Origin of the sequence: Streptomyces sp. NPDC058579, from assembly GCF_042718575.1 — a bacterium.
Taxonomy (GTDB): domain Bacteria; phylum Actinomycetota; class Actinomycetes; order Streptomycetales; family Streptomycetaceae; genus Streptomyces.
The window spans coordinates 1-55877 of the sequence record NZ_JBHXPI010000036.1 but is presented as its reverse complement, the minus strand read 5'-3'; the positions used below and the strand labels follow the sequence as shown (position 1 = coordinate 55877).

Below are 55877 nucleotides of genomic sequence, written 5' to 3'. Positions count from 1 at the left end.
CGTTCCCCGGCACCGCGTTCTTCAAGGCCGGCCCCAGCTCCCCGATCGTCACGGCGATGGGCCGCCGGCTGATGGCCGAGGGCTGCGGCCGCTACCAGGTCGGCCCGAGCCCCCGCTGGTCCGAGTCCGACCGCCAGTCGTACGCCGCCTGGCAGCGCAAGCTCGGCTTCCGCGGCACCGACGCGGACGGCTGGCCGGGCGCCACCTCCTGGAACGCGCTCAAGGTCCCCCACACCATCTGAGGAGTCCCCATGGCCCTGTCCGAGAACACCAAGCGGACCGTCCGCACCGTCCTGCAGAGCGCGGTCGGCATCGCCGTCGTCCTCCCCGCGATCGTCGACGCCTCCGGCCTCCCCGCGACCCTCCCCTGGGTCGCCGGGGCGCTCGCCGTCGCCGCCGCCCTGACGCGGGTGATGGCGGTGCCGGCCGTACAGAAGCTGCTGCCCTCCTGGCTGCGCACCACCCCGGGGGCGGCGGATGACCGAATCTGATCCGAACGACCCGGTGGCGGTGGCGCTGGAACTGGAGCGGCTCCGCGGCACGCTGGAGGCCGGCTTCGCCCGCGTCGACGGCTCGCTCGCCCTCCTCGTCCAGCGCAGCGACCAGACCGACAAACAGCTCGCCGACCACGAGGCCCGCCTCGACGCCCTGGAACGCGCCCGCTGGCCCCTGGCCTCGGTCGCCGCCCTCACCGCCACCGCAGGCCTGGGCTTCGCCCTGTGGGAGATCGCGAGCCGGTAGAGACGCCGAACACGCCGAAGGGCGGCCACCCCGTACGAAACGGGGTGACCGCCCTTCGGTCGATCAAGCGACTCGCTTACTGGTTGTACGGACCGTAGTCGTAGTCCTCCAGCGGAACGGCCTGGCCGGAGCCGGTGCCGAACGGCGAGTAGTCGATGTCGTCGTAGCCGACGGCCGAGTACATCGCGGCCTTGGCCTCCTCGGTCGGCTCGACCCGGATGTTGCGGTAGCGGGCGAGGCCCGTACCGGCCGGGATGAGCTTACCGATGATGACGTTCTCCTTGAGGCCGATGAGGCTGTCGGACTTGGCGTTGATCGCCGCATCCGTCAGGACTCGGGTCGTCTCCTGGAAGGAGGCGGCCGACAGCCAGGATTCCGTCGCCAGCGAGGCCTTGGTGATACCCATCAGCTGCGGACGGCCGGAGGCCGGGTGGCCACCCTCCGTCACGACCCGACGGTTCTCGGTCTCGAACTTCGAGCGCTCGACGAGCTCGCCCGGCAGCAGCTCCGCGTCGCCGGACTCGATGATCGTCACGCGGCGCAGCATCTGCCGGATGATGATCTCGATGTGCTTGTCGTGGATCGACACGCCCTGCGAGTTGTAGACCTTCTGGACTTCGCCGACCAGGTGGACCTGGACCGCGCGCTGACCGAGGATCCGCAGCACGTCGTGCGGGTTGGTGGCACCCACGGTGAGCTTCTGGCCCACCTCGACGTGGTCGCCCTCGCCCACCAGCAGACGGGCACGCTTCGAGATCGGGAACGGCGTCTCGTCGCTGCCGTCGTCCGGGGTGACGACGATCTTCTTGGTCTTCTCGGTCTCCTCGATACGGACGCGGCCGGCCGCCTCCGAGATCGGGGCGACACCCTTGGGCTGACGGGCCTCGAAGAGCTCGACAACACGGGGCAGACCCTGGGTGATGTCGTCACCGGCCACACCACCGGTGTGGAAGGTACGCATCGTCAGCTGGGTACCGGGCTCACCGATGGACTGGGCCGCGATGATGCCGACGGCCTCACCGATGTCGACCAGCTTGCCGGTGGCCAGCGAACGGCCGTAGCAGAAGGCACAGGTACCGACGGCGGACTCACAGGTCAGGACCGAGCGGGTCTTGACCTCCTCCACGCCGGCGCCCACGAGGGCGTCGATGAGCACGTCACCCAGGTCGACGTTGGCCGGCGCGATGACCTTGCCGTCCACGACGACGTCCTCGGCGAGCATCCGCGCGTACACGGAGGTCTCGACGTCGTCCGTCTTCCGCAGGATGCCGTCGGCACCCTTCTCGGCGATCCGCAGCTTCAGACCGCGCTCGGTGCCACAGTCCTCCTCGCGGATGATCACGTCCTGCGAGACGTCCACCAGACGACGGGTCAGGTAACCCGAGTCGGCGGTACGCAGGGCGGTGTCAGCCAGACCCTTGCGGGCACCGTGCGTCGAGATGAAGTACTCGAGGACGGTGAGGCCCTCACGGAACGACGCCTTGATGGGACGCGGGATCGTCTCGTTCTTGGCGTTCGACACCAGACCACGCATACCGGCGATCTGACGCATCTGCATCATGTTTCCTCGGGCACCCGAGTCAACCATCATGAAGATGGGGTTCGTCTTCGGGAAGTTCGCGTTCATCGCCTCGGCAACCTCGTTGGTCGCCTTGGTCCAGATCGCGATGAGCTCCTGAGTGCGCTCTTCCTTGGTGATCAGACCGCGCTCGTACTGCTTCTGGACCTTCTCGTCCTGCTCCTCGTAGCCCTTGACGATGGCCTTCTTGGCCTCGGGCACGACGACGTCGGAGATGGCCACGGTGACGCCGGAACGGGTCGCCCAGTAGAAGCCCGCCGCCTTCAGGTTGTCGAGCGTCGCCGCCACGATGACCTTGGGGTAGCGCTCGGCGAGGTCGTTGACGATCTCGGAGAGCTGCTTCTTGCCGACCGAGTAGTCGACGAAGGGGTAGTCCTCGGGCAGCAGCTCGTTGAAGAGCGCGCGGCCCAGCGACGTACGCAGACGGAACGAGTCACCCTGCTGCCACTCCGGCTCACCCTCCTCCGCGACCGGGGGAACCCAGCCACGCGGCGGAACGGTGCCGATCGGGAAGCGGATGTCGATCGGCGACTGCAGCGCGAGCTCGCCGTTGTCGAACGCCATGGTCGCCTCGGCCGTGGAGCCGAACGCACGGCCCTCGCCCTTGGTGTCACGGAGCTCGCCGTCGGTGGTCAGGAAGAACAGACCGAGGACCATGTCCTGGGTCGGCATCGTGACCGGACGGCCGTCGGCCGGCTTCAGGATGTTGTTCGAGGACAGCATCAGGATGCGGGCCTCGGCCTGCGCCTCCGCGGAGAGCGGCAGGTGGACGGCCATCTGGTCACCGTCGAAGTCCGCGTTGAACGCGGTGCAGACGAGCGGGTGGATCTGGATGGCCTTGCCCTCGACCAGCTGCGGCTCGAAGGCCTGGATGCCGAGGCGGTGCAGCGTGGGCGCACGGTTCAGCAGAACCGGGTGCTCGGCGATGACCTCTTCGAGGACGTCGTACACGACCGTGCGGCCGCGCTCGACCATCCGCTTGGCGCTCTTGATGTTCTGCGCGTGGTTCAGGTCGACCAGGCGCTTCATCACGAACGGCTTGAAGAGCTCCAGCGCCATGGCCTTCGGCAGACCACACTGGTGCAGCTTCAGCTGCGGACCCACGACGATGACGGAACGCGCGGAGTAGTCCACACGCTTGCCGAGCAGGTTCTGACGGAATCGACCCTGCTTGCCCTTCAGCATGTCGCTGAGGGACTTCAGCGGACGGTTGCCGGGGCCCGTGACCGGGCGACCACGACGGCCGTTGTCGAAGAGGGCGTCGACCGCCTCCTGGAGCATCCGCTTCTCGTTGTTCACGATGATCTCGGGAGCACCGAGGTCGAGCAGACGCTTCAGACGGTTGTTGCGGTTGATCACACGGCGGTACAGGTCGTTCAGGTCGGAGGTCGCGAAGCGGCCACCGTCCAGCTGCACCATCGGACGCAGGTCCGGCGGGATCACCGGCACGCAGTCGAGAACCATGCCCTTGGGGCTGTTCGCGGTCTGCAGGAACGCGGAGACGACCTTGAGGCGCTTGAGCGCACGGGTCTTCTTCTGGCCCTTGCCGGTACGGATGATCTCGCGGAGGCGCTCGGCCTCCTCCTCCAGGTCGAAGGACTCCAGGCGCTTCTGCAGCGCCGCGGCACCCATCGAACCGTCGAAGTACGTGCCGAAGCGGTCACGCAGCTCGCGGTAGAGGAGCTCGTCGCCCTCCAGGTCCTGGACCTTGAGGTTCTTGAAGCGGTTCCAGACCTCGTCGAGACGGTCGATCTCGCGCTGGGCGCGGTCACGGAGCTGCTTCATCTCGCGCTCGGCGCCCTCGCGCACCTTGCGGCGCACGTCGGCCTTGGCACCCTCGGCCTCGAGCTCGGCCAGGTCGGTCTCGAGCTTCTTGGCGCGGGCCTCCAGGTCGGAGTCGCGACGGTTCTCGATCTGCTGACGCTCGACGGAGACGTGCGCCTCCAGCGAGGGCAGGTCACGCGTACGACGCTCGTCGTCGACGAACGTGATCATGTACGCGGCGAAGTAGATGACCTTCTCGAGGTCCTTCGGCGCGAGGTCGAGCAGGTATCCGAGGCGCGACGGGACGCCCTTGAAGTACCAGATGTGGGTGACGGGAGCGGCGAGCTCGATGTGGCCCATCCGCTCACGGCGCACCTTGGCGCGGGTGACCTCGACGCCACACCGCTCACAGATGATGCCCTTGAAGCGGACACGCTTGTACTTGCCGCAGTAGCACTCCCAGTCCCGGGTCGGACCGAAGATCTTCTCGCAGAAGAGTCCGTCCTTTTCAGGCTTGAGCGTGCGGTAGTTGATGGTCTCAGGCTTCTTGACCTCGCCGTGGCTCCACTGACGGATGTCGTCAGCGGTGGCCAGACCGATCCGGAGCTCATCGAAGAAGTTGACGTCGAGCACTATGCGTCAATCCCTCTCAGGGTTGTAAGTCTTGGGGTCTGAAACGGGGGTCTTGGGGCCGGCCGGGGACTCAGCGGAATTCACCGAGTCCCCGTACCGGACTCCCGTCAGACCTCTTCGACGCTGCTCGGCTCGCGCCGGGACAGGTCGATACCGAGCTCCTCCGCTGCGCGGAAGACGTCCTCGTCGGTGTCGCGCATCTCGATGGACATGCCGTCCGAGGACAGCACCTCCACGTTGAGGCACAGGGACTGCATCTCCTTGATGAGCACCTTGAAGGACTCGGGGATGCCGGGCTCAGGGATGTTCTCGCCCTTGACGATGGCCTCGTAGACCTTCACGCGGCCGGTCACGTCGTCGGACTTGATCGTCAGCAGCTCCTGGAGGGCGTAAGCGGCGCCGTACGCCTCCAGCGCCCACACCTCCATCTCACCGAAGCGCTGGCCACCGAACTGGGCCTTACCACCCAGCGGCTGCTGGGTGATCATCGAGTACGGACCGGTCGACCGGGCGTGCAGCTTGTCGTCGACCAGGTGGTGGAGCTTGAGGATGTACATGTACCCGATGGAGATCGGGTCCGGGAACGGCTCGCCGGAGCGGCCGTCGAACAGGCGCGCCTTACCGGTCGGCTGCACCATGCGCTCGCCGTCGCGGTTCGGGATGGTGTGCTGGAGCAGACCCGCGAGCTCGTCCTCACGCGCACCGTCGAAGACGGGGGTGGCGACGTTGGTGCCCGGGGCGACCTGGTCGGCACCGATGGCCTGCAGGCGCTTCGCCCAGTCGTCCGCGAGACCGGAGACGTCCCAGCCGCGGCTGGCGAGCCAGCCGAGGTGGATCTCCAGGACCTGTCCCGGGTTCATTCGGGACGGGACACCCAGCGGGTTCAGGATGATGTCGACCGGGGTGCCGTCCTCGAGGAAGGGCATGTCCTCGATCGGAAGGATCTTGGAGATAACACCCTTGTTGCCGTGACGGCCGGCGAGCTTGTCACCATCGGTGATCTTGCGCTTCTGGGCGACGTAGACGCGGACCAGCTGGTTCACGCCCGGGGGAAGCTCGTCGCCCTCCTCGCGGTCGAAGACGCGGACGCCGATGATCTTGCCGGTCTCGCCGTGCGGCACCTTCAGCGAGGTGTCACGGACCTCACGCGCCTTCTCACCGAAGATCGCGCGGAGCAGACGCTCCTCCGGGGTCAGCTCGGTCTCACCCTTGGGCGTGACCTTGCCGACGAGGATGTCGCCGGCGACGACCTCGGCACCGATACGGATGATGCCGCGCTCGTCGAGGTCGGCGAGGACCTCCTCGGAGACGTTCGGGATGTCCCGGGTGATCTCCTCCGGGCCGAGCTTGGTGTCACGGGCGTCGACCTCGTGCTCCTCGATGTGGATCGAGGAGAGGACGTCGTCCTGCACGAGGCGCTGCGACAGGATGATCGCGTCCTCGTAGTTGTGACCCTCCCACGGCATGAACGCCACGAGCAGGTTCTTGCCGAGCGCCATCTCACCGTTCTCGGTGGCCGGCCCGTCGGCGAGGACCTGGCCCTCGATGACCCGGTCGCCCTCGGAGACGACGACCTTCTGGTTGACCGAGGTGCCCTGGTTCGAGCGGGAGAACTTGGCCATCCGGTACGTGGTGTACGTGCCGTCGTCGTTGGCGACGGTGATGTAGTCGGCCGAGACCTCCTGGACGACACCGTCCTTGTCGGCCTTCGGCACGTCACCGGCGTCGGTGGCGCAGCGGTACTCCATGCCGGTGCCGACGAGCGGGGCCTCGGACTTGATCAGCGGCACCGCCTGCCGCATCATGTTCGCGCCCATGAGGGCACGGTTGGCGTCGTCGTGCTCGAGGAACGGGATCATGGCCGTCGCGACCGACACCATCTGGCGCGGCGAGACGTCCATGTAGTCGACCTCGGTCGGCGGGACGTAGTCGACCTCGCCACCACGGCGGCGGACCAGAACGCGCGGCTCGGTGAAGCGGAGCTCGTCGTTCAGGGTCGCGTTCGCCTGGGCGATGACGTAGCGGTCCTCTTCGTCGGCCGTGATGTAGTCGACCTCGTCGGTGACCTGACCGTCGACGACCTTGCGGTACGGCGTCTCGATGAAGCCGAACGCGTTGACGCGGCCGTACGAGGCGAGCGAACCGATCAGACCGATGTTCGGGCCTTCGGGGGTCTCGATCGGGCACATGCGTCCGTAGTGGGACGGGTGCACGTCTCGGACCTCGAAGCCGGCCCGCTCACGGGACAGACCACCGGGACCCAGCGCCGAGAGACGACGCTTGTGCGTCAGACCCGACAGCGGGTTGTTCTGGTCCATGAACTGCGACAGCTGGCTGGTGCCGAAGAACTCCTTGATGGAGGCGACGACCGGCCGGATGTTGATCAGGGTCTGCGGCGTGATCGCCTCGACGTCCTGCGTGGTCATGCGCTCACGCACGACGCGCTCCATACGAGCCAGACCCGTACGGACCTGGTTCTGGATGAGCTCGCCGACGTTACGCAGACGACGGTTGCCGAAGTGGTCGATGTCGTCGGTCTCGACGACGATGTCCCGGCCCGACTCGCCGATCGTCTCGGTCTCGCCCGCGTGAAGCTTCACGAGGTACTTGATCGTGGCGATGACGTCGTCGGTGGTCAGGACACCGGCGTCCAGCGGCTCATCCGCGCCGAGCTTCTTGTTCACCTTGTAGCGGCCGACCTTCGCGAGGTCGTAGCGCTTCGGGTTGAAGTAGAGGTTCTCGAGCAGCGTCTGAGCGGCCTCACGGGTCGGCGGCTCGCCCGGACGGAGCTTGCGGTAGATGTCGAGCAGCGCGTCGTCCTGGCCCTGGGTGTGGTCCTTCTCCAGGGTGGCGCGCATGGACTCGTACTCGCCGAACTCCTGCAGGATCTGCTCGGTGGTCCAGCCGAGAGCCTTGAGGAGGACGGTGACGGACTGCTTGCGCTTGCGGTCGATGCGGACACCGACCATGTCGCGCTTGTCGATCTCCATCTCCAGCCAGGCACCCCGGGACGGGATGATCTTGGCGGAGAAGATGTCCTTGTCGGACGTCTTGTCGATCGAGGAGTCGAAGTAGACGCCCGGCGAACGGACCAGCTGCGAGACCACGACACGCTCGGTGCCGTTGATGACGAAGGTGCCCTTGTTCGTCATGAGCGGGAAATCGCCCATGAAGACCGTCTGGGACTTGATCTCACCGGTCTCGTTGTTGGTGAACTCGGCCGTGACGAAGAGCGGGGCGCCGTACGTGAAGTCACGGTCCTTGCACTCGTCGATCGAGTTCTTCGGGGGCTCGAAGCGGTGGTCGCGGAAGGTCAGCGACATCGACCCGGAGAAGTCCTCGATCGGAGAGATCTCCTCGAAGATCTCTTCCAGACCCGACTTCCTGGGGACGTCCTGTCCCGACTCGAGAGCTGCCTCGACGCGAGCCTTCCAGGCGGCGTTACCGAGCAGCCAGTCAAAGCTCTCGGTCTGCAGCGCGAGGAGGTTCGGAACCTCGAGGGGCTCCTTGATCTTTGCAAAGGAGATGCGCAGCGGGGCGGTGCTGGCGCCGTTGTTCGTATTGGTCGAGGCGTTGCGCGAGGCGGCCAAGAGGGGGTCCTTCCGAGGGCTCGGACTCACTACGCGCGTACCGGTCCCCAGCGACGCAGAGGGACAGACATTTCCCGATATGGTCAAAAGCCCAGGTCAGGTCAGGTCTGCCGACAATGCTCTCGCGAGGTCATGCCCCAGGTGACGGGCAGGGGGCAGCTAACAGGCAGCGCAAAGGGTCAGTGTAGCCACTTGGCCCACTGATGTCCAGGGCGAGTTTTTCGCGACCCTCGTTGTTCTCAACTCCGCGGTACCTCGCGCCGTGTGGCGCACCTCGATACTGCCCGTTCCGCCGTCGATCCATGCCTCGGATACGGATCGTTGTGACGACGCGTCCTGAGAATTGCGCGCTGCGTGCGGTTCGTCAAGGCCCCCCGGTCAGCGGGGCGCACGGCGAAGATCACCATACTCCGCCCGGAACGGCCCGTACGACCGCCGCCACGCCCATCCCCGGGTACGCCGAAGGGCGACCACCCGGATGGGTGATCGCCCTTGGCGAGGCGCCTGAGAGGCGCCAGAACGAGTCAGGAGACTCGCAGGGTCTTACTTGACCGTGACGGAGGCGCCGGCGGCCTTGAGGGACTCGGCAGCCTTCTCCGCGGCCTCCTTGGCGACCTTCTCGAGAACCGGCTTCGGGGTGCCGTCGACGAGGTCCTTGGCCTCCTTCAGGCCCAGGGAGGTGAGCTCACGCACGACCTTGATGACCTGGATCTTCTTCTCGCCGGCACCCTCGAGGATGACGTCGAACTCGTCCTGCTCCTCGACAGCGTCGACCGGGGCACCGGAGACCGGGCCGGCAACGGCGACGGCCGCGGCGGCGGTGACGTCGAACTTCTCCTCGAAGGCCTTCACGAACTCGGAGAGCTCGATGAGGGTCATCTCCTCGAACTGGGCGAGGAGGTCGTCCTGAGAGAGCTTCGCCATGATGGGCGATCCTTCCACTAATTCGGCAGGTGCCGGATGTATATAGAGGCGGGCGTAACGGCCCGCTACGACCCACGCACTAGGCGGCGCGGATCAGTGCGCGAGCCGAATTACTCGGCACCGCCCTGCTCGGCGAGCTTGACGCGAAGCGCCTCCGCGGTGCGGACGAACTTCGACGGCAGCGCCTGGAGGAGCGAAGCAGTCTGGGACTGCTTGCCCTTGAAGGCACCGGCCAGCTTGCTGAGCAGAACCTCGCGGGACTCGAGGTCCGCAAGCTTCTTGATCTCATCGGCGGAGAGCGCCTTACCATCAAGGACACCGCCCTTGATGATGAGATTCGGGTTGTCCTTGGCGAAGTCACGAAGACCCTTCGCCGACACCACCGGGTCACCGGTGATGAAGGCGGCGCCCGTCGGACCGGTGAACTGGTCGTCGAGCGAGGTGATCCCGGCCTCGTTGGCCGCAATCTTGGTCAGCGTGTTCTTCACCACGGTGTACTGGGCGTTCTCACCGAGCGAACGGCGCAGCGTCTTGAGCTGGGCCACGGTGAGACCCCGGTACTCGGTCACCACGACGGCGCTCGAGCTCTGGAACATGTCCTTGAGCTCGGCTACCGCGGCAGCCTTGTCGGGCCTTGCCATAGAGCGTCGGCCTCCTTCCGGGTGATGAGGACCGCTCAGAAGGGGCTGAACAATGAAAAACGCCCCGGCGCAGGCGCACGGGGCTCAGCTCCACCGGATCGAAATCGAACCGGGAACTCTTCCACGATCACCTGCGCGGGCCGTTCGCATCTCAGCGAACCTTCGGCCACCGGACCCTCTTGCGAGAGCACGGCAACGACCAGCGGTCTTTGGCTTCTGTGGAAGAGTACGTGACGGTGGCGGCCAGGAGCAAATCCGCCCGTACGGCTCAGTCGGCGCTCAGTCGGCTCAGGCCTGGCTGCCGGTCCCGCTGCCGCCCTCGCCGCCCGCCTCGCCCATCTCCTTCAGCATCTTGAAGAGGTCGACGGTGTCCTTGGCCGGCGGGGCCTTGACCGCGGCCTCGGCGCCGTAGTCCGAGTAGTGGGCCACGATCGAGACCGCGCCCTGGGGCGTCTTCATGCCGATGTCCATCTTCACCGGGTAGCCGTCGCCGTTCACCCACAGCTCGGTGTCGTACCCCGTGATGCCGGACTTCTTGATGTTCGCGATCAGGTCCTTGCGCTCCTGCTCGGAGAGCACGTCGAGGGACTTGTTCGTGGCGATCATCTGCTCGAGGGTCAGCGAGCCCTTGTAGTGCTGCGCCTCCACGCCGTCGACCTTCTCCGGGCCCACGTGCTTCAGGTTCGGCGAGTCCAGCATCAGGGCGATCTGCTTGGCCGGGTCCTGGTTCATGTTCTCCAGGCCGCCGGTCATCGACTTCTGGAGGTCCTTGTCCCCGGACATCCCCGCGGCGGCCTTGAGGTCGAGCTTCATCCAGCGCTTGCCGTCCGTCTCGGCGGCCAGCTTGGTGCCGAGGTCCATGTACATCGCGCCGTCGAGCATGATCATGCGCACCTGGTCGGGGGCGTCAGGGTCTCCGGCGGCGAGCATCGAGCCCTTGACGGTCATGTCCATCGCCGCCGGGTCCCAGCCCTGGACGCCGGTCATCTCCATGGTGCCGCCGCCCTCCAGGCCGGCCGGCATCGTCATGGTCATCTTGACCTTCGCCGACTTCGCGGCCGAGGTCTTCTCGTACGCGGCCTGGATGACCTTCGTGACGGCCGCCTGGGTCTGCAGCTGCGGCTTCGCGGGCGCGTCCGCCGCCTTCTTCTTCCCCTCGTCGCCGTCCTGACAGCCCGCGACGCCGGCCACGACGGCCACGGCGACCAGCGAGACGCCGGCGCGCTTCCACGCGGTCTTGCCCATGAGTCCCCACCCCAAAAAATCTTCAGTTGCTCGGTCATCTGAACGGTATCCCACCGCTCCGACAGCGCCGTACGAAAAAAGCCGGCCCCCGGCCCCTCCGGAGAGGGGCTGGGGGCCGGCTGACCACTCAGTGAGCCGATGGGGCTCAGACCGCGGCCGGGTCCTCCTCGACGAGGAGGTTGCGGGTGCGGTTGGAGTCCAGCGGGATGCCGGGGCCCATCGTCGTCGTCAGGGTCGCCTTCTTGATGTAGCGGCCCTTGGCGGCGGACGGCTTCAGACGGAGGATCTCGTCCAGAGCCGCGGCGTAGTTCTCGACCAGCTTCGTCTCGTCGAAGGAGACCTTGCCGATGATGAAGTGCAGGTTCGAGTGCTTGTCGACGCGGAACTCGATCTTGCCGCCCTTGATGTCGTTGACAGCCTTGGCGACATCGGGGGTGACGGTGCCGGTCTTCGGGTTCGGCATGAGACCACGCGGGCCGAGGACGCGGCCGAGGCGGCCGACCTTGCCCATGAGGTCCGGGGTGGCGACGACGGCGTCGAACTCGTTCAGGCGCTGGCCCTTGGAGATCTCGTCGATGAGCTCGTCGGAACCGACGATGTCGGCGCCAGCGGCGACTGCGGCCTCGGCACGGTCACCGGTCGCGAAGACCAGGACCCGGGCGGTCTTACCGGTGCCGTGCGGGAGGTTCACGGTGCCACGGACCATCTGGTCGGCCTTGCGCGGGTCGACGCCCAGGCGGAAGGCGACCTCGACGGTGCCGTCGAACTTGGTGGCGGCGGTGTCCTTGGCGAGACGGACGGCCTCGAGGGGGGCGTAGTTACGCTCCCGGTCGATCTTGGCGTCCGCGCTGCGGAGAGCCTTGCTGCGCTTCACTTCTGCTCCTGTTGGTTCAGGTATGGAGTCGTGGTGCGGGCCGCGCAGGCCCTACCACTGGAGGTCACGAGGGGGGGTGATCAGCCCTCGACCGTGATGCCCATGGAACGGGCGGTGCCGGCGACGATCTTCGACGCGGCGTCAAGGTCGGTGGTGTTCAGGTCGGGAAGCTTGACCGTGGCGATCTCGCGGACCTGGGCGGCCGTCAGCTTGGCAACCTTGGTCTTGTGCGGCTCGGCGGAGCCCTTGGCCACACCCGCGGCCTTGAGGATCAGCTTGGCGGCCGGCGGAGTCTTGGTGATGAAGGTGAAGCTGCGGTCGTCGTAGACCGTGATCTCCACCGGCACGACCATGCCACGCTGCGACTCGGTCGCGGCGTTGTAGGCCTTGCAGAACTCCATGATGTTGACGCCGTGCTGGCCGAGCGCGGGGCCGACCGGCGGGGCCGGGTTGGCCGCACCAGCGTTGATCTGGAGCTTGATAAGCCCCGTGACCTTCTTCTTCTTGGGAGGCATTGCTCTCTCCGGGTCCTAGTGAGAGTGTTCAGCCCGCCATCCGGTCATCCGGATGCAGGCATACCGCACAACGATAACGGGTATAGACGTGCGGCTAAAAACCGAGCAGGTCAGAGCGGCTGTGAGAGCCACTCTGACCTGGTCGGAAACCGATGTACCCCGTGGGGTCAGTTCTTCTGGATCTGGTCGAAGCTGAGCTCGACCGGGGTCTCGCGACCGAAGATCTCGACGAGGCCCTTGACCTTCTTCGAGTCGGCGTTGATCTCGTTGATCGTGGCCTGCAGGGTGGCGAAGGGGCCGTCGGTGACGGTGACCGAGTCGCCGACCTCGAAGTCCAGGACCTCGACGGTGACCTTGCGGGCCGGAGCCGGCTTGCCCTCGGCCTCGGCGGCCTCGCGAGCGGCCTTCTCCTCGGCCTCGGGGGCGAGCATCTTGACGATCTCGTCCAGGGTCAGCGGGTACGGGTCGTAGGCGTTGCCCACGAAGCCGGTGACGCCGGGGGTGTTGCGGACGACGCCCCAGGACTCGTTCGTCAGATCCATGCGGACGAGAACGTAGCCGGGCAGCTTGTTCTGCCGGACGTTCTTGCGCTCGCCGTTCTTGATCTGGACGATCTCTTCCTCGGGCACCTCGGCCTGGTAGATGAACTCCTCGACGTTCAGCGAGACGGCGCGCTGCTCCAGGTTGGCCTTCACGCGCTTCTCGTAGCCCGCGTAGGTGTGGATCACGTACCACTCGCCGGGCAGGCCGCGGAGTTCGTCACGCAGCGCCTGGATCGGGTCGACGGGAGCGGCGGGCTCCTCCTCGGCCTCTTCGGCCTCGGCGTCCTCTTCGGTTTCGGCCTCGACGTCGTCGGAGTCGTCCTCGTCGGACTCGACCTCGACGTCGGACTCGTCGGACTCGACGTCGTCGGACTCGGACTCGACGTCGGAGTCTTCGTCCTCGATCTGGAGGGCGGCCTCTTCGGCAGCCTCGCCCGCAGCGGCGTCAGCAGCCTCGGCCTGGTCCTCGTCGGCCGCCTCGAGGATGTCGAGCTCGTCCTCGGACACAGACTCGTTCAGGTTCGGGTCAGACACGGTGGCTGCTTCTTCCTGGTTACAGATGGGGTGGAACAAGAAGTCAGCCGAAGACGTACTTGACTGCTTCCTGGAAGCCATAGTCAATCACGGTGACAAGGCCGATCATGATGACAACGAAGACAATCACTACCGTGGTGTACGTCGTCAGCTGGCTGCGAGTGGGCCAGACGACCTTGCGAAGCTCCGCGACGATCTGGCGGTAGAAGAGCGCGAGACGGCCCAGAGGGCCCTTCTTTCCGCGCTTGCCGCCCTTGCGGGCCTTCTTCTTCGAGTCCGGAGCCTCGTCCTCGGCATCAGGCATGTCGATGGAGCCCACGGCGTCCGTCACGCTTCTCACCTGATCCCGGGTCATGGCAGTGCCGTGCCGGGTGGATCCGCACGGCGGTGCATAGAAGTACGTACATGCGCACACATCCTGGCGGTGTGTGTAGCAGGGCCGGAGGGACTTGAACCCCCAACCGCCGGTTTTGGAGACCGGTGCTCTACCAATTGAGCTACGACCCTTTGCGGCTTCCCCAACCTACCGCATCGTGAGACGTGGTCGGTGAGGGCCAACGAGCAGTGAGTGTACGTGTTCATGAGCCCCACGTCGAACAGAAAGCAGCCAAGCGTCCCGGCCGCCCCACCCGCGACCAGGAATGACCGTTCGTGTCCGCTCCCTGAAACCTGTGTGCCGCGCGGGAAGCGGGTCTGGGAGCATGGGCCGTATGAGCGCTGCTACCCCTCCGACCGAGCGCCGGGTCTCCGCCCGCATCGGTGCGATCTCCGAGTCCGCCACCCTCGCCGTCGACGCCAAGGCCAAGGCCCTCAAGGCCGCCGGGCGCCCGGTGATCGGTTTCGGCGCGGGTGAGCCCGACTTCCCGACGCCTGACTACATCGTCGAAGCCGCCGTCGAGGCGTGCAAGAACCCGAAGTTCCACCGCTACACGCCGGCCGGCGGCCTGCCCGAGCTGAAGGCCGCGATCGTCGCCAAGACGCTGCGCGACTCCGGCTACGAGGTCGACGCCTCCCAGGTCCTGGTGACCAACGGCGGCAAGCAGGCGATCTACGAGGCCTTCGCCGCGATCCTCGACCCGGGCGACGAGGTCATCGTCCCGGCCCCGTACTGGACGACGTACCCCGAGTCGATCCGGCTCGCGGGCGGTGTCCCGGTCGACGTCGTCGCCGACGAGACCACCGGCTACCGCGTCTCGGTGGAGCAGCTGGAGGCGGCGCGCACGGAGCGGACGAAGGTCGTCCTCTTCGTCTCCCCCTCCAACCCGACCGGCGCCGTGTACAGCGAGGCCGAGACCGAGGCGATCGGCCGCTGGGCCGTCGAGCACGGTCTGTGGGTGCTGACGGACGAGATCTACGAGCACCTGGTCTACGGCAGCGCCTCGGCCGTCTCCCTGCCGGCGGTCATGCCGGAGCTGCGCGACAAGTGCATCGTGGTCAACGGTGTCGCCAAGACGTACGCGATGACCGGCTGGCGCGTGGGGTGGATCATCGGCCCGAAGGACGTCGTGAAGGCCGCGACGAACCTGCAGTCGCACGCCACGTCGAACGTGAGCAACGTCGCGCAGGCCGCCGCCCTCGCCGCCGTCTCGGGCGACCTGAAGGCCGTCGAGGAGATGGGCCGCGCCTTCGACCGGCGCCGGCAGACGATCGTGCACATGCTCAACGAGATCGAGGGCGTCTACTGCCCGACGCCCGAGGGCGCGTTCTACGTGTACCCGTCGGTGAAGACGCTGCTCGGCAAGGAGATCCGCGGCAAGCGCCCGCAGACCTCGGTCGAGCTGGCCGCGCTGATCCTGGACGAGGCCGAGGTCGCGGTCGTCCCGGGCGAGGCCTTCGGCACGCCGGGCTACCTGCGGCTCTCGTACGCCCTCGGTGACGACGACCTCAAGGAGGGCGTGGCCCGGATCCAGAAGCTGCTCGCGGAGGCCCGCGACTAGTCGCGGTTCCGCTCCCGGGCCCCTGGTTCTCCGGAACCGGGGGCCCGTTTTTACGTTCTAGCAAGGTCCCGATCGGGGAAAGGGGCTGTGTTCGTCCATTCGGGTGCGGCAAGATCCTTCAATGGAGCACGTTTCCGAGCACGTTTCCCGCGACATCAATCTGCTGCCCAAGGCCCATCTGCATCTGCACTTCACGGGTTCGATGCGGCCCTCGACGCTCATGGAGCTGGCCGACAAGTACGGCGTCCATCTCCCGGAGGCGCTCAAGGGCGGCACCCCGCCGAAGCTGCGGGCCACCGACGAGCGCGGCTGGTTCCGCTTCCAGCGGCTGTACGACATCGCCCGGTCCTGCCTGCGGGAGCCCGAGGACATCCGGCGCCTTGTGCGCGAGGCGGCCCAGGAGGACGTGCGGGACGGCTCGGGGTGGCTGGAGATCCAGGTCGACCCGACCTCGTACGCCCCGCTGCTCGGCGGCCTGATCCCGGCCATGGAGGTCATCCTGGACGCGGTCGACTCGGCCGCCCGGGAGACCGGTCTCGGGATGCGGGTCGTGGTGGCGGCGAACCGGATGAAGCACCCGCTGGAGGCCCGTACGCTCGCCCGGCTCGCCGTGCGGTACGCGGACCGGGGCGTGGTCGGCTTCGGGCTCTCCAACGACGAGCGCCGGGGCATGGCCCGCGACTTCGACCGGGCCTTCGCGATCGCCCGCGACGGCGGCCTCCTTGCGGCCCCGCACGGCGGCGAACTGACGGGCCCTTCGTCCGTACGGGACTGCCTGGACGACCTCCGGGCGGCGCGGATCGGCCACGGGGTGCGGGCGGCGGAGGACCCCCGGGTGCTGCGCAAGCTCGCCGAGAAGGGCGTGACCTGCGAGGTCTGCCCGGCGTCGAACGTGGCCCTCGGGGTCTACGAGAAGCACGAGGACGTCCCGCTGCGGACGCTCTTCGAGGCCGGCGTCCCGATGGCCCTGGGCGCGGACGACCCGCTGCTCTTCGGCTCCCGGCTGGCCGCCCAGTACGAGATCGCCCGCCGCCACCACGCCTTCACGGACACGGAACTGGCCGAGCTGGCCCGCCAGTCGATCCGCGCGTCGGCGGCTCCGGAGGACGTACGGCAGAAGCTGCTCTCGGGCGTCGACGACTGGCTGGCGACACCGGCCGACGTCGCCGGCCGCTAACTGATCCCCGCCGTGAGGGTGCGGGCGAGCGACGGCCGGGCAGGGTTGGGGGTGGCGTACTGAGGAGGCGAGCGCCCCTCACAGGCAGTCGTCACCCCGCGCCTCCACCGGGCGGTACGTGGTCGTCCGCGGGGTCTCCAGGGACCCTGACGGCCACTCCAGGACCGCCGTCCGATCGGACTTCAGGGTCATGAAGGCCGCCAGGGGGAGGTCGTTCGCCCAGTCGATGATCGTCTGGGATCGCCCGTCGCTCTCGGCCTGCCAAAGGCGCCCCGCGAAGACCGCGTACCGCAGGTCGCACTCCTTGGTCATGTCGTACGGGTACCGCACGCCCCGCTCGGGCCGCTCCGGGCCGAGGGTGGCCGCAGGCTCGTCCCGGTAGCGCCGCGCGGGCTCCTGGCCGAGGCACTCCGGCGCGGGCCCGGCCAGCGGGCGGAAGCGGACTCCGGTCAGGCCGGGCGAGTCGGTCTCGAAGACCGCCGTGTCGGGTTCGGCACGGTCCTTGTGGCCGTCCGTCCAGCTCATGTATCCCGGCATGCGGTCGCTCGCCCACCGCACCGTGACCGCGGACCCGTCGTCGGCCCGCTCCCAGACGCGCCCGCCGAAGACGGCGTACCGCAGGTCGCAGGCGGCGGAGAGGTCGTAGCGGTAGCGCGTGTTCTCGACCGGCGCGCGGGGCCCGGTGTCCAGTGGGTCGTCGGGACCCGACGGCGGCTGGGGCCGGTACTTCCCCTCGTACGGGTACGAGGGGGTGGCGACGGGCTCCGAAGGCGAGGGCGCGGTCGGTGGGCCCGGGTCCGCCCCTTGTCCCTGGACGCCCAGGACCGAGCCGCCCGCGATCGCGAGCGTCGCCGCGCCGGCGGCGAGGGAGCGCCGCAGATGCCGGATCCGCCGCCCGCGTCCGATGACGGTGTTGACCGTGTATTCCGTGTTGACCGTGTTCACGGGCGCGGTGGCCGCGTCCGTCTCCTCGGCCAGGTCGCGCAGTCCGCGCCGCAGGGACTCCTCGGAACCGTCCATCACGCGCCCCTTCCCGTTCCCGCGTATCCGGCGAGCGCGCCGGCGGCCCGCAGCCGTTCCAAGGCCCTGTTGGTCCGGCTCTTGACCGTCCCGGGCGAGCAGCCGAGCAGTGCGGCCGTTTGTTCCACGGACAGGTCCTCGTAGAAGCGCAGCACCACCACCGCGCGCTGCCCGCGGGGCAGGGTCGCGAGCGCGCGGGCCAGTTCGAGGCGCGCGTCGGCACCGTCGGCCATGTCGTGGGCGCCGGGCACGGACGCGCCCTCGTCGCCGGGACGCACGACCTCGGTGTGCCAGCGGCGCCGACGCCAGGTCGCGTAGAGGTTCACGACGACCTTGCGGGCGTACGCCTGCGGCGAGTCCCAGCGGCCCGCGCCGCCCCAGCGCAGATAGACCTTGACCAGCGCCGCCTGCACAAGATCCTCGGCGGCATGCGGGTCCCCGGTCAGGAGCCGGGCGGTGCGCAGGAGTGAGGCGTACGCCGACTCCGCGAAGTCGGCGAACTCCGGTGGGGCGGTCCCCTCCACAGCTCCCCCTCGACGAGCGTGCGGCCCCGCTACCCGGGAGCCTGTCACTCACTCGACAACGTGGGGGACCCGAAAGGTTCCACGGGTGTTTCGGATCCAATATTTCGGATCCGAAACATTGGATCCGAAGCATGGGCCCGACGCATTGGATCCGAGATATTGGATCCAATACATCGGATCCGAAGGATCAGAGGCTGACGCCGACCGTCACCGGCTCGTTGACCAGCGTGACCCCGAAGGCGTCCCGCACGCCGGCGACGACCTCGCGGGCGAGCGCGAGGAGGTCCTCGGTGGTGGCCTCGCCCCGGTTGGTGAGCGCGAGGGTGTGCTTGGTGGAGATACGGGCGGGGCCGGAGCCGTACCCCTTGGTGAAGCCGGCCTTGTCGATGAGCCAGGCGGCCGAGGTCTTGACCTGCCCGTCCTCGCCCGCCGGGTACGCGGGCGGGGTCACGTCCGGGCCGAGGCGTCCGGCGACGCGCGTGAGGAAGGTCTCGTACTCCCCCGCCGTCAGGATGGGGTTGGTGAAGAAGGAGCCGGCGGACCAGGTGTCGTGGTCGGCCGGGTCCAGGACCATGCCCTTCCCGGCGCGGAGGCCGAGGACCGTCTTCCGGGCCCGGGCGAGCGGGACACGGTCACCGGCCTCGACGCCGAGGGCACGGGCGGTCTCCGCGTACTTGATCGGCGCCGAAAGCCCGTCCGCGTCCTCGAGGTCGAAGCGGACGCGCAGCACGACGTAGCGGTCCGGGTCGTCCTTGAAGCGGCTGTGGCGGTACGAGAAGGCGCACTCGGCGTTGGTGAGGGTGACGGTCTCGTCGGCCCGGCGGTCGTACGCGACGACCTCGGTGATCGTCGCGGAGACGTCCTGCCCGTAGGCGCCCACGTTCTGGATCGGGGTCGCGCCAGCCGATCCAGGGATCCCGGCCAGGCACTCGATCCCGGCGAGCCCGGCGTCGACGGTCCGGGCGACGGCGTCCGTCCAGACCTCGCCGGCGGCCAGCTCCAGCTTCGTACCGTCGAGCGTGAAGCCGGTGGTGGCGATGCGCAGGGCGGTTCCGTCGAAGCCCTTGTCGCCGATGACCAGGTTGGATCCACCGCCGATGACCAGCAGCGGGGTGCCCGCGCGGTCGGCTTCGCGGACGGCGGCGATCACCTCGTCGTCGGTGACGGCCGTGATGAGCCGCGCGGCGGGGCCGCCGAGCCGGAAGGTGGTCAGGGGGGCGAGGGGGGCGTCGTGGAGTTCCTGCACGGGCTCAAGAGTACGGGCCCATTGCGTGCGCAATAGGTTGTGGCCCGCGCCGGCCGTGAGCGGCCGGGGCAGGGCCGCAGCCCGATCGGCTGCGGCCCGGCCCCGGCTCGCTCCGCGTCAGGCGGCGACCACGTCCCGCTCGCCGCCGTCGACGTCGACACCGGCCTCCTCCGCCTCCGCATCCTTCTTCTCCCGCTCCTGCCTCCGCCTGGACGGCGCGAAGAGGACCGCCACCGCGCCGAGGGCCACGGCGCCCGAGCCGACCCAGAGTGCGGGCTGCAGGCCGTCCACGAACTGCTGTGCCGAGCCGTAGCCGCCCTGCGCCGCGAAGATCGAGGCCATCACCGCCACGCCGAGCGCGCCGCCTACCTCGCGCAGGGCGTTGTTCGCGCCGGACGCGATGCCCTGCTCGGACGGGCGGACGCTGGACATGACCAGGTTCGCCGCCGGGGCGAAGTACAGCGCCATGCCGACGCCGCTGATGATCAGGGCGGGGAGCTGGGCGGCGTACGAGGCGTCGGCGGTGACGACGAGCGCGAACCAGGCGAGGCCCAGGGCCTGGAGGGCGAGACCGGCCGCGACGACCGGGCGGCCGCCGATCCGGTCGGACAGCGCGCCCGCGATGGGCGCGACGATCATCGGCATGCCGGTCCAGGGCAGCATCCGCAGCCCCGCCTCGGTGGGCGAGTACCCGAGGACGCCCTGCATGTACTGGCTGAGCAGGAAGATCGAGCCGAACATGCCGAGGAACATCAGCAGGCTCGCCGCGTTGATGCCGGCGAAGGCGCGGTTCCTGAAGAGCCGCATGGGCAGCATCGGCGCCTTGCCGCGTATGCCGTGGCGGACGAAGGCGGCCAGGAGCGCGCCGCCGGCGACGAGCCCGGTGAGCACGGTGACGGAGGCCCAGCCGTCGATCGGGCCGCGGATCAGCGCGTACACGATGCCGAAGAGGCCGCCGCTGGCGAGGAGGGTGCCGACGATGTCGAGGCGGGCGCCGGTGCCGTACGACTCGGCGAGGCGCAGCCGGGCGAGCGGCAGCAGGGCGAGGCCGAGCGGAACGTTCAGCCAGAAGATCCACTGCCAGGAGATGTGCTCGGTGAGGCTGCCGCCGATGAGGGGTCCGGAGGCGACGGCGAGTCCGTTGACGGCGCCCCAGATGCCGAAGGCCATCCCGCGCTTGGCGGCCGGGACGGCCGCGGTGAGCAGGGTGAGGGTGAGCGGCATCATGATCGCGGCGCCGACGCCCTGGACGGCCCGGGCGGCGATCAGCGCGTCGATGCCGGGGGCGAGGGCGGCGCCGGCGGAGGCGAGGGTGAAGACCGCGATGCCGACGACGAAGAGCCGGCGGCGGCCGAAGCGGTCGCCGAGGGCGGCGCCGAACATGAGCAGGACGGCGAACGTGAGGGTGTACGCGCTCACGGTCCATTCGAGGTCGTCCAGCGCGCCCCCGAGGTCCTCGCGGATCGAGGGCAGGGCGGTGGTGACGACGAGGTTGTCGAGGGCCGCCATGAATCCGGCGACGCTGGTGATCACGAGGGCCCAGACGACGGAACCGCGGCGGGCTGCGGGCTGGTTCATGGCTCTGCCTCTCCCAACGCCACTTAGTTATTGATGACTAACTTCCGCGATCATGAGAATCCGCGGAGGAAGGACGACGCGTGGCGCTACTTCTCCAGCCGTCCGAGATTCCGGGCGGAGGGGTACAAGCCCTCCCAGACCCGGTGCTCGGGCGGGAATCCCATGGCGACGAGGGTGTTGATGAGCATCCCGTACGCCAGGAAGGTCGTGGTCTCGTTCACGTCGGCGCCGAGCGCGAGGTGGACGGTCTCCCAGAGCTCCATCCAGCCCGCTCGCACGGCCTCGCCGAACTCATGGTCGCCGGCCGCTTCGGCGGCGGCGACCGTCGTGTACACCTGCATCTGCATCAGGAGCCGGTCCGGGTCCTCGGCGACGATCCTGGTGTACGCGTTGGCCATGGCACGCAGGGCCTCCTCCCCCGACAGCCCCTCGGCGGCGTCCGCGAAGACCTTGATGGTGTCCGCGACGCAGCGCTCGGAGGCGGCGAGGAAGATCGCCTTCTTTCCGGGGAAGAGGCGGAAGAGGTACGGCTGCGAGACTCCGACGCGCTTGGCAATGGCCTCGGTGGACGTGCCGTAGTACCCGCCGCGACTGAACTCGCTCATCGCGGCACGGATCACACTCTCGCGTCGCTCCTCCGCACTCATCCTGGCCATATTTCGAAGTTAGTACTCAATCACTAACAGCGCAACCCGGAAGAAAAGGGCGACCGCGCACAGGCGGCCGCCCCTCCCGAAACCGGTCCGGTTACGCCAGCCTGACCACGGCCCGGGACATGCCCAGGACCTTCTGGCCGGCCGACATCGCGGTCAGGTCCACCCGGACCAGGCCGTCGTCCAGCTTCGCCGCGACCTTGGCGCTGACCTCGATCAGGGCGCCCTCGTCGTCGTTCGGCACGACCACGGGCTTGGTGAAGCGCACGCCGTACTCGACGACGGCGGCCGGGTCGCCGGCCCAGTCGGTGACGACGCGGACGGCCTCGGCCATGGTGAACATGCCGTGGGCGATGACGTCCGGCAGGCCGACCTCGCGGGCGAACTTCTCGTTCCAGTGGATCGGGTTGAAGTCCCCGGAGGCACCGGCGTACCGCACGAGCGTGGCGCGCGTCACGGGGAAGGTGGCCGTCGGCAGCTCGGTGCCGACCTCGACCTCGTCGTATGCGATCTTCGCGGTCATGGCTCAGGCCTCCTCGGGCGCGCGGGACACGAGCTTGGTCCAGGCGGTCACGACGTGCTCGCCGGTCGCGTCGTGGACCTCACCGCGGATGTCCAGGATGTCGTTGCCCGCCATCGACTTGATCGCCTCGATGGTCGTGGTGACCGAGAGCCGGTCCCCCGCCCGTACGGGACGGGTGTAGACGAACTTCTGGTCGCCGTGCACGACACGGCTGTAGTCCAGGCCCAGCTGCGGGTCCTCGACGACCTGACCGGCCGCCTTGAACGTGATCGCGAACGGGAAGGTCGGCGGGGCGATCACATCGGGGTGGCCGAGGGCCTTCGCCGCCTCCTGGTCGACGTAGGCGGGATTCGCGTCACCGATCGCCTCGGCGAACTCGCGGATCTTCTCCCGGCCGACCTCGTAGGGCGCGGTGGGCGGATAGGTCCGGCCCACGAAGGACTGGTCGAGCGCCATGGACTCGTTACCTCCTGTGCTTTGTTGCCGACAAACGACACGAGGCCGCCCCCTGGTGGGGACGGCCTCGTGTACGAGCCTGTTTAGCGCGTCTCGCGGTGCGCCGTGTGCGAGTTGCAGCGAGGGCAGTGCTTCTTCATCTCCATGCGATCCGGGTTGTTACGCCGGTTCTTCTTGGTGATGTAGTTCCGCTCCTTGCACTCCACGCAGGCCAGCGTGATCTTCGGGCGGACGTCGGTGGCAGCCACGTGAGTGCTCCTTGGACGGACGGATGGACGGATGAACGCATAAAAGAGTAGCCGATCGAAGGACCGACCCCACAATCGGCTACCGTGTGTAGCGGTGACCGGACTTGAACCGGTGACACAGCGATTATGAGCCGCTTGCTCTACCGACTGAGCTACACCGCTTTGATGATCTGGCTCCCACCCGAGGGTAGGTCCCTTCTCACCAGAGCCCCAATACGGAATCGAACCGTAGACCTTCTCCTTACCATGGAGACGCTCTACCGACTGAGCTATTGGGGCGAGCGATGAAGACATTACACGGTCCTCCGCCGATCGCCCAAATCCGTTTCGAAGCCCCACCGACGGGCACGCGCGCGTGCCTCGGACCGGCGCACGCGGGGGCTGACCACGCCCGTCCCGTACGCCACACGTACGCCACTCGTGGCACTCATCAGTACGACTATTGCCCACCTCCTCGAAGGGCGGGCGCCCCGCCCCTAGGCTCGGCCCCACGCTGCGTGATCTTGATCTTGAGCTGAACCTGACCGTGAGCTCGAGGAGCCTTGAGGAGGCCGATGTCAGCCGACAGCAAGCAGCCCCAGCCGCCCGACGACCGGTCCGCCGCCACCGCCGACTCCACCTCGCTCCTGCTCTCCAACGCCCGGCTCACGGACGGCCGGACGGTCGACGTACGCCTGGTCGGCGGCCGGATCGAGGCCGTGGGCACGGCGGGCAGCCTCACCGCCGTCGGAGCCCGCGTCGACCTGGCCGGCTATCTGCTGCTCCCCGCCCCCGCCGAGCCGCACGCGCACGCCGACACCGCGCTCAGCGCCGACTCCCCGGGCCCCGTCTCGTACGCCCCCGAGGAGGTGCAGCGGCGGGCCACCGAGGCCGCGCTGCTCCAGCTCGGCCACGGCTCGACCGCGCAGCGCGCCCACGTGCGGATCGGCGACGTCCACGGGCTCGGCCCGCTGGAGGCCGTGCTCCAGGCCCGGCGCTCGCTGCGCGGCCTGGTGGACCTGACCACGGTCGCGGTGCCCCGGCTGCTGACCGGCACGGCGGGCGCGGACGGGCTCGCGATGCTGCGGGACGCCGTGAAGATGGGCGCGAGCGTGGTGGGCGGCTGCCCGGACCTCGATCCGGACCCGGCGGGGTACGTGGAGGCGGTCCTGGAGGTGGCGGCCGAGCAGGGCTGCCCGGTCGACCTGCACACCGACGCGGACGACCCGGCGCGGCTGGCCCGGTTCGCGGCCATGGCGGGCGGGCTGCGGCCCGGCGTGACGATCGGCCCGTGCGCGGGCCTCTCCCGGCTGCCCCCGGACGCGGCGCGGCGGGCCGCGGACCAGTTGGCGGCGGCCGGCGTGACGGTCGTCTGCCTGCCGCAGGGCGGCTGCGAGGCGACCGAGCGGCGCGGGGCGGCGCCGGTGCGGCTGCTGCGGTCGGCGGGGGTGCTGCTCGCGGCCGGCAGCGGGGCGCTGCGGGACGTCTCGAACCCGGTGGGGCGCGGGGACCCGCTGGAGGCCGCGTATCTGCTGGCCTCGCTCGGCGGGATGGCGGTCGAGGACGCGTACGGGGCGGTCAGCGCGGCGGCGCGCACGGCGATGGGGCTCGCGGAGGTCCGGGTGGAGGCCGGGTTCCCGGCCGAGCTGCTCGCGGTGCGCGGGGAGCGCCTCTCGGGCGTGCTGTCGCTGGCGTACAGCCGGATCGTGGTGCACCGGGGCCGGGTGGTGGCGCGCACCAGCGCCGTACGGGAGTACTGCGACTCGGCGGCGGCGCTCGATCTGCCGCGCCAGGCCCGGCCGGAACGTCCGGAGCCGGGAAGCCCTCCGGCCGGTCCCGTCGTACGGTCGTGAGTATGCGCATTGTCATCGCTGGAGGACACGGTCAGATCGCCCTGCGTCTGGAGCGGCTGCTCTCGGCGGCGGGGCACGAGCCCGCGGGGCTCATCAGAAACCCGGCCCAGGCGGACGACCTGCGGGCGGCCGGCGCGGAACCGATCGTCCTGGACCTGGAGTCGGCCACCGCGGAGACGGTCGCGGCGGCCCTGCGGGGCGCGGACGCGGCGGTCTTCGCGGCGGGCGCGGGCCCGGGCAGCACCGTGGGCCGCAAGGACACGGTGGACCGCGGGGCGGCGGTCCTCTTCGCCGACGCGGCGGAACGGGCGGGAGTACGCCGGTACATCGTCGTCTCGTCGATGGGCGCCGACTCCGCGCACCCGGGCGACGAGGTCTTCGACATCTACCTGCGCGCCAAGGGCGCGGCGGACGACGACGTACGCGCGCGTGGCGCCCTGGACTGGACGATCCTGCGCCCCGGCATGCTGACGAACGACGCGGGCACGGGCCTGGTCCGCCTGGAGGCTGCGACGGGCCGGGGCCCCATCGCCCGCGACGACGTGGCAGCGGTCCTGGCGGAACTCCTGGACACCCCGGCGACGGCGGGCCTGACCCTGGAACTGATCGGCGGCTCGACCCCGGTCACGGTCGCGGTAAAGGCCGTAGCGGGCAACTGACCCCCACCCCGCCCCACTCCCCGGACAACGAAGAAGGTCCCCGGTGCGAACACCGGGGACCTTCTCTATCGCGTGGCGGCGCCAGGATTCGAACCTGGGTAGGCTAAGCCGACGGATTTACAGACTTCCGTTTCTCTGCCTTGCGGACTCGCACTGAACTGGGACGGAGCACCAAACGCTCTGCGAGTGACAGGCGTTCGTCCACGTGTCGTCCACAGTCCCGCAGCAAAGGGCCTGACTGTCAGCCCCAATGGGCACCTGCCGGTTCGCTCTGCCTCAAGATCAGGTCAGCCAAGAACGAGGCGCCGCCACCGTGCACCGGACCGTTTAGGGCCGTATCTGGCGCCCGCCGCCCGAGCATGGCCCAACAGGGACCTGCACTGAGATCGAGCGATCGCGCCCGCGCTTGAGCGCACGAACGTATCCTCCACGCATCAGGGGAGGGCACATGGTGATCAAGAACCTCAGGCAGGGCGACGCTTTGGCCGGCCTACTCATTGACGGGGCACCCGAAACGCCCTACGTCGGGGCCACGCTCACCTACGACGAGCAGAACGGGATCCGCATCGAAGTCCCTTTCCTGTACGCCGCAGACACCGATCAATTTGATCATGTCAGGCAGTGGTTCACGAGCGAACGCCCTCCACGCAACCTCCAGTTCGTGACGAACTCCAAAACGTATTCGCTATTTGGATGCCGCTACGCGGGCCACACGATGACTTCCGGATCCAGCTTCACCCTTGCGTTGATCCAGCCTCAGGAAGTCGTATCAGGGATCAGGGAGGGGAACCTAGCCGACCCTCTGGAAGTCAGGGAATTCTATTCCGATCTGGACGGACTTGCCGAGTGGACGAATCTTCGATCGGTAAGACATGAGGCACGGGCGGGCGAAGATGGGAGAATCCAGCAGTTCACCATTACCGCCGGAAAACCCGAGTCCATCCAGTGGATGCAAGGCGAAGCTCAAATGGAGCTCCGTACAGGATGGTTCACTGGATCAAAGGACCGAGAGTCCAAAGTTGAGGAATGGGTCACCCTAGGAAGCGCGTTCGATACGCCCGTTCCCCTTGATCGCCATTTCATCGAGCATAGAAAAGTCTCCTCATTTCTTAAGTTCCTGTTCGGCGGCCAGGTCGCGTTTCGAAAGCATCGAGTGAGCGATTACCGCTTCGCGAGCCAAACCCCATCAAGCGAGTCGAAGGCTCGACTCCCCCCGCTCGACCTGATCAGCCGTCGCACCTTCAAGGAGTCTTCCAGCCCCAAGCCGAGTAAGAGATCCCTGCTACCCCTTGCCCCCCTCGCGGAGGTGGGCATAGAGGGACTTGAGTCGTGGGCCAGGTCGTACGACCAGTGGGGGCGTTTCATCCATCCGGCGGAAAGCGCACTCAGCAGGCAGGGAGATGCCCTGGAGAACAACGTAATCAGCTTTTCGATGAGCCTTGAGGCAGCAGGGCATCTCTTCGGCGCCGTAGCCGGAGAAGAAGGGACTCTACAGAAGAACGGGAAGGCCACGACATCCACCTACTCATACCGTTGCATTTCTTCGCTCGGGATTGATTGCGAAGGCATCGCAGCATCCACTGTTGGCCTTGCAAAGGCGCTCTCAAATAACTACAACACGATCAAGCACTTCGACCGCGGGGAATTTCCAGACCCAACAGAAACCTACCTTGTCAGCGAAGTTCTGAAGATGACATCGCGACTGATCGCCCTGAGAATCGCCAACCTGAGCGACAGTGTGCGCGAATCTGCGGCGAGACGACTTGGAGCTGATGTGAAACAGGCGTTCGCCCACACAGGGCGCCACATCAGTGACTCTGGGCAATTCGTCGGAACCAAGTAGGCAGGCCAGGGCTGAGTGCAGTCGCGGCGGCCACCACCGTGGCCCACGCCGCGTTCTCCGTGTCCGGGCTTCGGGGTGTCGGACGGGATAGCCGTTCCCTCCAGAGGGAGACGAGCACCGCAAAGGTGACCTCCCGGCCCAGTCTGAGACGGCTGTCGAGCGGCGGGAATGCTACCGAAATGTGTTGAAGATTAGCCACGCGCGTCGCAGCCGCGCATGAAACGACCAACCTTTGATAGGTGGATCGACCCTCACAAGGGGCTCATTCACAGCCTGGAATTCGTGCGAGTTGCGGTCGTACCCGGCGAACGAGGAAACGAACGCATTCTGGGTGATCCTTGCAGGCCACAGGGGACTCTCTTTGTCGCTCAGCAACCCCAAGATCAACCACCCCAGTCCGCCAAGGATCGCTACCGACACCCACTGTGTCAGGGTGTCGCTGTCAGCTTCGGGCAACGCACTCTTGAAGTGGACCTGGGCTAGAACCACCACCCAGATCGCCCCGGCAGATGCCATGGCCCCGATGGCTACCGGCGCAGCAAGCCAGAGTTGAATTAACAACACTGCAAGTACTGGGACCCGGTCTATCACGCCGCGACCCACCACAAGGCAGAAGAATCCGAGCGCGAGCAGCACCCCCGACAGCCACAAGGGCCACCAGACTTCTCGAACAGCTGCGTAATAGATGCCGGGCCCCGCGGCGACAGCAACCACCTTGGGCGACTTTGGCGCTTGCTCCTCGTCATCCATCCGATCATGGACAGTTGATAGGAGAACCGCTGCCGTCCCAACAATGGGGAGGCTCATGCTCACAAATGGTGATCAGGGATCCCCCCGGCCCGTGCGGACGAGTAATGAGGGGTGAGATTGGCTCTTCCAGGGTGCACTTCGAGTCGCAAGCAACGAGCAACGCTGTAGCAGCGAGCCCCAAGGCGGACGCCGCTGTCGACAGATCAAGCAGAGTTCTCCTGGTTGGCCGAGCATCGTCCTCGACGGCGCGCTCTCTGATTTGAGTCAGACGGTGCCCAATCAGAAGGACATCTCCTGCCAGGGAGCGTAGATCGTGAACAAGCTCCGCATCCGAGTCCTGCGCAAGGATCTTATCCAGGGGGTCGTGCACAAGCTCGGTCCTTTCGCTCCTGTCACTCCAACCCTGCGAGAGTGGCCTTCCCTGCTGTCCGTGGCGGGGAGGCTTACGGCACTAGGTCAATGAGTTCACTCGGCCGGTTGAGCTGCTGGATCACGGCGGTCACGGAAACTCTGTCAACGAGGATTGCGGAGGCCATGGCCCCGAAGTCCAGCGCGAGGCCCGCTAGCACCCCGCCTCACCCAGGCGCCGCCAACATGGCCCATAGGGCATCAGGGCCTCGGTTCCGCGAGTGCCCGCGCGATGGCGCTCATGTCGAGAACAATCGCGTCCGCGCCGGCCTCGTCGAGAGTCGCCTCCTTCGCCGGTTTGTTGGCGAAACCGATACTCGTCGCCGCGGCTGCTCGGGCCGCCTCGATGTCGGACACAGAGTCTCCGATGAGGACGGTCCGCTCTGGGGTGGAGCCGAGGAGCGCGGCGGCTTCGAGCAGGGGATGAGGCGACGGCTTCATGAGGTCCGGCCTCAGGACTGGGCGGCCGACTACCTCGTCAACGACGCCAAGGAGGCCGTTCGACGAGAGGTAGGCGCGCACGCACTCAGCCGAGTTGTTGCTCACGACCGCCACACGCCTTCCCGACTCGCACGCGGCCTTCATCGCTTCGACGGCACCCTCGGTGGGTAGCCCGGCAACAGCAACAGCCCTCACCTCCGCCGCAGTGAGCGCGGCCTCGACGGCCGCAAGGACACTCTTCCCGGCCTGCACCGAGAGCTGGTGGACTTCCATCGGGTCGTCCGTGGCACGCGCCTGGCGCTCAAGCTCCGGTGCCAGTTCGGTGAGGAGGTCCGAGAGCTCTCGGGCGACGCCCGGGGCCGGGACCCCCCGGAATACGTGGCAGATGGGACCGTCAAAGTCGAACAACACGGCATCGCATCGTTCGAGCAGGCCCGTCAGAGGGTCAGAGCGCATCCGGTGTGCGGTCCCTTCCGATCGTCTCCCACACACTGTCGAACCACATCTGTGCCTGCTCTACCTGCTGCGCCCCGCTAGACGAGTCGCCCTCGTTGACGGAGTGGTGGAACAGGATCGTGTCCTTGCCCACGAGGTCGAAAATCTCGATGGCTTCACCTTGCGCGACCACCTTGTTAGGCCGGATGGGGTAGTAGCCGAAGAACGCGTCTTCCTTGTTGATCACGTAGAGCTTGAAGAACTGCGTGCCGCTGTGGACGCGGACGCTGACGCTGCTCTCCTGGACAAGGCCCAGGTGTTCAAGCTCGCTTATCGAGTCCGAGATGCTGCGGGTGTAGCTGGCCATGATGTCGTGCATTCGCGCTCGTAGACGCGGGTCATCGGCGCAGTCCTCTCGACGTACTGGCGCTGCCTGAGGGACAGCCATGTCGGGTACGAGGATCCTGATTCGGATGCTCGTGGGCGTGAGCCGTCCGACGCGAATCTTGTCGAGCGGCTCTTGCAGAGCCCCGTGAAGGGTCTCGCTCGAGAACCCGGCGAAGTCGATCGTCACCTGTCGACTGGCGAATGCCTGCTCGACGTATGGCCGGAGGCCCGCCGGCCGCTCGGTCCGATTCCGGACGAAGACTCCACTGCCCTTGCGTGAGACGACGAGCCCTTCGTCTTCCAGGTCGCGGATCGCGCGCTGAATCGTGGCGCGCGCGAATCCGTAGTGCTCCGTCAGCTTCGCGTGCGACGGCAGCTTCTCCCCGGGCCCCAACTTCCTGGTGCGGATTGCCGCGCCCAGGCTGCGGGCCACCTGCTCGTACGGCGGTCGATCGTCGTCCGGGTCCAGAGGCTCAAGCACGAAGTTCATGCCTCGATGCTACGGCCAACCTGACTATCTGGACAGCTTGGATAGCCAAGTGTTGACGTGGCTAGCCAGGCTGGCTACGTTGTTCTCGTACCCACCGGGCTAGCCAAGTAAGTCAGGCTGAACGGGTGAGCTGTGTCCTCATCGACGCAGGTCAGGGCATGTGCCGCCCAGAGGAGCCCGTGAAACGGCTTCGAAGGAAGCGGTCGTTCCTTGAGAACTGAACAGCGTGATGAGGGTTCGCCGCCTGTCCTTGGCACAACAAGGCGGCCGGCGCGGCAAAGGTCCGCGCGACACAACCCCACCGCAGCTTCACGCTGCGGCCGGTTGCCTCCTCCGCCCGTCCGGCCCTCACGGGTCCCGTACGGGTGGGGCTGAGGGGAGCCGGTAGCTACTGGCCCCACGCCCCGGAGCGGCTGCCTCTCACCACGGACCGAGGCCGCTTCCGGTGTCCCTTCGAGACCACCAGGAGTGATCAGGCATGCGTATGTACATCGGCGGTCATCAGGCCGTCAGCAGCACCGATTTCGTGGAACTCGCCCTCGGTACCCCGGTGGAGCTGTGGCTCGGGGTGGAGGGCGAGAGCGAGATGGAGCGCGCGGCGCGGCTGGACGCGGCGCGCGACATCCTCGCGGACAACCCGAGCCTGCCGGACGACGTGTCCCGGGTCGCCGCCGAGGCGATCGAGGCGTTCGCGCCGGAGCTGTTCAACGTCGTCCCGCTGGTCCGGCCGGCCGCCCGCCGGAACCGTCCCCGGAAGGGAGCGGCGGCGTGACCGCCCTGGTCGAGGAGCGCCCGGGTGTTCCGCCGCTCACGCGTCCGGAGATGGGCCTCGCCGGCGTCGGCGCACTCGCTGCGGCCGGCGTCGGCGCGCTCGGGCTGATCTCCTCGTTCGACGCCGTGTCGGCCGCCGCGCTGCGCTGGGGTTTCGGTGAGCCGTGGATGCTGCCGGTCGGCATCGACGTGGCGATCCCGGTGTTCACGGTGGCCAACCTGTTGCTGATCCGGATGGACATGGCCCTGGCATGGGTCAGGTTCGTTCCCTGGGTCCTCACCCTGGTCACCTGTGGGCTGAACGTCGCCGCGGGGCAGGGGGTGTGGGCGAGGGTCGCGCACGGCACGATGCCGCTGTTGTGGGTGGTGTTTTCCGAGATCGGCGCGCACGTCTACGCCGTACGGATCGGGGCCGCGACCGGCCGGCGGATGGACAAGATCCGTGCCTCCCGCTGGCTGCTCGCGTTCCCCTCGACGTTCTCGTTGTGGCGTCGGATGACGCTGTGGGAGATCACCTCCTACGCGGACGCTCTCGCCCGTGAGAAGGAGCGGCAGCTCGCCCGTGCCGACCTGCGCGAGCAGTACGGCCGGCGCTGGAGGTCGAAGACTCCACGGCGTGAGCGTGTCCTGCTCCGCCTCGGCGACCTCGCCCCTGAGGGGGCCGAACCGGACCCCGGACCGGTGGCCGTCGAAGCCGAGGCCACGATGGCGTCCCCGACGCCTCAGGAGCCGGAGGAGCGGGCGCCGCGCAAGCGCCCGACCCGCGCCAAATCGAAGGCGACGAAGGCGCCCCGGACAGCGGCTGAGCTACTGACCGAGGCTCGCGCGCTGACGGCCGAGTGGGCTGACGACGCGATCAATGCCGAGGCGATCCGTACCGCGCTGCGCTGCTCGGCCGCGAACTCCCGCACCGTGCGGGATGCGTTGCTCGCCGAGCGGGCCGACGCCCGGCCGCTTCACTCCATCGAGACCGTCGAGACGGCCGAGGAGGTCGCCGCATGAACACCCTCTTAACCGTCCTCGCGGCGGCCGGGCCGCTCGCTGCCGGATGGTCGGGCCATGTCCTGTGGCTGCTTCGTCGGCTCCGTACCGCTCGCCGTGACCCGCTGACCGGTCTGCGGACCCGTGAGGGCTTCACCCGCCGTGCCACCGCGCTTCTGCGCGATGAGCGGGCGGTGGTGGTCCTGGCGGACGTCGACCACTTCAAGCAGATCAACGACCGTCACGGCCACGCGGCCGGAGACGCGCTGCTGAAGGCCACCGCTGACCGGCTCGCTCACTACGTCGGCCGTCACGGTGTCGCCGGACGGCTCGGGGGCGATGAGTTCGCCGCCGTCGTCATCGACGCCCACGGCACCGTCGCGGACCTCCTGGCCGTCCTCCACGGCGTGCTCGCCCGCCCCGCCGACGACACCAACCCGCACGTGGCCACCACGGTGTCGCTCGGTTGGGTCCGCGCCGCCGACCACCAGGGCGAGGACCTGTCCGCGCTGCTCGGCCGGGCGGATGAGGCGATGTACGCGGCGAAGCAGGCACGGGCCGGGGTTCGGCGGGCGGGGCTGGGGCGGCTGTTCGCCACGGTGGCCGGCCGCCGCTCCGGACGACGCGGCGCCCGCACCGACGCCCCGGCGATCGTGGCGGCTGCCTGATGTCCCCGACGTTCGGCAAGTGCTTCGACCCGACCGGCGCGAAGTACGGGATTCCGACCTACCCCTGGCGCTACGCCCCCGACGGCTACGCCACCCGCCGCCAACTCCGCGCCCTCGGCCTGCGCCCCGGTGGTCAGCCGGTGGCTGCTCAGGTCATGCGCCGCAGCCGCGGCCGCAAGTCGGGCGTCCTGGTCGGCCACCTCTACCGGGTCGACTTGGCCAAGCCCGTGCGGCCGATGACGTCGCGCAAGTGGGGCGCGCTCGCCCTGGCGATGCTCGCCCGCCGCACCTGCCCGCAGTGCCGCACAGATGCCGGATATGTAATCCCCACCTCGCTCGGCACCTGCGTCCCCTGCGCCTACCCCGACGAACAGCGCACCGCCTGAACACGAGGCGTGAATCTAAGGCCAGAGCTAGCAGAAAGTCGTGCTAGTTACGGCCCTTGCGGCGCCTCACGACTCCCGTACGGGCCCGGTCGCCCACCTTCCACAGCACGCGTCCGGGCCCGCCGTTCCCTCCCGAGAGAAGGAAGCTTCAGTGAAGCACCCCGACGAAGAGAACGAGTTCTTCAACCGACTCGAAGCCGACATGGCCGCCGACTGGACGGTCGACGAGGGGGCCGACGTGGTCGACCTCGACAAGGCCCGCACCGCCCGCAGCGAGTCGGCCGACCCGAGCACCCGACCCGGCGCCGACGCGTCGCCCGACTCCCGCCCCAACGAGTCGAGCCGCACCATGACGGACGGGTCGGCCGACCCGGACGACGACGGATCGGCGAGCGTGATGGTCGACGGCCCTACCCCGACGGGACCGGGTCTGATGGACCGGGTCCGGGGCGGCAAGCGTCGCGACGTGATCCCCGGATGGGCCCGCTCGAAGCCGGAGTTCCTGGACGCGCTCGGGTGGCTGGGTGGGTACGCGTGGCACACCGCCGCGTTCCACACGGTCCGGCTGCCCTGGTACAGCCTGCGCCTCGCGTTCCAAGCCCCTGCTGGTGCGGCGAAGCTCATCGGTGGTGCGATGCGCTGGGTGGCCGACGCGGAGGGGGAGCCGCTGCGGCAGGTCGCCGCGCGGCGCGAGGACGTCGAGCAGTACCTGAAGCTCTCCCGGCAGCGTGACAACCGGGTCAAGCTCCGGGGCATCCTTGCCGTCCTCGGTCTCATCCTCGGCCCCGTCGTCGCCCTCCTGCTCTACGTCCTGGCCCCTGCCTGGCTCACGGTCATCGCGGTGGCGGTGCTGACGGTCGGACTCGGGTTCCTGGGTGCCCCGTCGGACAAGCCGGTCATCTCCCGCGCGGTGGTGGCGACGGAGGTGGAGCGGCTGACGTCCGGGATCGTGGAGCGTGCCCTCGGCGCGCTCGGCATCGCCGAGATCAACAAGGCTCTGGCGAAGGGTGGGGAGGGCATCAAGTTTCCCGCGCCGATCACCCGCGACGGCCCCGGCTGGCGCGCGGACGTCGACCTGCCCTATGGCGTGACGGTGCCGGACATCCTGGACCGGCGCGAGAAGCTCGCCTCCGGTCTGCGGCGCCCGCTCGGCTGTGTGTGGCCGGAGCCGGTGGCCGATGAGCACGCCGGCCGGATGATGCTCTGGGTCGGCGACAAGGCGTTGAACAAGACGCCGAAGGCGCCGTGGCCGCTGGCCAAGGGCGGGGAAGTGTCGCTGTTCAAGCCGCTGCCGTTCGGCACCGACCAGCGCGGCCGGAACGTCGACATCACGGTGATGTACGACAACGTCCTGATCGGCGCCATGCCGGGCATGGGCAAGACGTTCTCCCTGCGTACGCCCCTGCTGGCCGCTGCGCTGGATCCGTTGGCGGAGCTGCTGATCTGGGAGCTGAAGGGCACCGGCGACCTGGAGCCGCTGAAGAAGGTCGCCGCCGACTACGGCTCCGGCCCCGACGACGAGACCTGCGCCGCCGCACTGGACTCGATCCGCTACGTCCACAAGGACCTGGAGCGTAGGGCGAAGGTGATCGCCTCGCTGCCGAAGGACAAGTGCCCGGAGAACAAGGTGATCCCCTCGCTCGCGGGCAACCGGTCGCTGGGGCTGCACCCGCTGGTTCTCGCGGTTGATGAGTGCCAGGAGCTGTTCTCCCACGAGAAGTACGGCAAGGAAGCCGGGGCCCTGTGCACGGCCATCATCAAGCGCGGCCGCGCCCTCGGGGTGATTCTCCTGCTCGCGACGCAGCGCCCGGACAAGGACTCGCTGCCGCCCGCGATCAGCGCGAACGTCGGTACGCGGTTCTGCCTGCGGGTCATGGGCCAGATCGAGAACGACATGATCCTCGGCACCTCCACGTACAAGAACGGCATCCGCGCGACGTCGTTCACGAAGTCGGACAAGGGCATCGGCTACCTGGTCGGGGCCTCCGACGATCCGCAGATCGTCCGCGGCTACTACATGGACAACCCCGCAGCCGACGCCATCTGCGACCGCGCCCGCAAGGCCCGCGTCGACGCCGGCACCCTCACCGGGCTCGCGGCCGGCATCGCGCCGGAGCGGCGGGCGGCGGCGGACACGCTGCTTGATGATGTCCTCGCCGTCACACCCGCGGATGAGGCGAAGCCGTGGAACGACGTCACGGTGGACCGGCTCGCCGAGCTGCGGCCGGAGCTGTACGGGGCGTGGGCGGAGATGGAGCCCGCCGAGAAGGCCCGCCAGCTCACCACCGCGCTCAAGCCGTACGGCGTGACCACCGGCCAGGTGGCGCGCCGGATCAATGGCAAGACCGTCAACCGGACCGGGTTCGAGCGCTCCCGCATCCCCACCGCGATCGCGGAGCGTGACCGGAAGCGGGACGCGAGCTGAGCCCGATGGGCCTCTAGCGCTAGGGGTCGGACCCTCTAGCGCTAGAGGTCCCGCTAGCGGCCCCCATGGCACTTGATCAGGCCGCTAGACGATAGCCGCCCACCTGCAAGAACCCCGAAATCCGCCCCGGGAGGGCCCTCGATGACCCCTGCCCTGCTCGCTATCGCACTCCTGCTGATAGTCACGCTCAGTTATGCGTCGCTGTGTGCGGCCTCGCCGTTCGGGACCTGCCGCAAGTGCAACGGTCTCGGCTTCGCGCTCGCCACCGACCGCAAGGGCAAGCCCAAGCGCGGCAAGACCTGCCGCCGCTGCAAGGGCCACGGACTGCGCATACGCGCCGGCCGCTGGCTCTACAACCGCGCCGCCCGCACCTACCGCGCCGGAACCCGCTGACCCCGGACATGAAGCGGCCGACGGTGCCCGTCATGAGACGTACCCCGCTCCGAGCAGGAGCTAGGCGGGCGCAACCGTCGGCCAGACCCCCGAGCTTGCCAGCACCCGAGGGTGCCCGCAGCCTACCCAGCCGCTCCGAACCACCGTCAAAGGAGTTTCCAGCATGGCCGTCACCGTCTCCCTGGTCCTGCTCTTCGGACTCGTCCTGTTCTTCCTCCTGCGCTCCAAGACCCTCGGCTACGGCTCCGCGTTCATCGCCGTGATGTTCGGGTTCTTCCTCGCCTCCACCGGCGCCTCCGGACCCATCAACAACCTCGCCACCGCCGTCATCGACGCCATCCCCAACCTGTAGGGAGCCCCGTCATGAACCAACCGATCGTCCACCGCCACTGGCTCGCCCACGCGCTCCCCAAGGCCGCCCCCGCGATCGCCACCTCGACCGTGCTGATCCTCGGCCGGATCTGGAACGCCAACGGCGCCGAACACTCCGTCGGCAACGCCACGCTGATCGTCGTCCTCGCGGCCGGGGCCGCCACGGCCGGCGGCTTCGCCTCCGCCGGGCGCCGGGGTGACAGCGTCATCGCCGGGACCGCGTTCGCCACCTCCGGCGGGCTCGCCCTCGCCGGAGTCGCCGGATACGCCGACGGCCTGTCCCTGCCGCTGCTGCTGTGGGCGCTCGCGACCGCGGTCGCCTATGGGCTCGCGGCCCGCTACTGGCGCACCGACCGCCGCGACACCACCGCCCACGAGCGCCGCACCACCGAGCGCCGCGAAGACCACGCCCACATCGAGCGCGTCGAAGCCCTGCGCGCGGGAGCGCAGATCGAGGTCGCCCGCAGCGGCGCGGCCTACGCCGAGCAGCTCGCCACCGCGCTCATCACGCGTGCGGCCCTGCCCGGCTTCGACCCCGCCCAACTCACCAAGGCCGGACTCCCCGCCATCGACACCACCAAGGAGCACTGAGGCATGTTCGAGATCCGCATCATCTGTGACCTCACCGACACCGAACGCGTCACCACCGCGCTCGCCAAGTCGTTCACGACCGGCAACGTCCGCCGCGCCGCCTCCCGGACGTCCGACAAGGAACGGCTGTACGTCACCGCCGAACACCGCGAGGACACCGAGACGTGGCCGACGCCGGAGCAGGCGTACGCGCTCGCCCCGAGCATCGTCGGCGAGATCGGCTGGACCGCCCGCCGGGCCCGCGAGGCCCTGTGGCCCATCCACTCCGCGAACGTGCGGGAGTTCTGGCTCCGCAAGGCCGCACTGCTCGACCGCATCGCCCTGGACGACCGGACCGCCGGCATCCACACCGACGCTCCTGAACTCGCGCTCAACGCCGCCCGGAAGCTCCTCGACGTCGACCGCGACGGAGACGGCAACTACGGCGGCACCCCGTACTGGCCGGACCACCCGGAGGCCACCGCCAATCCCCGCGGCTACGTCCGCCAGGAGTACGCCCGGTGGGCCAAGCACCAGTAGGTACGCCCGAGGCGGTCGCCTCTCACCACAAGACCGCGACCGCCTCGGCTCTCCGTCCCTTCGACAGAAACAGGAGAACCTCCAGCATGACCCATCCCATCCCCATCCGGCGAGACGCCCTCGCGCCGCGGCTACTGGGCACAGCCTTGGAGCTGGCTCTCAAGGGTGTGCCGGTGCTGCCGCTGCGCGCAGGGAAGGGCCCGTTCGGCAACTGCCGTGCCTGCGGGGACAACGCGTGCGGCGGGCGCCCGAACATGAAGGTTCCGGGCCCGTGCACGTGTCCGCTGGTGTGCCACGGCTGGGCCGCCGCCACCACCGCCCCCTCCGTCCTGGCCTCGCTGGCCTGGAGGGCCGCGTGGCAGCACGCCGAGCGGGTCGCCTACCACCCCGGCGGCGCCGGAGTGACCGTGGTCGACCTGGACGACGCCGACGCCGTCACCTGGGCCCGCGAAACCCTGCCGTCTACACGCACAGTGGCCACGACGCGGGGCGAGCACTGGATCTACCGGGGCACGATGCGCTCCGCCAACCACGTCCGGCCCGGCGTGGACATCAAGTCGTCTATGGCCTACGCCCGCTGGCTCGGCCCCGGGACCGGCACCATGTCCGCACTCCCGTCAGCCGTTCGCGCTTTGGTCGTGAAGGATCCCGCCACGGTCCGGCCGGCGGGATGCGCTGTCTCCGTGCCCGCGCTCGCCGCGGGCGGGGAGTGCCCGCACCGTTCGCGTTCCTATTTGGAGCGTGGCATTGCCATGGCTGAGCAGCGCATCACCACCGCCCGGAGCGCGATCCACAACACCGTGTACGGGACGTTCCTCGCGGTGCTGTCCGCGCACGGCCGGTGCGGCTGCCTCACCGACGTCCACATCGCCCGGCTGTTCACCGCCGCGCAGACCAAAGGCGAATCCGCCCGGCACTGCGCGGACGCGTGGGCCAACGCCCGCACGACGTTGGGACTGTGACCATGGCTGACGACGAGAAGAACCCGGCACGCGAGATCATCACCGACTACGCGCAGGCCAACTTCCGGTACTTCCGCACCACCGACGGCACCGTGTACGCGCAGAAGAACGGCCACCCCGTCGCCCGTCCGATCCGCTCCCAGGGAACGACGGGAAGCCACCGGCAGGAACTCATGGTCGGGCTGTTCAGGGACGGGTGCGGCGTGTTCAACGGCACCGCGTTGAAGGAGGCGTTGGACTTGATCGAAGCGCTCGCGCTGGACGAGGACGTACAGCCCACCCACATCCGGGTCGCCCCGGGGTTCGACGGCGCGACCTGGCTGGACCTGGGCCGCGACGACGGCAAGTCCGTCCGCATCCACCCCACCGGCTGGAAGATCCTCACCCCCGACCCCCGCGAGGTCTGCTGGCGCCGCACCCAGCTCACCGGCGAACTGCCCCTGCCGGCCAAGGACACCGACGGCAAGGGCATCGACCTCCTGATGCAGCTGTGCAATTTCGCCAGCGCTCAGGGCGAGAGTCTGACTCTCGCGTGGCTGGTCGGCTGCCTCGGGCCGTCCGCGCCGGTGCCCGCCCCGTTCCTCACCGGCCCGCAGGGCGCGGGTAAGTCCACCGCCGGCCGGATGCTGGTGCGGATCATCGAGGGCATGAGCGGCGACCTGCGTCGGGCCCCGAAGGATGAGGAGAACCTGATCACGGCCGTGGCCGCAGGCTGGGTCACCGCCCTGGACAATCTCTCCCACCTGGGCCCGGACCTGTCCGACCTCATGTGCTGCATCGTCACCGGCGCCGAGACCATCAAGCGCGCCCTCTTCAGCGACGGTGACGTCTACCGCTCCCGCTACCGCCGCCCCCTGCTACTCACCGGCATCGACGTCGGCGTCATCCGACCCGACCTCGCCGAACGCCTCCTTCCCCTCCGCCTGGAACGTCCTCAGGTGCGGCGTACCGAGGCGGAGCTGTGGGCCGAGTTCGAAGAGGCCCTGCCCGTGATCCTCGGTTCGCTGCTCGACCTGACCGTCAAGGTCCGCGCCGCGCAGGCCGACATCCCAACCGACCTGCGCATGGCCGACTTCGCCCACCTGTGCGCGCAGCTCGACGCGGCCACCGGTCTCGGGGCGCTGAACGCCTACCGGTCCAGCCTGGACGACCTCAACGACGACGTCATCGAAGGCGACCTACTCGCCCAGACCGTCCTGAAGCACGCCAGCACCCTCGCCCCCGGCGCGGAGATCCGGATGACGTCGGCCGAGTGGCTGCACTGCCTCACCCAGCTCTACACCGGCGAGGACTTCCGCCCCGTCCCCAAGGGATGGCCCACAACGGGCAAGGTCCTCTCCGACCGCCTCAAGCGTCTCCAGCCCACCCTCGCCGCCCGCGGGGTCCTTGTCGACTGGGGCCGCACGAGTTCGGCACGCTACGTCGAGATGACCCGGCCACCCGCCCCGCAGCCGCCGGAGCAGCACAAGTCGATGTTCTAACCGGCGCCGCCGAATCTCGCGCACAGGCAAGAGGAGCACCCCGCCCCCTGCGCGAGGCGTGCTCCTCTTGCTGTTCCGGCGGCACCGCCGCCGCAAAGGCAGTGCCGCCGCGCGGCTCCTTCTTCACGTTCTAAGGCGCGCACAACCACAGACACCCCTCCCTCTTTTCCTAAGAGAAGAGACGCTGCGTCACCCGCGTCACCACAGGACGGAAAGCGGCCCGTGAGCTGCGGCGCCAGGGGTGACGCAGGACAGCGGACGCTGCGTCATCCCGCGTCATCTGCGTCACCCGTGACAAAGGCCAGCGTCACCCGTGACACACCTCCACACCCCCCGCGTCACCGAAACACGCAGGCCAGGGACACGAGCGACGCAGATGACGCGATGACGCAGAAATCACCACCTCGGACGGGCGCGGCCTCCGCGGAGCCCTATGCCCGCCCCTGACTCGCGACCCCAGAGCAGTGACCACTCCGACTCTCACCCCGAGGAGGGGACCCGATGGCCCGCATCGCCCGCCGCCGTCAGCCCACCGATGAGCTACTCCCCCTGACCGACGTCCTCGACGAAATCGGCATCACCCGCGCCACCTGGTACCGCTGGCGCAACCGCGGCTACGGCCCCCAGGTCGTACGTCTGCCCAACGGGCATCTGCGCGTCCGTCGCAGTGTCCTCGACAACTTCCTCAACGAGCTGGAGGCCGCGTGACCGAGTGGAGCTACACCGTACGAATCTGGAGCATCCGCAAGCGGCCCCACCGCAAGCCGTTCCAGCTCCGTTGGCAGGTGAGCACTCGGCCGCACTCCGAGTCCTTCCTGACTGCCGGCCTCGCCGAAAGCCGCCGGGCGCAGTTCATCACCGCGACCCGCTCGGGCGAGCCCTGGGACGTCGACAGCGGACTCCCGAAGTCGATGGTGCAGAAGGCGAAGGACATCTCCTGGTACCAGCACGCCAGGAACTACGTGGAGATGAAGTGGGACCACTCACCTGCCTCCACGCGCCGGAACCTCGCCGAGGCCATGGCCACAGTGACCCTTTCCCTCGTGAAGGACACCAAGGGCATGCCCGATCACAAGGCAGTCCGGCGCGCGCTCTACACCTGGGGCTTCAACGTGAACCAGTGGAAGGAGGAACCCCCGGTCGACGTGGCGGAGGCCCTCGCGTGGGTGGAGCGGAAGTCCGTCCCCACCTCCGCTCTCTCCGACCGGATGGTCGTGCGGAAGGCCCTGGATGCCTGTGCACGCCGACTCGACGGCAAGACATCGTCAGGGTCGGTCATCGCCCGGAAGCGGGCCATCTTCCACCAGTCCCTCGGCCTCGCCGTGGACGCGGAGCTCCTGGCGGAGAACCCCCTTCCAGCCGTCCGCTGGAAGGCGCCGGAGCGAGTGGAGGAAGAGGTGGACCCCGAGTGCGTCCCGGATCCGGCGAAGGCCGCCGCGCTCCTGGCGTCCGTGCGAAGGCAGGGCGCCCGCGGGAGGCACTTGGAGCCGTTCTTCGGGTGCATCTACTACTCGGCTGCTCGCCCGGGCGAGCTGAAAGGGCTGCGGCTCCAGGACTGTGACCTTCCCCGACAGGGGTGGGGCCTGATCCGCCTGCGGGAGAGCCTCGCCCGCTCTGGTAGGTCCTGGACCGACACCGGCGAGGCCTTCGACCGTCGCGGGCTCAAGCACCGGACCCGGAAGGCCGTCCGCTACGTTCCGATCCCGCCTGAGCTGGTCGCCATGCTCCGGTGGCACGTCACCCTGTACGGCACCCACTCCGACGGCCGGCTCTTCCGTACGGCCCGAGGCGGCATGATCCAGGAGAGCGGGTACGGGGAGGTCTGGGCGCGAGCGCGCGAGGGCGTTCTGTCGCCCACCGAGCAGGAGAGCAAGCTCGCCAAGCGGCCCTATGATCTTCGCCACGCCGCCGTCTCCACCTGGCTCAGTTCTGGGGTCGAGCCGCAGCTCGTCGCGCAGCGCGCCGGCCACAGCACGGCCGTCCTCTTCCGGGTGTACGCGAAGTTCCTGAAGGGCGGGGACGAGGCGGCCAACGCGAAGATCTCGGCACGGCTGAACCAGCGCCCCGCTGGACCGTCCACCGCCTGAGCCGTCGATCGGCCGTCCGCGCAGGTGGCGCCCGGGATTCTCGTCCACGCGTCGTCCACACACGCTGGTAGAGAGCGGGATTCAGCGAGACAGGGCGAGACACTCCCGCCTGCTCCACTTGCACAGCAGAACGGCCCCTGATCAACGTTTCCGCTGATCAGGGGCCGTTCGTATCGCGTGGCGGCGCCAGGATTCGAACCTGGGTAGGCTAAGCCGACGGATTTACAGTCCGTTCCCATTGGCCACTCGGGCACACCGCCATGGGATGTCGCTGCTCGGAGCCGCTTTTGGGCGGTGCTCCGGGGCAACGACGTAAACAATACCCGATCCACCGGGGTGCTTCGCCACCGGATTGATCAGCGGTTCGAGGGTGATCGACTGACTAGGCTTGCCTCGTACGCCACGCAACCGCAACGCATTCGACGCAAGGAGCCACACGTCATGGCCGACTCCAGTTTCGACATCGTCTCCAAGGTCGAGCGGCAGGAGGTCGACAACGCCCTCAACCAGGCCGCGAAGGAGATCTCGCAGCGCTACGACTTCAAGGGCGCCGACGCCTCGATCTCCTGGTCGGGCGACAAGATCCTGATGCAGGCGAACGGTGAGGAGCGCGTGAAGGCGATCCTCGACACCTTCGAGACCAAGCTGATCAAGCGCGGGATCTCGCTGAAGTCCCTGGACGCGGGCGAGCCGCAGCTGTCCGGCAAGGAGTACAAGATCTTCGCGACGATCGAGGAGGGCATCTCCCAGGAGAACGCCAAGAAGGTCTCCAAGGTCATCCGTGACGAGGGCCCCAAGGGCGTCAAGGCGCTGGTCCAGGGCGACGAGCTCCGGGTCAGCTCGAAGAGCCGTGACGACCTGCAGGCAGTGCAGGCGCTGCTCAAGGGCAAGGACTTCGAGTTCGCGATCCAGTTCGTCAACTACCGCTGATTCGGACTCCCCCGGGCCTGGGGTTCGGCGGGCAACGGACGGCGGCCATCGTCGTGTCCGAAAACCGCCAGCTTTGGGCCGGTGGGGCCTCGCACACTGGACGGGAAGCGAGTGCGAGGAGAGGAACCGCCATGACCGTGTACGCGTACGCCGAGGGGCCCCTGGGGCGGATGTTGCTCGTCGGGCGGGACGGCGGCGAGGCCGGGGTGGTCGAGTTGGTTTCGCTGTCGTTGCCCGGGCAGAAGGGTGGCGCCGCCGTCGAGGACGGGTGGCGGCACGAGCCCGAGGCGTTCGAGAGCATCGCCGGGCAGCTGGGCGAGTACTTCGCCGGGCGGCGCGAGCGGTTCGACATCCCGTTCGCGGACGGCGGTACGGAGTTCCAGCGGCGCGTCTGGCGCGCCCTGGAGGAGATCCCGTACGGGACCACCGTCTCCTACGGAGACATCGCCCGGCAGGTCGGTTCCTCCGGCGCCGCCGTGCGGGCCGTCGGGACCGCGATCGGGCGCAACCCGCTGCTCGTGGTGCGGCCCTGCCACCGCGTCGTCGGCGCGGACGGGAGCCTGCGGGGGTACGCGGCCGGCCTTGAGCGCAAGGAGTTGCTGCTCGGGCTTGAGCGGGCCGGCTGATGGACGGGCTGATGGACGGGCTCTTCCCGCGTTCGCGGGCCGTCGTCGCTCCCGGTGCCGTGCACGTGCCCGGGTGGCTCTCCCTCGACCGGCAGCGGGAGTTGGTGGCCGCCTGCCGGGAGTGGGGGCGCGGGCCGCTGACGTACGAGCACACCGTGCTCCCGGGCGGCGGCGTCATGTCCGTGCGGTCGCTCTGCCTCGGGCGGCGCTGGGTTCCGTATCGGTATCTCGATGCTGTCGAGGTGGAACTTCCCCCGTGGCTTTGCGACTTGGGGCGCGCTGGTGTTCTTGAGGCCTACGGGGAGGACTCCGGCTTCGCGCCCGATGCCTGTCTCGTGAACTTCTACGACGCCGGCGCCGGCGCCAAGATGGGGCTCCATCAGGACAAGGAAGAGCGGTCCAGAGCTCCGGTCGTTTCGTTGAGCCTCGGGGATCGTTGCGTGTTTCGGTTCGGGAACACTGAGAATCGGGGACGGCCTTATACCGACGTCGAGTTGGCGTCCGGGGATCTCTTTGTCTTCGGTGGGGCCTCGCGGTTCGCCTATCACGGCGTCCCCAAGGTCCTTCCCGGCACCGGCGATCCCGCGCTCGGGCTCAGCGGACGGCTCAACATCACCCTCCGCGAGACGGGGCTCCAGCGGCTCCAGCGATAGCCGCTCTAGCGCGAGCGCGAGTGGCCGAAGAAGATTCGGTACGCGATCAGCAGCACCAACGCGCCGCCGATGGCCGAGATCCAGGTCGCCGTGTCGTAGAAGCCGGTGCTGATCGGGCGGTCCAGGAACGTGGACGAGATCCAGCCGCCGGTGAAGGCGCCGGCTATGCCGATGAGGGTCGTGCCGATGAGCCCGCCCGGGTCACGGCCCGGGAGCAGGACCTTGGCGACGACGCCCGCGAGCAGGCCAAGGACGATCCAGCTGATGACGTTCATGTCTGGAAGGACGCCAGGGCGCCTGGCGCGGTTGCGGTGCCCTCGACGGCGTCCCTTCCGCGCATCCCTCCACGCACCCTTCCACGCACGCGTGCGCGCGCCCGTAGTGTGCCGTGCATGACACCCGAACTGCGCCGTTCCCTCGGCGTCTTCGACGCCGTCGTCATCGGGCTCGGTTCGATGGTGGGCGCCGGGATCTTCGTCGCGCTAGGACCGGCCGCCGGAGCGGCGGGGGCGGGGCTGCTGCCGGCGCTCGGGCTCGCCGCGCTCGTCGCGTACTGCAACGCGATGGCCTCGGCCCGGCTCGCCGCCCGCTACCCGGCCTCCGGCGGCACCTATGTGTACGGTCGCGAACGTCTCGGGCCGTTCCTCGGGTACCTCGCGGGCTGGGCGTTCATCGTCGGCAAGACCGCCTCCTGCGCGGCGATGGCGCTCACGGTCGGGGCGTACGTGTGGCCGGAACAAGCCCACGCGGTGGCGGTCGCGGCCGTGGTGGCGCTGACGGCGCTGAACTACGGCGGAGTCCGGAAGTCCGCGCTCCTGACGCGGGTCGTCGTGAGCCTGGTGCTCGCCGTACTGGCCGCGCTGGTCGTCACGGTGCTCGGATCCGGGGAGGCCGACTTCGGGCTTCTCGCGCTCGACACCGAGGTGACGGTCAGCGGGGTGCTTCAAGCCGCCGGGCTGCTCTTCTTCGCGTTCGCGGGGTACGCGCGGATCGCCACGCTCGGCGAGGAGGTACGCGATCCGGCCCGGACGATCCCGGTCGCCGTGCCGCTCGCCCCCGGCATCGCCCTCGCCGTCTACGCGGCCGTGGCGGTGTGCGTCCTCGCCGTCCTCGGGCCGCAGGCCCTCGCCGTCTCACCGGCCCCGCTCGTCGACGCGGCCCGGGCGGCCGGTGCGGGCTGGCTGGTTCCCGCCGTCGTGGTCGGGGCGGCCGTCGCCGCGCTCGGCTCTCTGCTCTCGCTGATCCTCGGGGTGTCCCGTACGACGCTGGCGATGGCACGGGACGGCCATCTGCCGGCGGCGCTCGCGGCCGTCCACCCCCGCTTCCAGGTTCCGCACCGGGCGGAGCTCGCGGTGGGCGCGGTGGTGGCCGTGGTGGCGGCCACGGCGGACGTGCGGGGCGGGATCGCCTTCTCGTCCTTCGGCGTGCTCGTCTACTACGGCATCGCCAACGCCTCCGCGTGGACCCTGGGCCGCGCCCACCGCCCCCTCGCCGCCCTGGGTCTGGCCGGCTGCGTGGCCCTCGCGTTCGCGCTGCCCCCGGGCGCCGTGCTGGCGGGCCTCGGCGTCCTCGCGGCGGGCACGGTCGCGTACGCGGTCAGCCGGGGGCGAGGACGAGGGCGGCCGGCGTCGCGGTAGGCGCGCGTCGCCGTCAGTGGGGCTGGTAGCCGTACGTCGCCTGGTCCGAGGGGATGATCTCCTTGCCCAGGGGGAGCAGGGAGACCGGGATCAGCTTGAAGTTCGCGATGCCCAGCGGGATGCCGATGATCGTGATGCACAGCACGATGCCGGTCGTGATGTGGCCGAGCGCGAGCCACCAGCCCGCGAGGATCAGCCACAGGACATTACCCACGCAGGAGGGCGCGCCCGCGTCCCGTCGGTCCACGACCGTGTAGCCGAAGGGCCAGAGGGCGTAGACGCCGATCCGGAAGGCGGCGAGCCCGAAGGGGATGCCGATGATGGTGATGCACAGCAGGATGCCCGCCAGCATGTAGCCGAGGAACATCCAGAAGCCGCACAGAACCAGCCAGATGATGTTCAGAATTGTCTTCACGGGCGGTGACCTGCCATCTGCTCGAGTCGGGCGATGCGCTCCGCCATCGGCGGGTGCGTCGAAAACAACTTCGATACGCCTCTGCCCGCTCCGAAGGGGTTCGCAATCATCATGTGGCTCGCTGTTTCGATCTTCGGCTCCGGAGGCAGCGGCAGCTGCTTCGTGCCGGCGTCGAGCTTGCGCAGGGCGCTCGCCAGGGCCAGCGGGTCGCCGGTGAGCTGGGCGCCCGAGGCGTCCGCCTCGTACTCACGGGAGCGGCTGATCGAGAGCTGGATGACCGAGGCGGCGACCGGGCCGAGGATCATGATCAGGAGCATGCCGAGCAGGCCGGGGCCGTCGTCGTCGCTCGACCGGCCGACCGGGATCAGCCAGGCGAAGTTGACCAGGAACATGATCACGGAGGCGAGCGCTCCGGCGACCGAGGAGATCAGGATGTCCCGGTTGTAGACATGGCTCAGCTCGTGGCCGATGACTCCGCGCAGCTCGCGCTCGTCCAGGATGGCGAGGATGCCCTCGGTGCAGCACACGGCCGCGTTGCGCGGGTTCCGGCCGGTCGCGAAGGCGTTCGGCGCCTGGGTGGGCGAGATGTAGAGCCGGGGCATCGGCTGGCGGGCCTGGGTGGAGAGCTCGCGCACCATCTTGTAGAGCGCGGGGGCCTCGAACTCGCTGACCGGGCGCGCGCGCATGGCCCGCAGGGCCAGCTTGTCGCTGTTCCAGTAGGCGTACGCGTTGGTGCCGAGCGCCACGAAGAGCGCGACGATCAGCCCCGTACGGCCGAAGAAGCTGCCGATGACGATGATGAGGGCCGAGAGCCCTCCGAGGAGTACGGCGGTCCTCAGCCCGTTGTGCCGGCGGTGCACGGTACGCCCTCCAAGTGGTGCGGCAGGGGAACCCTTTGCTCGGTGGCGGTCCGCCCCCGGATTTCATCCGGAGGGACCCCCATGTCCAGTGGACCCTCCCGTACTGGTCAACGCCAGGCGGGAGGCTGCGGTTCCCTTGCCCCCACGGGGGCCGGTGTGCGCCGTACGGGTGAGGCCCGCGGCGGCCGGGTCAGCGCGGGGCCGGGAGGCCGGCCTTCTCCAGGGCGGCGTCGAAGGGCTCGACCTCGCTGGTGCAGTGCCCGCAGCGGGTGGCGACGGCCGGGATCTCGGTGAAGCAGCGGGGGCAGTCGCGCATCTCGAACTTCTCGGCGGCCTCCTCCTTGGCGAACTTCTCCTGCACCTTCGTCATGGGGACGACGATGAAGAAGTAGAGCACCGCGGCGGTGATCACGAAGGCTATGGCGGCGGAGATGGCCAGGCCGTACGGGAAGATCGTCTGCCCGACCTTGAACTTCGCCTCGCTGAAGTCGCCGACCGAGCCGGTGGCGAGACCGATGAGCGGCGTGATGAAGGCCTTGCTGAAGCCGGTCACGACGGCGGTGAACGCGGATCCGACGGCCAGACCGATGGCCATCGAGACGATGTTCCCGCGAAGTATGAAGTCCTTGAAACCGGTCAGCACGGGTGAAGCTCCTTGATGCAATTCTGTGTGTGGGGGGAAGAGGGGGTCTTGGTCGGTCAGAACAGGGTGTCCGCCGCGAAGCGGAGGACGAACTGCGGGTAGCCCGACAACACGACGCCCACGACGGCCGCGAGGCCGACCGCCAGGGTGATCGGAGCGGGCACGCGCGCGTGGGGCCGCTCCCCGACCGGCTCGCGGAACAGCAGGGCTGTCCACCGCAGGTAGTAGTAGAGGCCGATCACGACGTTCACGCCCATGATCACGGCCAGCCAGCCGAGACCGGCGTCGACCGCGGCCGAGAAGACGGTGACCTTGGCGAAGAGGCCGATGATACCGGGGGGCAGACCCGCCAGGTTCAGCAGGAAGAAGCCCATGGTGAGCGCAAGCAGGGGGCTGGCCGCGTAGAGGCCGCGGTAGTCGGCGATCCGGTTCTCGGGGTGCGTACGGGCGACCAGGGCGGCGACCGCGAAGGCGCCGAGGTTCACGACGGCGTACATCAGGGCGTACGCGACGGTGGCGCCGATCTGGTCGTCGCTGGAGTACGCGGCGGCGGCGATCGGGACCAGGAGGTAGCCGGCCTGGGCCACCGAGGACCAGGCGAGCAGCCGGACCGCGCTCCACGCGCGCGTGGAGACCTGCCGCAGCGCCGCCACGTTGCCGACGGTCATGGTGAGCGCGGCGAGCACGGCGAGGGCAGGGCCCCAGATGTCGGCGTACGAGGGGAACGCGACGACCGTCACCAGGATGAGGCCGGTGAAGCCGACGGCCTTGCCGACGACGGAGAGGTAGCCGGCGACGGGCAGCGGGGCACCGACGTACGTGTCGGGGACCCAGAAGTGGAAGGGGACGGCTGCCGTCTTGAACGCGAAGCCGACGAGCGTGAGCGCCACGCCCGCCCCGGCGAGGGTCTCCAGCTGTCCGGGGACGCCGTCGAGCGCCTGGGCGAGCTCCGTGAGGTGGAGGGTGCCGGTCGCCGCGTACACGAAGCTCACGCCGAGCAGGGTCACGGCGGTCGCGGTGACAGAGGAGAGGAAGAACTTCAGCGCCGCCTCGCTGGACTTCCGGTCGCCGCGGCGCATGCCGACCAGGGCGAACGCGGGCAGCGAGGCCACTTCGAGGGCGACGACGAGGGTCGCGAGGTCGCGGGAGGCAGGCAGCAGGGCCGCGCCGGCGGCCGAGGAGAGCAGGAGGAACCAGTACTCCCCCGCCGGAAGCTTCTCGCGCGTGTCCGCGAGCGACAGCAGGGCCGTGAGCAGGGCGCCGCCGAACACCAGGAGCTGGATGACCAGGGTGAAGCGGTCGACGGTGTAGCTGCAGGCGGCGGTCGCGGCCGGTTCGGTGGTGAGGCAGAAGGTCGAGCGGTTCCCGGCGCGCAGCGGGACCAACAGGGCGATCGAGGCGACGAGCCCGGCGATCGCGGTCCAGCCGAGGAGCTGCTTGTGGCGCTCGGGGAGGAAGAGGTCCGCGACGAGGACGGCGAGCGCGACCACGGCGGTGAGGGTGGGCGGCGCGATCGCGAGCCAGTCGACGGACTGGACGAGGTTCGTGGGGTTCACGAGTTTCCTCCCGCGAGGAGCTGCTGCACGGCCGGGTCGGTGAGGCCGAGGAGGACCGCGGGCCAGAGGCCGGCGAGGACGGTGAGGGCGACGAGTGGGGTCCAGGCGGCGAACTCGTACCCCTGGACGTCGGCGATCGTGCTCTCCCCGGTCGGCCGGGGGCCGCCCATGCAGACGCGGCGGACGACGAGGAGGAGGTACGCGGCGGTCAGGAGGGTGCCGATGCCGCCCATGACCATGAAGGTGAGGAACGCGGGGCGGCTGAGGCCCTCGGCCGGTTCGAAGGCGCCGAAGAGGGCGAGCATCTCGCCCCAGAAGCCGGCCAGGCCGGGCAGCCCGAGGGAGGCGACGGCGGCGAAGGCGAGCAGTCCGCCGAGGCGCGGGGCGCGGCCGTAGAGGGCTGCGCCGGTGGCCCCGGCGAGGGTGTCGAGGTCGGCGGTGCCGTACCGGTCCTTGAGCGCGCCGACCAGGAAGAACAGCAGGCCGGTGATGAGGCCGTGGGCGATGTTGGCGAAGAGCGCGCCGTTGACGCCGGTCGGGGTCATGGTCGCGATGCCGAGGAGCACGAAGCCCATGTGGCCGACGGAGGAGTACGCGATCAGCCGCTTGAGGTCGCCGTTGACGCCGGGGCGCGTGAGGGCGAGGCAGGCGAGGGAGCCGTAGATGATGCCGACGGCGGCGAAGGCGGCCAGGTAGGGGGCGAAGGTCCGCATCCCGTCCGGGGTGATCGGCAGGAGGATCCGCACGAACCCGTACGTGCCCATCTTCAGCAGGACGCCCGCGAGGAGGACCGAGCCGACGGTGGGGGCGGCGGTGTGCGCGTCCGGGAGCCAGCTGTGCAGCGGCCACATCGGGGTCTTCACCGCGAGCCCGAGCCCGATCGCGAGAACGGCGATGACCTGCACGGCTGTGGAGAGCCCACGGCCGTTGTCAGCGGCGAGTGCCACCATGTCGAACGTGCCCGCCTTCACGCCGATGAGGAGCAGGCCGAGCAGCATGACGACGGAACCGAGCAGCGTGAAGAGGATGAACTTCCAGGCGGCGGCCTGCCTGGCCGCACCGCCCCAGCGGGCGATCAGGAAGTACATCGGGATGAGGACCATCTCGAAGGCCAGGAAGAACAGGATGAGGTCGAGGACGGCGAAGGTCGCGAGGGTGCCGGACTCGAGGACGAGGAGGAGCGCCACGAAGCCCTTGGGGGAAGGGCCGCTGGGCATCTTGTAGTAGCTGTAGAGCGCGCAGAGGAAGGTCAGCAGCGCGGTCATGACCAGGAGGGGGAGGGAAATGCCGTCGACACCGAGGTGGAGCCGCACGTCGAGTGCGGGGATCCACTTGATGTCCGTGCTCGCCTGGATCTTCGACGGCTGGTCGTGGTCGAAGCCGAGCGTGAGGACGATCGCGGCGACGAGGATCACGCCGGTCACGGTCACGCCGTGGCGGAGCACTGCCTGGTCGGGCGACTTCCCCTTCAGCCCGGGCGGGGCGGGGAGGAGAGCGGCGACGGCACCGAGGAGCGGGCCGGCGACGATCAACGCGAGAAGGAACTGCATCACGGATTCGCTGATATCGATCACGTCTCACGCTCCGGCGGCGACGAGTACGGCGGCGATCGCCAGGACGACGGAGCCGGCGAGCAGGGCGCTCAGATAGGTCTGCACGTTGCCGGTCTGGGCACGGCGGACGAGCCAGCCGAGCCACTGGGTTCCGGTGCCCGCGCCGCGCACGTACGTGTCGACGACCTCGCGGTCCAGGAAGCGGACCAGGGAGGCGGCGGCCAGGACGGGGCGGACGAACACGGCGGTGTAGAGGGCGTCCAGGTGGAAGCCCGCGGCTGCGGGGCGGTGGAGGGGGCCGAGCAGGGCGCGACCGGGGTCGGTCGGGTCCTCGGCGGGGTGCGGCAGGTGCAGCGCTTCGGCCTCGACCTTGCCCGCTTCGGCGTCGGGGTGGGCGACGTGGGCGGGGGCGGCCTCGCGGGCGGGGGCGTCCGGGGCGGGGGCGTCCGGGGTTGCCTTGGCGGCGGGCATGGCGGCGGGGGCCTTCGTGGCGAGGGTGCGCCAGACCGCGTAGGTGACGACGGCGCCGACGAGGGCGATGCCCGTGCCGAGGACGGCCGTGGTGACGGTCGGGGTGAGGGCGTGGCCGTCGAACCAGTCGTCGAGGTACGTGACGGTCAGTCCGAAGCCGAGGGAGGGGACGGCGAGCACCCACAGCACGGCGGTCATGGCGAGCGGCTGGCGACCGTGGTCCGGGACCTCGGCGCCGCGGCCGCGGAAGGCCAGGAGCCAGAGCCGCATCGCGTAGGCGGCGGTGAGGAGGGCGGCGAGCAGGCCCGCGACGAGGACGGCCCAGCCGGCCCCGGCGGGGGCGACGGTCCGCTCCCCCAGGGCGGTGTGCTCGGCGGCCACGAGGACGGCTTCCTTGGAGAAGAAGCCGGCGAACGGGGGCAGGGCGGCGAGCGCGAGGAGGGCGACGGTCATCGTCCAGTACGCGTCGGGGATCCGCTTCGTCAGGCCGCTCATCCGGGACATGGCCGAGAGCGAGTTCGTACCGGCGGCGTGGATGACGACGCCGGCGGCGAGGAAGAGGAGGGCCTTGAAGGCGCCGTGCGCGAGGAGGTGGAAGACGGCGGCGCCCCGGTCGCCGACGGCCAGGGCACCGGCCATGTAGCCGAGCTGACCGATGGTCGAGTACGCGAGGACGCGCTTGATGTCGTCCTGGGCGAGCGCGGCGAGCGCCGAGCCGACCATCGTCACGGCGGCCATCACGGCGAGCACCGTCATCGCGGCGGCCGACGCGGCGAAGACGGGCAGCAGCCGGGCGACGAAGTAGATACCGGCGGCGACCATCGTCGCCGCGTGGATGAGCGCGGAGACGGGGGTGGGGCCGGCCATCGCGTCGGGGAGCCAGGTGTGCAGCGGGAACTGCGCGGACTTGCCCGCGACGCCCGCGAGAAGCAGCAGCGCGATGAGCGTGGGGTGGTCCAGGGCACCGGCGGCGACGGCGCCGAGGATCCCGTCGATCCGGAACGTGCCCGCGTCGGTGGCGAGCGCGAACAGGCCGATCAGGAAGGGGACGTCGCCGAGCTTGGTGACCAGGAAGGCCTTGAGGGAGGCGGCGCGCGCCTCGGGGGTCTCCCAGTAGTGGCCGACGAGGAAGTACGAGCAGATGCCCATGATCTCCCAGCCGACCAGGAGCACCATCAGGTCGCCGGAGTAGACGACGAGCAGCATGGCGGAGGTGAAGAGGGAGACGAGCGCGGCGTACGAGGGGTAGCGCGGGTCGTCGCGCAGATAGCCGGTCGAGTAGACCTGCACGCAGGTGGCGACCACGCCGACGAGGACGGCGACGAGCGCGGCGAAGCCGTCGATGTTCAGGGCCAGGTCGATGGGGACCGACCCGGTGGGAGTGAGCTGGGTGGCGGCCTCGATGGTCTTCCCGCCGCCCTGCCGGACGGCGACGAGCACGGCCAGGACGGCGGCGGCGAGCGTCGGCAGGACCGCGAGCGGGCGGACGAAGCCGGGGGCGGTCCGGCCGAGGAGCAGTCCTGCGGCCGAGCCGAGGAAGGGGAGGAGGGGGACGAGGACGGCGAGGGTCGTGGTGGTCACGCGGCGGCCTCGGCCTTCTCGTCGGTCCCGGCGGTCCCGGGCTCGGCGTCGGTGTCGGCGTCCGTGTCGGAGGTCGGCGACTCGGCGGTGTCGCGGAGGCGGTCTACGTCCGAGGTGCCGCGGTTGCGGTAGACCATCAGGACGATCGCGAGGCCGATACCGATCTCGGCGGCCGCGATCGCGATGACGAAGAGGGTGAGCGCCTGGCCGGCGTGCAGGGTGTCGCGGAGCCAGACGTCGAACGCGACGAGGTTGAGGTTGACGGCGTTGAGCATCAGCTCGACGGACATCAGGACCAGGATCGCGTTGCGGCGGGCGAGGACGCCGTAGAGGCCGACGCAGAAGAGCAGGGCGGCGAGGACGGCGGGGTAGGCGAGATGCATCAGTCCCGGGCCTCCTTGGCGTTCTTGCGGGACAGGACGATCGCGCCGACAAGGGCGGCCAGGAGCAGGACGGAGAGCGCCTCGAAGGGCAGCACCCAGTGCCGGAAGAGCATCTCGCCGGTCACCTTCGTGGAGCCCTGGGCCGGTCCGTCCAGGTCGATCCAGGTCGTACGGAAGGCGTCGACGACCACCCAGACAAGGGCGACGGCCGCGACGAGCGCGACCGCGAGGGCGACGGGGCGGTTGCCCGAATCCGCGTCGGGGGAGCGGCCGATGGGGGCCTTGGTGAGCATGAGCCCGAAGAGGAGGAGGACGACGACGGAACCGACGTAGATCAGCACCTGGACCCAGGCGATGAACTCGGCGGTCAGGAGCAGGTACTCGACGGCGAGCCCGCCGAGCGCCACGACCAGCCAGAGCGCGGCGTGCACGAGCTGGCGGGTGGTGACGGTCACGACGGCGGCGCCGAAGGTGACGAGGCCGACGAGCAGGAAGGCGATCTCGACGCCGGAGGGCGAGAGGAAGCCGGGGGTGGTGGCGGCTTCGGAGAGGGGGGTGGCGGCGAAGTGGGTGGCGGCGAGGTTCACTCCTTGTCCCCCTCGGCCTCGGCCGCGGCGGCCGCGGCGGCGGCCTTCTCGACAGCCTTGCGGGCCGCGCCGATCTCCTTCGGCTCCTCGGCGCGCGGGTCGAGCGCGGGCGGTTCCGGAACCGTCCACATCCACTCGCGGAGCTTGTCGCGCTCGTGGGTGAGTTCGTGGATGTCGGTCTCGGCGTACTCGAACTCCGGCGACCAGAACAGCGCGTCGAAGGGGCAGACCTCGATGCAGATACCGCAGTACATGCAGAGGGCGAAGTCGATCGCGAAGCGGTCGAGGACGTTGCGGCTGCGCTCGCGCCCGCCGGGGACGGCGGCGGGCACCGTCTCCTTGTGGGAGTCGATGTAGATGCACCAGTCGGGGCACTCGCGGGCGCAGAGCATGCAGACTGTGCAGTTCTCCTCGAAGAGCCCGATGACACCGCGGGTACGGGGCGGGAGTTCGGGCTGCTTGTCCGGGTACTGCGCGGTGTGCGAGCGCTTCGTCATCGTACGGAGCGTCACGGCGAGGCCCTTGGCGAGGCCGGAGCCGGGGATGGGCATTACTGGATCGCCACCTTCACGATGCCGGTGAGCGCGATCTGCGCGAGTGCGAGCGGGATGAGGGTCGTCCAGGCGAGCTTCTGGAGCTGGTCCTCGCGGAGCCGGGGGTAGCTGACGCGGAGCCAGATGACGATGAAGGCGAGGACCGCGGTCTTGAGCAGCGTCCAGACCCAGCCGAGGCCGTCGGCGCCGAAGGGGCCGTGCCAGCCGCCGAGGAAGAGGACGGTGGTGAGGCCGCAGAGGACGACGATGCCGGCGTACTCGGCGAGCAGGAAGAGCGCGAAGCGGAGGCCGGTGTACTCGGTGTACGCGCCGAAGATGATCTCCGAGTCGGCGACCGGCATGTCGAACGGCGGGCGCTGCAGCTCGGCGAGTCCCGCGACGAAGAAGACGAGGGCGCCGACGATCTGCCAGGGCAGCCACCACCACTCGAAGGCGTTCAGGATGCCGGGCAGGGAGACCGTGCCGGCGGCCATCGCGACGGAGGCGGCGGTGAGGAGCATCGGGAGCTCGTAGGCGAGCAGCTGGGCGGCGGTGCGCAGGCCACCGAGCAGGGAGAACTTGTTGGCCGAGGCCCAGCCGGCCATGAGGCTGCCGAGCACGCCGACGCCCATGACCGCGAGCACGAAGAAGATGCCCGCGTCGACGACCTGGCCGACGGCGCCTTCGCTCGGGCCGATGGGGATGGCTACGAGGACGAGGAGGTACGGGAGGAGGGCGACGGCGGGCGCGAGCTGGAAGACGCGGCGGTCGGCGTTGGCCGGGACCACGTCCTCCTTCTGCGCGAACTTGACCCCGTCGGCGACGAGCTGGGCCCACCCGTGGAACCCACCGGCGTACATGGGGCCGAGGCGGCCCTGCATGTGCGCCATGACCTTGTGCTCGGTCTGCCCGACGACGAGGGGCAGCACGAGGAACACGGCGAAGACGATGAGCAGCCGGAGGGCGACGTCCAGTACGTCGTTCACGCGGGATCGCCTCCGGCGGGGTGGGTGGGGTTGTTGGGGTTGGTGTCGGGGTCGGGGTTCGTGTCGGTGGGCTCAGAGTCGGTGGGCTCGGCGTCGGGGCGCGTTTCGGCATCCGCTTCGGGGGCGGGTGCGGCGTCCGTCTCCGGCGCGGGCTCGGGCGCGGCGGCGGGTGCCGCGTCCGGCGCGGGCTCAGGCTCGGGAGCGGGTGCCGCGTCCGGCGCGGCCTCAGGCTCGGGGGCGAGTGCCGCGTCCGGCGCGGGCTCAGGCTCGGGGGCGGGTGCCGCCTCCGGCGCGGGCTCAGGGGTCGGAGCAGGCTCGTCGTCGAACGCCGGACGGGCGTGGTGCCAGGGCGCGTCCGAGCTCCGGGTGCGGGGCGGCGAGGCGGGCGTGGCCGCCTGGCTGGCGGAGCCGTCGGCCGCGCTGCGCGAGCGGCGGGGCGGGCGGCCGGCAGCCGGGGCCTCCGGAGCGCCTTCGGCCTCGGCGGCGGGCGTGGCCGACTGGTCGGCGCTGCCGTCCGCCCGAGGTGCCTGCTCCTCGGCGGCGGGCGTACCCGCCTGGTCGGCGGCGCCGTCCGCCCCAGGTGCCTGCTCCTCGGCGGGCGGGCCCGCCTGGCTCGTCGAGCCGTCGGACGCCGAGCG

56 protein-coding genes, 4 tRNA genes and 1 pseudogene (1 of these 61 running past the window's edge) are annotated in these 55877 nt (G+C 69.3%); 25 read left to right on the top strand and 36 right to left on the bottom strand.

Going from position 1 to position 55877, the window contains the following annotated elements; translation table 11 throughout:
- The 3 genes in view from ACFWRO_RS29250 to ACFWRO_RS29240 are tightly spaced (at most 15 nt apart) and all read left to right on the top strand, a layout consistent with a single transcriptional unit that may run on beyond the window.
- A protein-coding gene (locus ACFWRO_RS29250; protein ID WP_384515151.1) for a peptidoglycan-binding protein crosses the window boundary here: on the top strand, nt 1-242 show its 3' portion. Its footprint begins 673 nt before the window's first position; the window shows 242 of its 915 coding nt (coding positions 674-915); its start codon lies off the left edge, out of view; its stop codon occupies nt 240-242.
- A 15-nt stretch (nt 243-257) separates the two neighbouring features.
- On the top strand, nt 258-491 hold the full coding sequence (locus ACFWRO_RS29245; RefSeq protein ID WP_384515199.1) for a hypothetical protein: 234 nt from the start codon (nt 258-260) through the stop codon (nt 489-491).
- A complete protein-coding gene (locus ACFWRO_RS29240; protein WP_315891558.1) occupies nt 478-741 on the top strand; it encodes a hypothetical protein in 264 nt (87 codons plus the stop codon). The genes ACFWRO_RS29245 and ACFWRO_RS29240 overlap by 14 nt, the downstream gene beginning before the upstream one ends.
- A gap of 76 nt (nt 742-817) precedes the next feature.
- On the opposite strand, the gene ACFWRO_RS29235 is transcribed toward ACFWRO_RS29240, so the two are convergent.
- From ACFWRO_RS29235 to ACFWRO_RS29190, 10 genes are all read right to left on the bottom strand, one after another.
- Entirely contained in the window at nt 818-4717 is a 3900-nt protein-coding gene (locus ACFWRO_RS29235) for a DNA-directed RNA polymerase subunit beta' (RefSeq protein ID WP_384515149.1), read from the bottom strand.
- A gap of 107 nt (nt 4718-4824) precedes the next feature.
- Nucleotides 4825-8307 carry a DNA-directed RNA polymerase subunit beta gene (gene rpoB, locus ACFWRO_RS29230; RefSeq protein WP_384515147.1) on the bottom strand — a complete coding sequence of 1161 codons (3483 nt, stop codon included), beginning with the start codon at nt 8305-8307 and terminating at the stop codon, nt 4825-4827.
- A 543-nt stretch (nt 8308-8850) separates the two neighbouring features.
- Entirely contained in the window at nt 8851-9231 is a 381-nt protein-coding gene (gene rplL, locus ACFWRO_RS29225) for a 50S ribosomal protein L7/L12 (RefSeq protein WP_384515144.1), read from the bottom strand.
- Between the two features lie 110 nt (nt 9232-9341).
- Nucleotides 9342-9872, bottom strand: coding sequence for a 50S ribosomal protein L10 (rplJ, locus tag ACFWRO_RS29220; protein WP_384515141.1), 531 nt, complete (start codon nt 9870-9872; stop codon nt 9342-9344).
- A gap of 288 nt (nt 9873-10160) precedes the next feature.
- Nucleotides 10161-11117 carry a hypothetical protein gene (locus ACFWRO_RS29215; RefSeq protein ID WP_384515138.1) on the bottom strand — a complete coding sequence of 319 codons (957 nt, stop codon included), beginning with the start codon at nt 11115-11117 and terminating at the stop codon, nt 10161-10163.
- A 145-nt stretch (nt 11118-11262) separates the two neighbouring features.
- Complete coding sequence (gene rplA / locus ACFWRO_RS29210) at nt 11263-11991, bottom strand: 50S ribosomal protein L1 (RefSeq protein ID WP_384515136.1); 729 nt, start codon at nt 11989-11991, stop codon at nt 11263-11265.
- Nucleotides 11992-12071: 80 nt separating this feature from the next.
- Complete coding sequence (gene rplK / locus ACFWRO_RS29205; protein WP_384515133.1) at nt 12072-12506, bottom strand: 50S ribosomal protein L11; 435 nt, start codon at nt 12504-12506, stop codon at nt 12072-12074.
- Between the two features lie 167 nt (nt 12507-12673).
- Nucleotides 12674-13582 (bottom strand): transcription termination/antitermination protein NusG, encoded by a 909-nt coding sequence (gene nusG / locus ACFWRO_RS29200; RefSeq protein ID WP_384515131.1) that lies wholly within the window; start codon nt 13580-13582, stop codon nt 12674-12676.
- A gap of 43 nt (nt 13583-13625) precedes the next feature.
- Nucleotides 13626-13913, bottom strand: a complete 288-nt coding sequence (secE, locus tag ACFWRO_RS29195; protein WP_137993978.1) for a preprotein translocase subunit SecE — start codon at nt 13911-13913, stop codon at nt 13626-13628.
- 103 nt (nt 13914-14016) lie between these two features.
- Nucleotides 14017-14089, bottom strand: a tRNA-Trp gene (locus ACFWRO_RS29190).
- A 203-nt stretch (nt 14090-14292) separates the two neighbouring features.
- Here ACFWRO_RS29190 and ACFWRO_RS29185 point away from each other — a divergent pair.
- Together ACFWRO_RS29185 and ACFWRO_RS29180 are read left to right on the top strand one after the other, a co-directional pair.
- On the top strand, nt 14293-15519 hold the full coding sequence (locus ACFWRO_RS29185) for a pyridoxal phosphate-dependent aminotransferase (protein ID WP_384515128.1): 1227 nt from the start codon (nt 14293-14295) through the stop codon (nt 15517-15519).
- A gap of 121 nt (nt 15520-15640) precedes the next feature.
- A complete protein-coding gene (locus ACFWRO_RS29180) occupies nt 15641-16696 on the top strand; it encodes an adenosine deaminase (RefSeq protein WP_384515126.1) in 1056 nt (351 codons plus the stop codon).
- Between the two features lie 78 nt (nt 16697-16774).
- On the opposite strand, the gene ACFWRO_RS29175 is transcribed toward ACFWRO_RS29180, so the two are convergent.
- From ACFWRO_RS29175 to ACFWRO_RS29130, 10 genes are all read right to left on the bottom strand, one after another.
- Nucleotides 16775-17716: a hypothetical protein gene (locus ACFWRO_RS29175; RefSeq protein ID WP_384515123.1), complete on the bottom strand. Its 942-nt coding sequence runs from the start codon at nt 17714-17716 to the stop codon at nt 16775-16777.
- A complete protein-coding gene (locus tag ACFWRO_RS29170; protein WP_384515120.1) occupies nt 17716-18240 on the bottom strand; it encodes a SigE family RNA polymerase sigma factor in 525 nt (174 codons plus the stop codon). Before ACFWRO_RS29170 ends, ACFWRO_RS29175 begins: the two co-directional genes overlap by 1 nt.
- 187 nt (nt 18241-18427) lie before the next feature.
- Nucleotides 18428-19519, bottom strand: a complete 1092-nt coding sequence (locus ACFWRO_RS29165; protein WP_384515118.1) for a UDP-N-acetylmuramate dehydrogenase — start codon at nt 19517-19519, stop codon at nt 18428-18430.
- 84 nt (nt 19520-19603) lie between these two features.
- On the bottom strand, nt 19604-21064 hold the full coding sequence (locus ACFWRO_RS29160) for an MFS transporter (protein WP_384515115.1): 1461 nt from the start codon (nt 21062-21064) through the stop codon (nt 19604-19606).
- A gap of 86 nt (nt 21065-21150) precedes the next feature.
- Nucleotides 21151-21720, bottom strand: coding sequence for a TetR/AcrR family transcriptional regulator (locus ACFWRO_RS29155; RefSeq protein ID WP_384515112.1), 570 nt, complete (start codon nt 21718-21720; stop codon nt 21151-21153).
- Between the two features lie 91 nt (nt 21721-21811).
- Nucleotides 21812-22240, bottom strand: coding sequence for a MaoC family dehydratase (locus ACFWRO_RS29150; RefSeq protein WP_384515109.1), 429 nt, complete (start codon nt 22238-22240; stop codon nt 21812-21814).
- Between the two features lie 3 nt (nt 22241-22243).
- Entirely contained in the window at nt 22244-22696 is a 453-nt protein-coding gene (locus ACFWRO_RS29145) for a MaoC family dehydratase N-terminal domain-containing protein (protein ID WP_384515106.1), read from the bottom strand.
- 83 nt (nt 22697-22779) lie between these two features.
- The gene (rpmG, locus tag ACFWRO_RS29140) at nt 22780-22944 is read right to left on the bottom strand and encodes a 50S ribosomal protein L33 (protein ID WP_007265873.1); all 165 of its coding nucleotides are present in this window, start codon (nt 22942-22944) and stop codon (nt 22780-22782) included.
- Nucleotides 22945-23033: 89 nt separating this feature from the next.
- A tRNA-Met gene (locus ACFWRO_RS29135) sits at nt 23034-23106 on the bottom strand.
- A 44-nt stretch (nt 23107-23150) separates the two neighbouring features.
- Nucleotides 23151-23223 (bottom strand) — tRNA-Thr (locus ACFWRO_RS29130).
- A 275-nt stretch (nt 23224-23498) separates the two neighbouring features.
- On the opposite strand from ACFWRO_RS29130, the gene ACFWRO_RS29125 reads away from it, so the two are divergent.
- The 3 genes from ACFWRO_RS29125 (at nt 23499) to ACFWRO_RS29115 (ending at nt 27278) form a co-directional block, all read left to right on the top strand.
- On the top strand, nt 23499-24776 hold the full coding sequence (locus tag ACFWRO_RS29125) for an amidohydrolase family protein (protein WP_384515103.1): 1278 nt from the start codon (nt 23499-23501) through the stop codon (nt 24774-24776).
- Nucleotides 24777-24778: 2 nt separating this feature from the next.
- Nucleotides 24779-25435, top strand: coding sequence for an SDR family oxidoreductase (locus tag ACFWRO_RS29120; protein ID WP_384515100.1), 657 nt, complete (start codon nt 24779-24781; stop codon nt 25433-25435).
- Nucleotides 25436-25883: 448 nt separating this feature from the next.
- On the top strand, nt 25884-27278 hold the full coding sequence (locus ACFWRO_RS29115; protein WP_384515097.1) for a hypothetical protein: 1395 nt from the start codon (nt 25884-25886) through the stop codon (nt 27276-27278).
- Nucleotides 27279-27449: 171 nt separating this feature from the next.
- On the opposite strand, the gene ACFWRO_RS29110 is transcribed toward ACFWRO_RS29115, so the two are convergent.
- The 3 genes from ACFWRO_RS29110 to ACFWRO_RS29100 form a co-directional block, all read right to left on the bottom strand.
- Nucleotides 27450-28028 (bottom strand): hypothetical protein, encoded by a 579-nt coding sequence (locus ACFWRO_RS29110; protein WP_384515094.1) that lies wholly within the window; start codon nt 28026-28028, stop codon nt 27450-27452.
- A 609-nt stretch (nt 28029-28637) separates the two neighbouring features.
- A complete protein-coding gene (locus ACFWRO_RS29105; RefSeq protein WP_384515092.1) occupies nt 28638-29288 on the bottom strand; it encodes an HAD family hydrolase in 651 nt (216 codons plus the stop codon).
- Between the two features lie 34 nt (nt 29289-29322).
- Nucleotides 29323-30189: a GntR family transcriptional regulator gene (locus ACFWRO_RS29100; protein ID WP_384515089.1), complete on the bottom strand. Its 867-nt coding sequence runs from the start codon at nt 30187-30189 to the stop codon at nt 29323-29325.
- 478 nt (nt 30190-30667) lie between these two features.
- Here ACFWRO_RS29100 and ACFWRO_RS29095 point away from each other — a divergent pair, with 478 nt between their 5' ends.
- From ACFWRO_RS29095 to ACFWRO_RS29035, 13 genes are all read left to right on the top strand, one after another.
- A complete protein-coding gene (locus tag ACFWRO_RS29095; protein ID WP_384515087.1) occupies nt 30668-30961 on the top strand; it encodes a hypothetical protein in 294 nt (97 codons plus the stop codon).
- A gap of 50 nt (nt 30962-31011) precedes the next feature.
- Nucleotides 31012-31962: a DUF2637 domain-containing protein gene (locus tag ACFWRO_RS29090; RefSeq protein ID WP_384515197.1), complete on the top strand. Its 951-nt coding sequence runs from the start codon at nt 31012-31014 to the stop codon at nt 31960-31962.
- Nucleotides 31959-32609, top strand: a complete 651-nt coding sequence (locus tag ACFWRO_RS29085) for a GGDEF domain-containing protein (RefSeq protein ID WP_384515084.1) — start codon at nt 31959-31961, stop codon at nt 32607-32609. The genes ACFWRO_RS29090 and ACFWRO_RS29085 overlap by 4 nt, the downstream gene beginning before the upstream one ends.
- Nucleotides 32609-32995, top strand: coding sequence for an RRQRL motif-containing zinc-binding protein (locus ACFWRO_RS29080; protein WP_384515081.1), 387 nt, complete (start codon nt 32609-32611; stop codon nt 32993-32995). The genes ACFWRO_RS29085 and ACFWRO_RS29080 overlap by 1 nt, the downstream gene beginning before the upstream one ends.
- Before the next feature lie 151 nt (nt 32996-33146).
- On the top strand, nt 33147-35420 hold the full coding sequence (locus ACFWRO_RS29075) for a cell division protein FtsK (protein WP_384515078.1): 2274 nt from the start codon (nt 33147-33149) through the stop codon (nt 35418-35420).
- 141 nt (nt 35421-35561) lie between these two features.
- Nucleotides 35562-35813: a hypothetical protein gene (locus tag ACFWRO_RS29070; RefSeq protein ID WP_384515077.1), complete on the top strand. Its 252-nt coding sequence runs from the start codon at nt 35562-35564 to the stop codon at nt 35811-35813.
- Between the two features lie 163 nt (nt 35814-35976).
- The gene (locus ACFWRO_RS29065; RefSeq protein ID WP_361850307.1) at nt 35977-36165 is read left to right on the top strand and encodes a hypothetical protein; all 189 of its coding nucleotides are present in this window, start codon (nt 35977-35979) and stop codon (nt 36163-36165) included.
- Nucleotides 36166-36176: 11 nt separating this feature from the next.
- Nucleotides 36177-36776, top strand: coding sequence for a hypothetical protein (locus ACFWRO_RS29060; RefSeq protein ID WP_384515074.1), 600 nt, complete (start codon nt 36177-36179; stop codon nt 36774-36776).
- Nucleotides 36777-36779: 3 nt separating this feature from the next.
- Nucleotides 36780-37295, top strand: coding sequence for a hypothetical protein (locus ACFWRO_RS29055; RefSeq protein ID WP_384515071.1), 516 nt, complete (start codon nt 36780-36782; stop codon nt 37293-37295).
- Nucleotides 37296-37381: 86 nt separating this feature from the next.
- Nucleotides 37382-38257 carry a bifunctional DNA primase/polymerase gene (locus ACFWRO_RS29050; RefSeq protein ID WP_384515069.1) on the top strand — a complete coding sequence of 292 codons (876 nt, stop codon included), beginning with the start codon at nt 37382-37384 and terminating at the stop codon, nt 38255-38257.
- Between the two features lie 2 nt (nt 38258-38259).
- Nucleotides 38260-39738: an ATP-binding protein gene (locus ACFWRO_RS29045; protein ID WP_384515066.1), complete on the top strand. Its 1479-nt coding sequence runs from the start codon at nt 38260-38262 to the stop codon at nt 39736-39738.
- 501 nt (nt 39739-40239) lie between these two features.
- The gene (locus tag ACFWRO_RS29040; RefSeq protein ID WP_384515064.1) at nt 40240-40446 is read left to right on the top strand and encodes a helix-turn-helix transcriptional regulator; all 207 of its coding nucleotides are present in this window, start codon (nt 40240-40242) and stop codon (nt 40444-40446) included.
- Nucleotides 40443-41825, top strand: a complete 1383-nt coding sequence (locus ACFWRO_RS29035; RefSeq protein WP_384515061.1) for a tyrosine-type recombinase/integrase — start codon at nt 40443-40445, stop codon at nt 41823-41825. Before ACFWRO_RS29040 ends, ACFWRO_RS29035 begins: the two co-directional genes overlap by 4 nt.
- A 178-nt stretch (nt 41826-42003) precedes the next feature.
- On the opposite strand, the gene ACFWRO_RS29030 is transcribed toward ACFWRO_RS29035, so the two are convergent.
- Nucleotides 42004-42085, bottom strand: a tRNA-Tyr gene (locus ACFWRO_RS29030).
- Between the two features lie 181 nt (nt 42086-42266).
- Between ACFWRO_RS29030 and ACFWRO_RS29025 the strand changes: the two genes are divergently transcribed.
- The 3 genes from ACFWRO_RS29025 to ACFWRO_RS29015 all read left to right on the top strand — a co-directional run bounded on the left by ACFWRO_RS29025 (nt 42267) and on the right by ACFWRO_RS29015 (nt 44034).
- A complete protein-coding gene (locus tag ACFWRO_RS29025) occupies nt 42267-42755 on the top strand; it encodes a YajQ family cyclic di-GMP-binding protein (RefSeq protein WP_384515058.1) in 489 nt (162 codons plus the stop codon).
- 131 nt (nt 42756-42886) lie between these two features.
- The gene (locus ACFWRO_RS29020) at nt 42887-43381 is read left to right on the top strand and encodes a methylated-DNA--[protein]-cysteine S-methyltransferase (RefSeq protein ID WP_384515055.1); all 495 of its coding nucleotides are present in this window, start codon (nt 42887-42889) and stop codon (nt 43379-43381) included.
- Between the two features lie 11 nt (nt 43382-43392).
- Entirely contained in the window at nt 43393-44034 is a 642-nt protein-coding gene (locus ACFWRO_RS29015; protein WP_384515053.1) for an alpha-ketoglutarate-dependent dioxygenase AlkB family protein, read from the top strand.
- 5 nt (nt 44035-44039) lie between these two features.
- On the opposite strand, the gene ACFWRO_RS29010 is transcribed toward ACFWRO_RS29015, so the two are convergent.
- Entirely contained in the window at nt 44040-44309 is a 270-nt protein-coding gene (locus ACFWRO_RS29010; RefSeq protein ID WP_384515050.1) for a GlsB/YeaQ/YmgE family stress response membrane protein, read from the bottom strand.
- A 117-nt stretch (nt 44310-44426) separates the two neighbouring features.
- On the opposite strand from ACFWRO_RS29010, the gene ACFWRO_RS29005 reads away from it, so the two are divergent.
- On the top strand, nt 44427-45671 hold the full coding sequence (locus ACFWRO_RS29005; protein WP_384515047.1) for an APC family permease: 1245 nt from the start codon (nt 44427-44429) through the stop codon (nt 45669-45671).
- Between the two features lie 13 nt (nt 45672-45684).
- Here the strand turns inward: ACFWRO_RS29005 and ACFWRO_RS29000 are convergent, their stop codons facing one another.
- From ACFWRO_RS29000 to ACFWRO_RS28950, 11 genes and pseudogenes are all read right to left on the bottom strand, one after another.
- Nucleotides 45685-46086 (bottom strand): YccF domain-containing protein, encoded by a 402-nt coding sequence (locus ACFWRO_RS29000; RefSeq protein WP_384515045.1) that lies wholly within the window; start codon nt 46084-46086, stop codon nt 45685-45687.
- Entirely contained in the window at nt 46083-46946 is an 864-nt protein-coding gene (htpX, locus tag ACFWRO_RS28995; RefSeq protein WP_384515043.1) for a zinc metalloprotease HtpX, read from the bottom strand. Before htpX ends, ACFWRO_RS29000 begins: the two co-directional genes overlap by 4 nt.
- 190 nt (nt 46947-47136) lie before the next feature.
- A complete protein-coding gene (gene mscL, locus ACFWRO_RS28990; RefSeq protein ID WP_384515040.1) occupies nt 47137-47589 on the bottom strand; it encodes a large conductance mechanosensitive channel protein MscL in 453 nt (150 codons plus the stop codon).
- Nucleotides 47590-47645: 56 nt separating this feature from the next.
- Complete coding sequence (locus ACFWRO_RS28985) at nt 47646-49145, bottom strand: NADH-quinone oxidoreductase subunit N (RefSeq protein WP_384515037.1); 1500 nt, start codon at nt 49143-49145, stop codon at nt 47646-47648.
- Nucleotides 49142-50719 carry a NuoM family protein gene (locus ACFWRO_RS28980; protein WP_384515034.1) on the bottom strand — a complete coding sequence of 526 codons (1578 nt, stop codon included), beginning with the start codon at nt 50717-50719 and terminating at the stop codon, nt 49142-49144. The genes ACFWRO_RS28985 and ACFWRO_RS28980 overlap by 4 nt, the downstream gene beginning before the upstream one ends.
- A 3-nt stretch (nt 50720-50722) precedes the next feature.
- Complete coding sequence (locus ACFWRO_RS28975; protein WP_384515031.1) at nt 50723-52750, bottom strand: NADH-quinone oxidoreductase subunit L; 2028 nt, start codon at nt 52748-52750, stop codon at nt 50723-50725.
- Nucleotides 52747-53133: an NADH-quinone oxidoreductase subunit NuoK gene (nuoK, locus tag ACFWRO_RS28970; protein ID WP_384515028.1), complete on the bottom strand. Its 387-nt coding sequence runs from the start codon at nt 53131-53133 to the stop codon at nt 52747-52749. Before nuoK ends, ACFWRO_RS28975 begins: the two co-directional genes overlap by 4 nt.
- Entirely contained in the window at nt 53133-53720 is a 588-nt protein-coding gene (locus ACFWRO_RS28965) for an NADH-quinone oxidoreductase subunit J (RefSeq protein WP_384515025.1), read from the bottom strand. The genes nuoK and ACFWRO_RS28965 overlap by 1 nt, the downstream gene beginning before the upstream one ends.
- Nucleotides 53717-54271, bottom strand: a complete 555-nt coding sequence (locus tag ACFWRO_RS28960) for a NuoI/complex I 23 kDa subunit family protein (protein WP_384515022.1) — start codon at nt 54269-54271, stop codon at nt 53717-53719. The genes ACFWRO_RS28965 and ACFWRO_RS28960 overlap by 4 nt, the downstream gene beginning before the upstream one ends.
- Nucleotides 54271-55239 carry an NADH-quinone oxidoreductase subunit H gene (locus ACFWRO_RS28955; protein WP_384515019.1) on the bottom strand — a complete coding sequence of 323 codons (969 nt, stop codon included), beginning with the start codon at nt 55237-55239 and terminating at the stop codon, nt 54271-54273. The genes ACFWRO_RS28960 and ACFWRO_RS28955 overlap by 1 nt, the downstream gene beginning before the upstream one ends.
- Nucleotides 55236-55877 (bottom strand): annotated as a pseudogene (locus ACFWRO_RS28950) (NADH-quinone oxidoreductase subunit C); the annotation flags it as partial. The pseudogene ACFWRO_RS28950 and the gene ACFWRO_RS28955, both read right to left, overlap by 4 nt.

Coding starts and splice junctions, on each gene's coding strand:
- ACFWRO_RS29240 (WP_315891558.1), top strand. CDS start 478: ATGACCGAATCTGATCCGAACGACCCGGTGGCGGTGGCGCTGGAACTG.
- rplL (WP_384515144.1), bottom strand. CDS start 9,231: ATGGCGAAGCTCTCTCAGGACGACCTCCTCGCCCAGTTCGAGGAGATG.
- rplJ (WP_384515141.1), bottom strand. CDS start 9,872: ATGGCAAGGCCCGACAAGGCTGCCGCGGTAGCCGAGCTCAAGGACATG.
- ACFWRO_RS29215 (WP_384515138.1), bottom strand. CDS start 11,117: ATGGGCAAGACCGCGTGGAAGCGCGCCGGCGTCTCGCTGGTCGCCGTG.
- rplK (WP_384515133.1), bottom strand. CDS start 12,506: ATGCCTCCCAAGAAGAAGAAGGTCACGGGGCTTATCAAGCTCCAGATC.
- ACFWRO_RS29185 (WP_384515128.1), top strand. CDS start 14,293: ATGAGCGCTGCTACCCCTCCGACCGAGCGCCGGGTCTCCGCCCGCATC.
- ACFWRO_RS29180 (WP_384515126.1), top strand. CDS start 15,641: ATGGAGCACGTTTCCGAGCACGTTTCCCGCGACATCAATCTGCTGCCC.
- ACFWRO_RS29175 (WP_384515123.1), bottom strand. CDS start 17,716: ATGGACGGTTCCGAGGAGTCCCTGCGGCGCGGACTGCGCGACCTGGCC.
- ACFWRO_RS29160 (WP_384515115.1), bottom strand. CDS start 21,064: ATGAACCAGCCCGCAGCCCGCCGCGGTTCCGTCGTCTGGGCCCTCGTG.
- ACFWRO_RS29155 (WP_384515112.1), bottom strand. CDS start 21,720: ATGGCCAGGATGAGTGCGGAGGAGCGACGCGAGAGTGTGATCCGTGCC.
- ACFWRO_RS29150 (WP_384515109.1), bottom strand. CDS start 22,240: ATGACCGCGAAGATCGCATACGACGAGGTCGAGGTCGGCACCGAGCTG.
- ACFWRO_RS29145 (WP_384515106.1), bottom strand. CDS start 22,696: ATGGCGCTCGACCAGTCCTTCGTGGGCCGGACCTATCCGCCCACCGCG.
- ACFWRO_RS29125 (WP_384515103.1), top strand. CDS start 23,499: ATGTCAGCCGACAGCAAGCAGCCCCAGCCGCCCGACGACCGGTCCGCC.
- ACFWRO_RS29120 (WP_384515100.1), top strand. CDS start 24,779: ATGCGCATTGTCATCGCTGGAGGACACGGTCAGATCGCCCTGCGTCTG.
- ACFWRO_RS29115 (WP_384515097.1), top strand. CDS start 25,884: ATGGTGATCAAGAACCTCAGGCAGGGCGACGCTTTGGCCGGCCTACTC.
- ACFWRO_RS29110 (WP_384515094.1), bottom strand. CDS start 28,028: ATGGATGACGAGGAGCAAGCGCCAAAGTCGCCCAAGGTGGTTGCTGTC.
- ACFWRO_RS29100 (WP_384515089.1), bottom strand. CDS start 30,189: ATGAACTTCGTGCTTGAGCCTCTGGACCCGGACGACGATCGACCGCCG.
- ACFWRO_RS29095 (WP_384515087.1), top strand. CDS start 30,668: ATGCGTATGTACATCGGCGGTCATCAGGCCGTCAGCAGCACCGATTTC.
- ACFWRO_RS29090 (WP_384515197.1), top strand. CDS start 31,012: ATGGGCCTCGCCGGCGTCGGCGCACTCGCTGCGGCCGGCGTCGGCGCG.
- ACFWRO_RS29085 (WP_384515084.1), top strand. CDS start 31,959: ATGAACACCCTCTTAACCGTCCTCGCGGCGGCCGGGCCGCTCGCTGCC.
- ACFWRO_RS29080 (WP_384515081.1), top strand. CDS start 32,609: ATGTCCCCGACGTTCGGCAAGTGCTTCGACCCGACCGGCGCGAAGTAC.
- ACFWRO_RS29070 (WP_384515077.1), top strand. CDS start 35,562: ATGACCCCTGCCCTGCTCGCTATCGCACTCCTGCTGATAGTCACGCTC.
- ACFWRO_RS29065 (WP_361850307.1), top strand. CDS start 35,977: ATGGCCGTCACCGTCTCCCTGGTCCTGCTCTTCGGACTCGTCCTGTTC.
- ACFWRO_RS29060 (WP_384515074.1), top strand. CDS start 36,177: ATGAACCAACCGATCGTCCACCGCCACTGGCTCGCCCACGCGCTCCCC.
- ACFWRO_RS29055 (WP_384515071.1), top strand. CDS start 36,780: ATGTTCGAGATCCGCATCATCTGTGACCTCACCGACACCGAACGCGTC.
- ACFWRO_RS29050 (WP_384515069.1), top strand. CDS start 37,382: ATGACCCATCCCATCCCCATCCGGCGAGACGCCCTCGCGCCGCGGCTA.
- ACFWRO_RS29045 (WP_384515066.1), top strand. CDS start 38,260: ATGGCTGACGACGAGAAGAACCCGGCACGCGAGATCATCACCGACTAC.
- ACFWRO_RS29040 (WP_384515064.1), top strand. CDS start 40,240: ATGGCCCGCATCGCCCGCCGCCGTCAGCCCACCGATGAGCTACTCCCC.
- ACFWRO_RS29025 (WP_384515058.1), top strand. CDS start 42,267: ATGGCCGACTCCAGTTTCGACATCGTCTCCAAGGTCGAGCGGCAGGAG.
- ACFWRO_RS29020 (WP_384515055.1), top strand. CDS start 42,887: ATGACCGTGTACGCGTACGCCGAGGGGCCCCTGGGGCGGATGTTGCTC.
- ACFWRO_RS29015 (WP_384515053.1), top strand. CDS start 43,393: ATGGACGGGCTCTTCCCGCGTTCGCGGGCCGTCGTCGCTCCCGGTGCC.
- ACFWRO_RS29010 (WP_384515050.1), bottom strand. CDS start 44,309: ATGAACGTCATCAGCTGGATCGTCCTTGGCCTGCTCGCGGGCGTCGTC.
- ACFWRO_RS29005 (WP_384515047.1), top strand. CDS start 44,427: ATGACACCCGAACTGCGCCGTTCCCTCGGCGTCTTCGACGCCGTCGTC.
- nuoK (WP_384515028.1), bottom strand. CDS start 53,133: ATGCATCTCGCCTACCCCGCCGTCCTCGCCGCCCTGCTCTTCTGCGTC.
- ACFWRO_RS28960 (WP_384515022.1), bottom strand. CDS start 54,271: ATGCCCATCCCCGGCTCCGGCCTCGCCAAGGGCCTCGCCGTGACGCTC.